Source organism: Pseudomonas lactucae, from assembly GCF_036688725.1.
In the GTDB taxonomy this organism is placed as follows: domain Bacteria; phylum Pseudomonadota; class Gammaproteobacteria; order Pseudomonadales; family Pseudomonadaceae; genus Aquipseudomonas; species Aquipseudomonas lactucae.
Genome location: NZ_JAQQPT010000019.1, coordinates 53,517 through 108,012, shown reverse-complemented (window position 1 = coordinate 108,012; position 54,496 = coordinate 53,517). Strand labels below are relative to the sequence as shown.

The 54,496-nt window shown below is 62.0% G+C and carries 61 protein-coding genes and 1 pseudogene (2 of these 62 only partly in view); 31 read left to right on the top strand and 31 right to left on the bottom strand.

What is annotated here, in order from left to right; genetic code table 11:
* The 4 genes from V6M90_RS21670 to aqpZ form a co-directional block, all read left to right on the top strand.
* On the top strand, positions 1–479 hold the 3' portion of the coding sequence (locus V6M90_RS21670; protein ID WP_003174625.1) for a bile acid:sodium symporter family protein. 520 nt of this gene lie to the left of the window's left edge; only the last 479 of its 999 coding nucleotides appear in the window; the start codon falls outside the window, past its left edge; it ends in the stop codon at positions 477–479.
* Positions 480–592: 113 nt separating this feature from the next.
* Positions 593–967, top strand: coding sequence for a hypothetical protein (locus V6M90_RS21665; RefSeq protein WP_003174624.1), 375 nt, complete (start codon positions 593–595; stop codon positions 965–967).
* A gap of 123 nt (positions 968–1,090) precedes the next feature.
* Positions 1,091–2,275: a sugar transporter gene (locus V6M90_RS21660; protein ID WP_141064761.1), complete on the top strand. Its 1,185-nt coding sequence runs from the start codon at positions 1,091–1,093 to the stop codon at positions 2,273–2,275.
* Between the two features lie 484 nt (positions 2,276–2,759).
* Positions 2,760–3,458, top strand: a complete 699-nt coding sequence (aqpZ, locus tag V6M90_RS21655; protein WP_042944873.1) for an aquaporin Z — start codon at positions 2,760–2,762, stop codon at positions 3,456–3,458.
* A 117-nt stretch (positions 3,459–3,575) separates the two neighbouring features.
* Here the strand turns inward: aqpZ and V6M90_RS21650 are convergent, their stop codons facing one another.
* From V6M90_RS21650 to V6M90_RS21610, 9 genes are all read right to left on the bottom strand, one after another.
* Positions 3,576–4,775 (bottom strand): NAD(P)/FAD-dependent oxidoreductase, encoded by a 1,200-nt coding sequence (locus tag V6M90_RS21650; RefSeq protein WP_141064760.1) that lies wholly within the window; start codon positions 4,773–4,775, stop codon positions 3,576–3,578.
* Between the two features lie 124 nt (positions 4,776–4,899).
* Positions 4,900–5,895 (bottom strand): GlxA family transcriptional regulator, encoded by a 996-nt coding sequence (locus tag V6M90_RS21645; protein ID WP_332847121.1) that lies wholly within the window; start codon positions 5,893–5,895, stop codon positions 4,900–4,902.
* Positions 5,892–6,815, bottom strand: coding sequence for a transaldolase (gene tal / locus V6M90_RS21640; protein WP_078825064.1), 924 nt, complete (start codon positions 6,813–6,815; stop codon positions 5,892–5,894). Before tal ends, V6M90_RS21645 begins: the two co-directional genes overlap by 4 nt.
* A 22-nt stretch (positions 6,816–6,837) precedes the next feature.
* On the bottom strand, positions 6,838–7,791 hold the full coding sequence (locus V6M90_RS21635) for a sugar-binding transcriptional regulator (protein ID WP_003174520.1): 954 nt from the start codon (positions 7,789–7,791) through the stop codon (positions 6,838–6,840).
* Between the two features lie 45 nt (positions 7,792–7,836).
* A complete protein-coding gene (locus V6M90_RS21630) occupies positions 7,837–8,637 on the bottom strand; it encodes an SDR family oxidoreductase (protein WP_003174519.1) in 801 nt (266 codons plus the stop codon).
* Positions 8,638–8,646: 9 nt separating this feature from the next.
* Positions 8,647–9,411, bottom strand: a complete 765-nt coding sequence (locus V6M90_RS21625; RefSeq protein WP_003174518.1) for an SDR family oxidoreductase — start codon at positions 9,409–9,411, stop codon at positions 8,647–8,649.
* 145 nt (positions 9,412–9,556) lie between these two features.
* Positions 9,557–11,065, bottom strand: coding sequence for a sugar ABC transporter ATP-binding protein (locus V6M90_RS21620; protein WP_332847120.1), 1,509 nt, complete (start codon positions 11,063–11,065; stop codon positions 9,557–9,559).
* A 15-nt stretch (positions 11,066–11,080) separates the two neighbouring features.
* Complete coding sequence (locus tag V6M90_RS21615; protein ID WP_003174516.1) at positions 11,081–12,013, bottom strand: sugar ABC transporter substrate-binding protein; 933 nt, start codon at positions 12,011–12,013, stop codon at positions 11,081–11,083.
* Between the two features lie 50 nt (positions 12,014–12,063).
* On the bottom strand, positions 12,064–13,071 hold the full coding sequence (locus tag V6M90_RS21610; protein WP_332847119.1) for an ABC transporter permease: 1,008 nt from the start codon (positions 13,069–13,071) through the stop codon (positions 12,064–12,066).
* A gap of 362 nt (positions 13,072–13,433) precedes the next feature.
* Between V6M90_RS21610 and V6M90_RS21605 the strand changes: the two genes are divergently transcribed.
* The 3 genes from V6M90_RS21605 to V6M90_RS21595 are packed head-to-tail and all read left to right on the top strand — an operon-like array spanning position 13,434 to position 16,672.
* Positions 13,434–14,270, top strand: coding sequence for a transketolase (locus V6M90_RS21605; RefSeq protein ID WP_332847118.1), 837 nt, complete (start codon positions 13,434–13,436; stop codon positions 14,268–14,270).
* Complete coding sequence (locus V6M90_RS21600; RefSeq protein ID WP_332847117.1) at positions 14,260–15,192, top strand: transketolase family protein; 933 nt, start codon at positions 14,260–14,262, stop codon at positions 15,190–15,192. Before V6M90_RS21605 ends, V6M90_RS21600 begins: the two co-directional genes overlap by 11 nt.
* Positions 15,193–15,196: 4 nt before the next feature.
* On the top strand, positions 15,197–16,672 hold the full coding sequence (locus V6M90_RS21595; RefSeq protein WP_332847116.1) for an FGGY family carbohydrate kinase: 1,476 nt from the start codon (positions 15,197–15,199) through the stop codon (positions 16,670–16,672).
* A gap of 67 nt (positions 16,673–16,739) precedes the next feature.
* Here the strand turns inward: V6M90_RS21595 and V6M90_RS21590 are convergent, their stop codons facing one another.
* Positions 16,740–17,684, bottom strand: coding sequence for an aliphatic sulfonate ABC transporter substrate-binding protein (locus V6M90_RS21590; RefSeq protein WP_141064753.1), 945 nt, complete (start codon positions 17,682–17,684; stop codon positions 16,740–16,742).
* A gap of 109 nt (positions 17,685–17,793) precedes the next feature.
* Entirely contained in the window at positions 17,794–18,642 is an 849-nt protein-coding gene (locus V6M90_RS21585) for an AraC family transcriptional regulator (protein WP_141064774.1), read from the bottom strand.
* A 110-nt stretch (positions 18,643–18,752) separates the two neighbouring features.
* Between V6M90_RS21585 and V6M90_RS21580 the strand changes: the two genes are divergently transcribed.
* The 6 genes from V6M90_RS21580 (at position 18,753) to V6M90_RS21555 (ending at position 22,165) form a co-directional block, all read left to right on the top strand.
* On the top strand, positions 18,753–19,163 hold the full coding sequence (locus V6M90_RS21580; protein ID WP_003174509.1) for a hypothetical protein: 411 nt from the start codon (positions 18,753–18,755) through the stop codon (positions 19,161–19,163).
* A 112-nt stretch (positions 19,164–19,275) separates the two neighbouring features.
* Positions 19,276–19,620: a hypothetical protein gene (locus V6M90_RS21575; protein WP_141064751.1), complete on the top strand. Its 345-nt coding sequence runs from the start codon at positions 19,276–19,278 to the stop codon at positions 19,618–19,620.
* 55 nt (positions 19,621–19,675) lie between these two features.
* Positions 19,676–20,584 carry a glutaminase B gene (gene glsB / locus V6M90_RS21570; RefSeq protein ID WP_003174506.1) on the top strand — a complete coding sequence of 303 codons (909 nt, stop codon included), beginning with the start codon at positions 19,676–19,678 and terminating at the stop codon, positions 20,582–20,584.
* A gap of 143 nt (positions 20,585–20,727) precedes the next feature.
* Positions 20,728–21,018, top strand: coding sequence for a hypothetical protein (locus V6M90_RS21565; protein WP_003174505.1), 291 nt, complete (start codon positions 20,728–20,730; stop codon positions 21,016–21,018).
* Entirely contained in the window at positions 21,015–21,758 is a 744-nt protein-coding gene (locus tag V6M90_RS21560) for a zeta toxin family protein (RefSeq protein WP_258317860.1), read from the top strand. Before V6M90_RS21565 ends, V6M90_RS21560 begins: the two co-directional genes overlap by 4 nt.
* A gap of 86 nt (positions 21,759–21,844) precedes the next feature.
* The gene (locus V6M90_RS21555) at positions 21,845–22,165 is read left to right on the top strand and encodes a hypothetical protein (RefSeq protein ID WP_042945808.1); all 321 of its coding nucleotides are present in this window, start codon (positions 21,845–21,847) and stop codon (positions 22,163–22,165) included.
* Positions 22,166–22,170: 5 nt separating this feature from the next.
* On the opposite strand, the gene lspA is transcribed toward V6M90_RS21555, so the two are convergent.
* The 4 genes from lspA to V6M90_RS21535 form a co-directional block, all read right to left on the bottom strand.
* Positions 22,171–22,674, bottom strand: a complete 504-nt coding sequence (gene lspA / locus V6M90_RS21550) for a signal peptidase II (protein WP_003174502.1) — start codon at positions 22,672–22,674, stop codon at positions 22,171–22,173.
* Positions 22,675–22,747: 73 nt separating this feature from the next.
* The gene (locus V6M90_RS21545) at positions 22,748–22,987 is read right to left on the bottom strand and encodes a DUF6124 family protein (RefSeq protein ID WP_141064749.1); all 240 of its coding nucleotides are present in this window, start codon (positions 22,985–22,987) and stop codon (positions 22,748–22,750) included.
* A 517-nt stretch (positions 22,988–23,504) separates the two neighbouring features.
* Positions 23,505–24,749 (bottom strand): saccharopine dehydrogenase family protein, encoded by a 1,245-nt coding sequence (locus V6M90_RS21540; RefSeq protein ID WP_332847115.1) that lies wholly within the window; start codon positions 24,747–24,749, stop codon positions 23,505–23,507.
* A gap of 30 nt (positions 24,750–24,779) precedes the next feature.
* Positions 24,780–25,877, bottom strand: a complete 1,098-nt coding sequence (locus tag V6M90_RS21535; protein ID WP_078733594.1) for a carboxynorspermidine decarboxylase — start codon at positions 25,875–25,877, stop codon at positions 24,780–24,782.
* A gap of 354 nt (positions 25,878–26,231) precedes the next feature.
* Between V6M90_RS21535 and V6M90_RS21530 the strand changes: the two genes are divergently transcribed.
* Genes V6M90_RS21530 through V6M90_RS21505 form a run of 6 tightly spaced genes read left to right on the top strand, consistent with a single transcriptional unit; the run spans position 26,232 to position 31,721 of the window.
* Complete coding sequence (locus V6M90_RS21530; RefSeq protein WP_003174498.1) at positions 26,232–27,251, top strand: LacI family DNA-binding transcriptional regulator; 1,020 nt, start codon at positions 26,232–26,234, stop codon at positions 27,249–27,251.
* Positions 27,235–28,239: an ABC transporter substrate-binding protein gene (locus V6M90_RS21525; RefSeq protein WP_332847114.1), complete on the top strand. Its 1,005-nt coding sequence runs from the start codon at positions 27,235–27,237 to the stop codon at positions 28,237–28,239. The genes V6M90_RS21530 and V6M90_RS21525 overlap by 17 nt, the downstream gene beginning before the upstream one ends.
* Complete coding sequence (locus V6M90_RS21520) at positions 28,240–29,058, top strand: ABC transporter permease (RefSeq protein WP_003174496.1); 819 nt, start codon at positions 28,240–28,242, stop codon at positions 29,056–29,058.
* Positions 29,055–29,849 (top strand): ABC transporter permease, encoded by a 795-nt coding sequence (locus tag V6M90_RS21515; protein ID WP_078733590.1) that lies wholly within the window; start codon positions 29,055–29,057, stop codon positions 29,847–29,849. The genes V6M90_RS21520 and V6M90_RS21515 overlap by 4 nt, the downstream gene beginning before the upstream one ends.
* A complete protein-coding gene (locus V6M90_RS21510) occupies positions 29,846–30,877 on the top strand; it encodes an ABC transporter ATP-binding protein (protein WP_141064746.1) in 1,032 nt (343 codons plus the stop codon). The genes V6M90_RS21515 and V6M90_RS21510 overlap by 4 nt, the downstream gene beginning before the upstream one ends.
* Before the next feature lie 10 nt (positions 30,878–30,887).
* On the top strand, positions 30,888–31,721 hold the full coding sequence (locus V6M90_RS21505) for a phosphodiesterase (protein WP_332847113.1): 834 nt from the start codon (positions 30,888–30,890) through the stop codon (positions 31,719–31,721).
* Positions 31,722–31,893: 172 nt separating this feature from the next.
* Here V6M90_RS21505 and V6M90_RS21500 read toward each other — a convergent pair whose 3' ends face one another.
* Together V6M90_RS21500 and V6M90_RS21495 are read right to left on the bottom strand one after the other, a co-directional pair.
* Complete coding sequence (locus V6M90_RS21500; RefSeq protein WP_305427327.1) at positions 31,894–32,370, bottom strand: GNAT family N-acetyltransferase; 477 nt, start codon at positions 32,368–32,370, stop codon at positions 31,894–31,896.
* Positions 32,367–32,753 (bottom strand): GFA family protein, encoded by a 387-nt coding sequence (locus V6M90_RS21495; protein ID WP_305427326.1) that lies wholly within the window; start codon positions 32,751–32,753, stop codon positions 32,367–32,369. The genes V6M90_RS21500 and V6M90_RS21495 overlap by 4 nt, the downstream gene beginning before the upstream one ends.
* Positions 32,754–33,180: 427 nt before the next feature.
* Here V6M90_RS21495 and metE point away from each other — a divergent pair, with 427 nt between their 5' ends.
* Positions 33,181–35,469 carry a 5-methyltetrahydropteroyltriglutamate--homocysteine S-methyltransferase gene (gene metE, locus V6M90_RS21490; protein WP_332847112.1) on the top strand — a complete coding sequence of 763 codons (2,289 nt, stop codon included), beginning with the start codon at positions 33,181–33,183 and terminating at the stop codon, positions 35,467–35,469.
* A gap of 67 nt (positions 35,470–35,536) precedes the next feature.
* Here metE and V6M90_RS21485 read toward each other — a convergent pair whose 3' ends face one another.
* Positions 35,537–36,691, bottom strand: a complete 1,155-nt coding sequence (locus V6M90_RS21485) for a DUF1624 domain-containing protein (protein ID WP_141064745.1) — start codon at positions 36,689–36,691, stop codon at positions 35,537–35,539.
* A gap of 185 nt (positions 36,692–36,876) precedes the next feature.
* On the opposite strand from V6M90_RS21485, the gene yfcF reads away from it, so the two are divergent.
* Positions 36,877–37,509 carry a glutathione transferase gene (gene yfcF, locus V6M90_RS21480; protein WP_141064744.1) on the top strand — a complete coding sequence of 211 codons (633 nt, stop codon included), beginning with the start codon at positions 36,877–36,879 and terminating at the stop codon, positions 37,507–37,509.
* Here yfcF and V6M90_RS21475 read toward each other — a convergent pair.
* Positions 37,484–37,756 carry a hypothetical protein gene (locus V6M90_RS21475; protein WP_078733584.1) on the bottom strand — a complete coding sequence of 91 codons (273 nt, stop codon included), beginning with the start codon at positions 37,754–37,756 and terminating at the stop codon, positions 37,484–37,486. The genes yfcF and V6M90_RS21475 overlap by 26 nt on opposite strands.
* Before the next feature lie 129 nt (positions 37,757–37,885).
* On the opposite strand from V6M90_RS21475, the gene V6M90_RS21470 reads away from it, so the two are divergent.
* Together V6M90_RS21470 and V6M90_RS21465 are read left to right on the top strand one after the other, a co-directional pair.
* On the top strand, positions 37,886–38,530 hold the full coding sequence (locus V6M90_RS21470) for an ATPase (RefSeq protein ID WP_078733583.1): 645 nt from the start codon (positions 37,886–37,888) through the stop codon (positions 38,528–38,530).
* Positions 38,531–38,564: 34 nt separating this feature from the next.
* Positions 38,565–38,897, top strand: a complete 333-nt coding sequence (locus tag V6M90_RS21465) for a hypothetical protein (protein WP_003174605.1) — start codon at positions 38,565–38,567, stop codon at positions 38,895–38,897.
* Positions 38,898–38,956: 59 nt separating this feature from the next.
* Here the strand turns inward: V6M90_RS21465 and V6M90_RS21460 are convergent, their stop codons facing one another.
* Both V6M90_RS21460 and V6M90_RS21455 read right to left on the bottom strand, forming a co-directional pair.
* Entirely contained in the window at positions 38,957–39,703 is a 747-nt protein-coding gene (locus V6M90_RS21460; protein ID WP_003174604.1) for a creatininase family protein, read from the bottom strand.
* 29 nt (positions 39,704–39,732) lie between these two features.
* A complete protein-coding gene (locus tag V6M90_RS21455) occupies positions 39,733–40,443 on the bottom strand; it encodes a murein L,D-transpeptidase catalytic domain family protein (protein WP_003174603.1) in 711 nt (236 codons plus the stop codon).
* Positions 40,444–40,482: 39 nt separating this feature from the next.
* Between V6M90_RS21455 and V6M90_RS21450 the strand changes: the two genes are divergently transcribed.
* Positions 40,483–42,084, top strand: coding sequence for a L,D-transpeptidase family protein (locus V6M90_RS21450; protein ID WP_003174602.1), 1,602 nt, complete (start codon positions 40,483–40,485; stop codon positions 42,082–42,084).
* Here the strand turns inward: V6M90_RS21450 and V6M90_RS21445 are convergent.
* From V6M90_RS21445 to V6M90_RS21435, 3 genes are read right to left on the bottom strand one after another with little or no spacing between them, the layout of a single operon-like run.
* Positions 42,036–42,575, bottom strand: a complete 540-nt coding sequence (locus V6M90_RS21445; protein ID WP_332847111.1) for an AAA family ATPase — start codon at positions 42,573–42,575, stop codon at positions 42,036–42,038. The genes V6M90_RS21450 and V6M90_RS21445 overlap by 49 nt on opposite strands.
* A 42-nt stretch (positions 42,576–42,617) precedes the next feature.
* Entirely contained in the window at positions 42,618–43,760 is a 1,143-nt protein-coding gene (locus V6M90_RS21440) for a PAS domain-containing sensor histidine kinase (protein ID WP_332847110.1), read from the bottom strand.
* Positions 43,750–44,565, bottom strand: coding sequence for an alpha/beta fold hydrolase (locus V6M90_RS21435; RefSeq protein WP_332847109.1), 816 nt, complete (start codon positions 44,563–44,565; stop codon positions 43,750–43,752). The genes V6M90_RS21440 and V6M90_RS21435 overlap by 11 nt, the downstream gene beginning before the upstream one ends.
* A gap of 129 nt (positions 44,566–44,694) precedes the next feature.
* Here V6M90_RS21435 and V6M90_RS21430 point away from each other — a divergent pair, with 129 nt between their 5' ends.
* Positions 44,695–45,906: a TPM domain-containing protein gene (locus V6M90_RS21430; protein ID WP_332847108.1), complete on the top strand. Its 1,212-nt coding sequence runs from the start codon at positions 44,695–44,697 to the stop codon at positions 45,904–45,906.
* 57 nt (positions 45,907–45,963) lie between these two features.
* Here the strand turns inward: V6M90_RS21430 and V6M90_RS21425 are convergent, their stop codons facing one another.
* Together V6M90_RS21425 and V6M90_RS21420 are read right to left on the bottom strand one after the other, a co-directional pair.
* Positions 45,964–46,389 (bottom strand): GNAT family N-acetyltransferase, encoded by a 426-nt coding sequence (locus V6M90_RS21425; protein ID WP_078825036.1) that lies wholly within the window; start codon positions 46,387–46,389, stop codon positions 45,964–45,966.
* Between the two features lie 17 nt (positions 46,390–46,406).
* Positions 46,407–46,898, bottom strand: a complete 492-nt coding sequence (locus V6M90_RS21420; protein WP_141064738.1) for a GNAT family N-acetyltransferase — start codon at positions 46,896–46,898, stop codon at positions 46,407–46,409.
* Positions 46,899–47,381: 483 nt separating this feature from the next.
* Here V6M90_RS21420 and V6M90_RS21415 point away from each other — a divergent pair, with 483 nt between their 5' ends.
* A complete protein-coding gene (locus tag V6M90_RS21415) occupies positions 47,382–47,852 on the top strand; it encodes a GNAT family N-acetyltransferase (protein WP_003174596.1) in 471 nt (156 codons plus the stop codon).
* 77 nt (positions 47,853–47,929) lie between these two features.
* Here the strand turns inward: V6M90_RS21415 and V6M90_RS21410 are convergent.
* Positions 47,930–48,040 (bottom strand): annotated as a pseudogene (locus tag V6M90_RS21410) (HIT family protein); the annotation flags it as partial.
* Between the two features lie 140 nt (positions 48,041–48,180).
* On the opposite strand from V6M90_RS21410, the gene V6M90_RS21405 reads away from it, so the two are divergent.
* Entirely contained in the window at positions 48,181–48,510 is a 330-nt protein-coding gene (locus V6M90_RS21405) for a DHCW motif cupin fold protein (protein ID WP_332847107.1), read from the top strand.
* A gap of 40 nt (positions 48,511–48,550) precedes the next feature.
* Here the strand turns inward: V6M90_RS21405 and V6M90_RS21400 are convergent, their stop codons facing one another.
* Together V6M90_RS21400 and V6M90_RS21395 are read right to left on the bottom strand one after the other, a co-directional pair.
* Positions 48,551–49,018 (bottom strand): copper chaperone PCu(A)C, encoded by a 468-nt coding sequence (locus V6M90_RS21400; protein ID WP_003174594.1) that lies wholly within the window; start codon positions 49,016–49,018, stop codon positions 48,551–48,553.
* A complete protein-coding gene (locus V6M90_RS21395) occupies positions 49,018–49,623 on the bottom strand; it encodes an SCO family protein (protein WP_332847106.1) in 606 nt (201 codons plus the stop codon). The genes V6M90_RS21400 and V6M90_RS21395 overlap by 1 nt, the downstream gene beginning before the upstream one ends.
* Before the next feature lie 181 nt (positions 49,624–49,804).
* Here V6M90_RS21395 and V6M90_RS21390 point away from each other — a divergent pair, with 181 nt between their 5' ends.
* The 4 genes from V6M90_RS21390 to V6M90_RS21375 all read left to right on the top strand — a co-directional run bounded on the left by V6M90_RS21390 (position 49,805) and on the right by V6M90_RS21375 (position 52,626).
* Positions 49,805–50,188 carry a DUF2946 domain-containing protein gene (locus V6M90_RS21390; protein WP_332847105.1) on the top strand — a complete coding sequence of 128 codons (384 nt, stop codon included), beginning with the start codon at positions 49,805–49,807 and terminating at the stop codon, positions 50,186–50,188.
* A gap of 62 nt (positions 50,189–50,250) precedes the next feature.
* Positions 50,251–50,772 (top strand): putative natural product biosynthesis protein, encoded by a 522-nt coding sequence (locus V6M90_RS21385; RefSeq protein WP_003174591.1) that lies wholly within the window; start codon positions 50,251–50,253, stop codon positions 50,770–50,772.
* A 67-nt stretch (positions 50,773–50,839) separates the two neighbouring features.
* Positions 50,840–51,283 (top strand): hypothetical protein, encoded by a 444-nt coding sequence (locus tag V6M90_RS21380; RefSeq protein ID WP_332847104.1) that lies wholly within the window; start codon positions 50,840–50,842, stop codon positions 51,281–51,283.
* A 77-nt stretch (positions 51,284–51,360) separates the two neighbouring features.
* Entirely contained in the window at positions 51,361–52,626 is a 1,266-nt protein-coding gene (locus V6M90_RS21375; protein ID WP_332847103.1) for an oxygen-independent coproporphyrinogen III oxidase, read from the top strand.
* 39 nt (positions 52,627–52,665) lie between these two features.
* Here V6M90_RS21375 and cobA read toward each other — a convergent pair whose 3' ends face one another.
* Together cobA and nirJ are read right to left on the bottom strand one after the other, a co-directional pair.
* Entirely contained in the window at positions 52,666–53,490 is an 825-nt protein-coding gene (gene cobA, locus V6M90_RS21370) for a uroporphyrinogen-III C-methyltransferase (RefSeq protein ID WP_141064736.1), read from the bottom strand.
* A gap of 45 nt (positions 53,491–53,535) precedes the next feature.
* A protein-coding gene (nirJ, locus tag V6M90_RS21365) for a heme d1 biosynthesis radical SAM protein NirJ (protein WP_003174586.1) crosses the window boundary here: on the bottom strand, positions 53,536–54,496 show its 3' portion. 221 nt of this gene lie beyond the right edge of the window; the window shows 961 of its 1,182 coding nt (coding positions 222–1,182); the start codon falls outside the window, past its right edge; it ends in the stop codon at positions 53,536–53,538.

Below are 54,496 nucleotides of genomic sequence, written 5' to 3'. Positions count from 1 at the left end.
TGCTGCCGTTCATTGCCGGGCAGATCGCCCGCCGCTGGATCGGCGCGTGGGTGGGGCGCAATAAAACCTGGCTCAAATTCGTCGATCAGGGCTCGATCCTGCTGGTGGTCTACGGCGCGTTCAGCGAAGCGGTCAACGAAGGCATCTGGCATCAGATCCCGCTGTGGGAGCTGGGCGGCCTGGTGGTGGCCTGCTGCGTGTTGCTGGCCCTGGTGCTGGTGGTGTCCGCCTTGCTGGGCAAGGCCTTCGGGTTTAGCCAGGAGGACCGAATCACCATCCTGTTCTGCGGCTCGAAGAAGAGTCTCGCAACCGGCGTACCGATGGCTCAGGTGCTGTTTGCCGGTGCCAGCATGGGTGTGTTGATCCTGCCGTTGATGCTGTTTCACCAGATCCAGCTGATGGTGTGTGCGGCGTTGGCGCAGCGCTATGCCAAGCGGCCGGATAGCATTCCTGAGCTGATGGAACAGGCCCAACCCTGATGTAGGGCGATGTACTGAGTTTTGTAGGAAATTTTGCTTTTGCCGACGAACGGCCTTAAGTTTGCGCATCGAGGGTCGACGTTCCTTTTAACTACCTAGAAGGGAGTGTCGACATGAATATCCAACGTTTTTCGGTGGCCGCGGGCCTCTTTATCGTCTTGGCTGGTACCTGTGCCACGGCGGCGGGCCAGGGCACCATTGCGTTTCATGGCAGCATCGTTGAACCCGGCTGTCTGTCCAATGCGCATAACGGTTCGGTGATGGAACTCACCGGATGCCCCAGCGTGAGCCGTGGCGGCAGCATTGATGTGCGCAACGTGACACCGGTCGCCAGCGTCAAGGCCGTGGGCGCTTCATCGGCGCGTGCCGTGCTGTTGACTGATACCGGCAGCAATGGGCGCTATTACGACCAGCGGTATCAACTGGTGGACGGCCTCGGCAAGCCGATCCGCTCCGGTGCCTACGTGGTAACCCTGACGTCGCCCTGAGCAGGCGAACGACGATTTGTCCAGGATCAGCGCCAACAACCGGCCGAGAAACCTATAGAATGCTCGGCGGCGGCGCTTGTCCTGGGCGGTCGCTTGATCATCGTCAGAGTACCTCGCCGTTCCATGAGCCTTTCAGCCGCAACCCCCCAAGCCAACTGGCAACCGGTCATCGCCCTCGCGTTGGCTGCGTTTGTGTTCAACACCACCGAATTCGTCCCGGTCGGCCTGCTCAGCGCCATCGGTGCCAGCTTCGACATGCCTATCGCCAGCGTCGGCCTGATGCTCACCCTCTACGCCTGGATCGTGTCCCTGACGTCGCTGCCGGTGATGCTGCTGACGCGTAACGTCGAACGACGCAAATTGCTGATCGTGCTGTTCGGCCTGTTCATCGCCAGCCATATTCTGTCCAGCATTGCGACCAGCTTCGGCATCCTGATGCTCAGTCGCGTCGGCATTGCGTTGTCCCATGCCTTGTTCTGGTCAATCACCGCGTCCCTTGCCGTACGTTTGGCGCCGGCAGGCAAACAGGTGCAAGCCCTTGGTCTGCTCGCCACCGGCACCTCCCTGGCGATGGTCCTGGGCATCCCCCTCGGTCGCCTGCTCGGCGAGGCCATGGGCTGGCGCACCACGTTCCTGGTGATCGGCGCCTTTGCCGCCGCCCTGGTGTTCTGGCTGGCGCGTACCTTGCCGCTGCTGCCGAGCCAGAACTCCGGCTCCCTGCGCAGCCTGCCATTGCTGTTCAAGCGTCCGGCGCTGGTGGCGCTCTACGTGCTCACTGCCCTGACCGTGACCGCGCAATTCACCGCCTACAGCTACATCGAACCCTTCGTCGAAGGCGTGGCCGGCCTGGGCGGCAGCGCGGTGACCCTGATCCTGCTGGTGTTCGGCGGCGCGGGCATCGTCGGCTCGCTGCTGTTCAGCCTGGTGCACCGCTTCAATCCGCACCTGTTCGTGGTTGGCGCGGTGTTCCTTCTGGTGGCGTGCCTGTGCCTGTTGCTGCCTCTGAGCGGCGCCGAATCCTACCTGGTGATCCTGAGCATCTTCTGGGGCATGGCGATCATGGGTTTCGGCCTGGCCATGCAGTCCAAGGTGCTGGTGCTGGCACCGGACGCCACCGACGTGGCCATGGCGATGTTCTCCGGCATCTACAACATCGGCATCGGCGGCGGCGCCCTGATGGGCAGTTGGGTCGGCGGTCACTTCGGCTTCGCCTGGATCGGCGCGGCGGGTGGGCTGCTGGCGGCGGTGGCGCTGGTGGGGTATTGCCTGGCGATTCGCAGGTTTGGGACGGGGGTGGCTGCGGGCTGATACGCTAGGTATCTGCACAACTTTGGGCGTGGCCCTGAGCCTGTGGCGAGGGAGCTTGCTCCCGATATAGGCCTGACAGCCGACCAGGATGTTGGATCTGATCGAGTACATATCCGTTTCTGCGGTAACGGCGGCTTATGGTTCCGCCCTTACGGCGTGTCACTTTGCAAAAGCGGCAAAGTAACCAAGCGCTCTTGCCCCAACACTCGGCACCTCGCTTAGGCTCGGCCAGCGTGTTTGACGGGGCGCCTGAGATCTAGATCAAAAGCCAGAGCCAGAGCCAGAGCCAGAGCAACGGCAACGGCAACAGCGCGGAGCCACGGCGGCTTTCAATGCTTTGCTCTCATCTTACAAAGGCTCCCCGTCGAACGGTGCGAGTGCATCGCTTCACTAAAACCGGACAAGTCTTATAGGGCCCATCGCCACCCATTGCTACCGTCCTCCAGGACCGCCCACCGTCTGTGGTGACGGCACTTGAACAGCAATGGAGTCGATTGTGCAAAAGCGTCTGAGCGCAGAGTTTCTCGGTACCTTCTGGCTGACCTTCGGCGGGTGTGGCAGCGCCGTCCTGGCTGCCGCCTTTCCGGGGTTGGGTATTGGTTTTGTGGGGGTGTCCCTGGCGTTCGGCCTCACCGTCCTGACCATGGCCTACGCGGTGGGGGGGATCTCCGGCGGGCACTTCAACCCGGCGGTGACCATCGGCCTGTGGGCCGGGCGCCGCGTGCCGACTGTCGATGTGCTGCCGTACGTGGTGGCGCAGGTAGCGGGGGCGGTTGTCGCGGCGGCGGCGTTGTACCTGATTGCCAACGGCCAACCCGGTTTCGCAGCGGGTGGTTTTGCCGCCAACGGCTATGGCCCGCTGAGCCCAGGCCAGTTCGACATGACGGCCGCCTTGCTGGCTGAACTGATCGCCACGTTCTTTTTCGTGCTGATCATCATGCGGGTGACGGCGCCGGGTGCGGTCGCCGGGTTTGCACCGATTGCCATCGGCCTGGCGCTGACCCTGATCCACCTGGTCCTGATTCCCGTGACCAATACTTCGGTCAACCCGGCGCGCAGTACCGGGCCGGCGCTGTTTGCCGGGTGGGAGTACCTGTCGCAGCTCTGGCTGTTCTGGCTGGCGCCGATTGTCGGCGGCGTGCTGGGGGCGTTTGCAGCGCGTGGCTTGGATGAGCGCGACTGACCAGTGTGCTCGATGAGCGTGCCAGGCAAAAAAACGCCCGCCTGATCATCATCGGCGGGCGCTCGGGAGTGACCGGGGCAGCCAGGAGGGCGCCGGCCGATATAGGCGAAACGTGAATCAGGCCACGGGGATCAATGGGTCAGCTGCCGCCAGGGCCGCTGCTCGCTCGGCCGCCGGTGGGTAGATCCATACGCTGTTGATCTGATGTTTGAGGTCCTTGGCTTCCTGGCCCACGAGCTTCAGTTGGCGGTCCCAACCTTCGGTGTACACCGCGCCCCAGGCGCCGAGGTCCAGGCACGTCACGTATTTGGGTTGGCTATAGGTCATCGGCGCCACGCCGATCAGGTCGGCGGCGACGTTGTGGCCGGCATAGCGGCCGAGGGCGATGGCGTGCTGGCAGGACATCGCGGCGACGTTGCCCAGGTCGTCGGTGGCGGCGTAGGCCACGTCACCGGCGGCGAATACGTCGGTCTGGCCTTTGACTTTCAGGGTGCCGTCCACATGCAACCGGCCCTGTGGGTCGCGGGTGCCGCTGACCTGTTCGGTCAAGGGGTTGGCGCGAAAGCCGATGGTCCAGATCACCGTGCTGGATTCGATCCGCTGCCCATCCGCCAGGGTCACGCCACCGGTATCCACCGAGGCCACCGACGTGTTGAGTATCCATTCAATACCCAGTTCTTTGCTGGCTTCGATGATCGAAGGGCGAATACCATCGCCCATGCTTGCCGCGATCTGCGGGCCGCGGTCGACCACGACCACACGGATGTTGGCGGTGTCGCCCAGCGCTTCACGCAGGCGCGCCGGCATTTCGGTGGCGGTCTCTATGCCGGTAAAACCGCCCCCGGCCACCACCACGGTGTTGCGCGCGGGGCTGTCGGGCAGAGACTTGAGGGCGTGAATATGCGCTTCGAGGCGCGTGGCGTCTTCGATCTGGTCCACATCGAACACGTGTTCGATGCCTTCCATAGGCGGACGATTCAAACGACTGCCGGCTGCCAGCACCAGGCGATCATACTGGACGTTAGTGGCGTTACCGGCCAGGTCGCGATAGGTCACCTGCCTGGCATTTTCATCGATGCTGTCGGCCGTGCCCTCGATGAAGTTCACGCCAACCGCTGCAAACAAGGGGCTCAGGGGCGCCTGCATGGTATGCACTTGTGCCTCATAGAACCGTGGACGAATACGCAGCTCCGGGCGCGGCGCCAGCACGCTGATTTGCACGTCGTGGCGATCATTTTTATCCAGCAGGCGCGCGGCGCCCAACGCGCTCCAGACACCACCGAACCCGGCGCCGATGATAAGGATGTGCTGTTTCATGAGTTGCTCCAGAGACCCAGTCGAGATGGTTGCTCACGCCGTGAGGCGTTACCGGCTCACTGTAAAAGCACCGCTGTTTGTCTGGTAGGACACTTAACCCTGAATTACTGCCAAGTGGTGGCGATTAACGCGAAAAGCGCTCGCGGTAGTCACGGGGGGAAATCGAAAGGTGGCGATGGAAGGTGTAGCGCATCCGTTCCTCGTCGCCAAAACCACACAGTTGCGCGACTTGGTCGATGTTGCGTTGAGAGTCTTCCAGCAGGCGCCGTGCGGCTTCCATGCGAAACAGTTCGATAGCCTTGGCCGGTGTGCGCCCGGTTTTTTGCTTGTAGACCCGAGCGAAATTGCGTGGGCTCATGCGGCTTTGTTCGGCCAGGCGCTCCACCGTCAGGTCGCTGTCGCTCAGGTTGTCGGCGATCCACAGGTGCAGGGCGTCGAAACCGGCCGTGTCGTCGGTCTGCGCCTGCAGCAGTTGGCTGAACTGGGCCTGACCACCGGGCCGCTTGAGAAACACCACCAGTTCCCGCGCCACTTGCAGGGCGACGTGCCGTCCGCAATCGGCCTCTACCAACGCCAGCGCAAGGTCGATGCCGGCGCTCACGCCCGCCGACGTCCACACGTTGCCCTGCTGGATAAAGATCGCGTCCATGTCCACCTCAATGCTCGGGAACCCGCGCTTGAGCATGTCGCACATCGCCCAGTGCGTGGCGGCGCGTCGGCCTTGGAGCAAGCCGGCCTGGGCGAGCAGGAAGGTGCCGCTGCACACCGAGGCCGTGCGGCGCGCCCGGGTAGAGGCGTGACGCAGCCAGTCGACCAGGTCGGTGTTGGCGGCCATCGACTCTTGAATGGCGGGCGCGCCGGGCACGATTAAGGTGTCGAGGGTGGCTGGATCAAATGTCGCCAAGGGCACGGTATCGACGCTCAACCCTTCAGCCGTTGGCATCAAGCCGCCCGCCAGGCTGGCGGTATGCACAAAATAGCCCGGCAAGCCGCGTTCGGCCATGGCCTTGGTGGCTGCCCAGAACACGGTCTGGGCGCCAGTCAGGTCGAGCAGGCCCATTTGCGGGTAAGCCAGGAACACCAAAGTGCGCGGTTGGCTTACCGGCTGGTCGGGGCTCATAAAGCAGCCAACACCTTCTCCAATTTCTCCTGATCCCGCGCAAACTGGCGAATGCCTTCGGCCAGTTTCTCAGTGGCCATCGCATCTTCATTCGAGGCCCAGCGGAACTGCGCTTCGCTCAGATGCTGGCGTGCCTCACCTTCGGTACCCGGCGTGAGTTTGCGCGCCAGCGGCCCGTTGTCTTCAGCGAGCTTTTGCAGCAGGTCCGGGCTGATGGTCAGGCGATCGCAACCGGCCAGTTCTTCGATCTGGCTGAGGGTGCGGAAGCTTGCGCCCATGACCACGGTCGCAATGGCGTTGGCCTTGTAGTAGTTGTAGATGCGTGTCACCGACTGCACGCCCGGGTCTTCAACGCCGGTATAGTCCAGGCCGGTGTTCTTGCGATACCAATCGTAGATGCGGCCCACGAACGGCGAGATCAAAAATACCCCCGCATCGGCGCAGGCCTGGGCCTGGGCGAAGGAGAACAGCAAGGTCAGGTTGGTCTGGATGCCTGCCTTTTCCAGGCGCTCGGCGGTGCGGATGCCTTCCCAGGTGGAGGCCAGCTTGATCAGCACGCGGTCGCGGCCGACACCGGCCTGGTCGTACAAGGCGATCAACTGGTTGGCCTTGGCCCACAACGCATCTTCATCAAAAGACAGGCGCGCGTCGACTTCAGTGGAGATACGCCCCGGAATCACCTTGAGGATGCCGCAACCCACCGACACCGCGAAACGGTCGCAGGCCAGGTCGACATCGCCCTTGGACACGCTGACGGCATTGCGCAGCAACTCGGCGTATTCCGGGATGGCCGCGGCCTTGAGCAGCAACGACGGGTTAGTGGTGGCGTCCACCGGGCGCAGGCGGCTGATGGCTTCCAGGTCGCCGGTGTCGCAGACCACGGTGGTGAATTGCTTGAGTTGTTCGAGTTTGGACGTCATGAGCGGCGGTCTCCAAAAAGGGTTATCGGTTGAGGGCCTGCGCGGTGTCGAGGTCGGTCACCAGGATGTCGAGGTAGCCACCCGTGAGTGCGCCACGAATCGCCTGGACCTTGTTCAGCCCGCCGGCCAGGCCGAGCACGCGGTGGATGTCGCGCAACTTGGGCAGCGCCACCGACACCACGAATTCTTCATCTTCCTCCAGCACCGGCTTGCCCTGGGCGTCGAAGTAACGCAGGCAGATATCGCCCACCGCGCCACGCTCGGCCAACAGGCGCAGCATGTCCTCGGTGTAGTAGTTGCCGCTGTTGCGCAGCAGTTGCGAGGGCTCCAGCTCGCCGATGCCGACGATCGCCAGGGTGATGCTGTCAAAGCGTTGCAGCACCTCCTTGACCTCTTCCATCTGCACGATGCGCTGCTTGCTCTGCACCGATTGCTCGATGCTTTGCGACGGCAGCAGATACGCCGGGCAATTGAGCAGGGTGGCCAGGCGCTGGGTGAGCAGGGTGGCTTCAAACGCGCCTTTGTGGCCGACCCCGCCCAACAGTTGTACCACTTCCTCGGCGCCTTGTTTACCCGGTTGGGCGTGCAGATGGCCGACCATCGCGCGGATGGTGCTGCTCCACGACGAAATGCCGATGCGGTCCTGGGGCGACAGGCTGGTCTCCAGGTAATGCGCGGCGGCCGAGCCGATGGCTTGCTTGATGCTTTCATCGTTGCCGGGCTCGGTGGCTTCCACCACGATCACCCGGCGCACGCCGTAGCGGCGTTGCAGTTGGTTTTCCAGCTCCAGGTGCAGGCCTTGCAGGCGCATCACGCTGATCTTCACCACGCCTTCCTGCAGCGCCCGGCGCAGGGCGCGGCTGATAAAGGATTGGGACAGGTCCAGTTGCGTGGAAATTTCGGACTGCTTGAGCCCTTCTTCGTAGTAGAGGCTTGCGATCTTGGTGATCAGGCGCTGTTCTTCGATCTGGCTCATGAAAGCCTCAGTGGTTGACTCAATGGCCGTGAGGATACCAAACCCTCACGACATGATCAGGCCGCCGTCGATATTGATCGCCTGGCCGGTCAGGTAAGCCGCGTCATCGGAGGCCAGGAACGCCACCAACCCCGCGACATCCGAGGGTTTACCGGCGCGGCGCAGGGGGATGTTCCTGACCCATTCGGCCATCAGCTCACCCTTGGCGTAGCGTTTTTCGTCGGTGCTGAGGATCTCGCCCCACACGCGGTCATTGTAGTCCCACATCTCGCTTTCGATGATGCCGGGGCAGAACGCATTGACCGTGATGTTATGCCGCGCCAGCTCCAGGGACAGGCTCTGGGTAATGCCGATCACGCCCATCTTGCTCGCGGCGTAGTGCGGCGTGTAGATAAAGCCCTGGCGGCCCTGGCCGGATGAGGTGTTGATCAAGCGTCCGCTGCCTTGCTTGACCATGTACTTGGCCGCCTCCCGGCAACCCAGCCATACGCCGGTGGTGTTGACCTGCAGCACCTTGTCGAAGTCGGCGCGGGGCATGCTGTCGTAGTGGTCGATGGTGATGATGCCGGCGTTCTGCACCGACACGTCGATACTGCCGAAGCGTGCGTGACCTTCGCGGTAGAGGCGTTCGATGTCACTTTCGCGGGTCACGTCGATGCCGAGGGCGAGGGCGCTGACGCCATACTCCCGTGCCAGTTGGTCGGCGGTGAAGGTCACCCGCTCCAGGTCGTTGGAGGCCAGCACCAGGTTGGCGCCTTCCTGGGCAAAGCGCTCGGCGATGCCGGCGCCGATGCCACGGCAGGCGCCGGTGATGACGATGGTTTTACCGCTGAATCGTTGCGACATGATGGGCTCCTACCAGCAGACAAAACCGCCATCGACCAGCAGGTCGACACCGGTGCAGAAAGACGAGGCCTGGCTGACCAGGAAGATCGCGGGGCCGACCATTTCGTCCACGCTGGCCATGCGGCCCATGGGCGTGGTCTGTTCAAAAATCTTCACCTGGTCGGCGACTTCCGGCCGCGAATTCATCGGCGTGGCGGTGTAGCCGGGGCTGATGCAATTGACGCGCAGGCCCTTGTCCGCCCATTCCATCGCCAGGCTTTTGCTCAGGTGGATCACCCCGGCCTTGGAGGTGTTGTAGTGCGCCTGCAACAGGCCACGGTTGACGATGCTGCCCGACATGGAGGCGATGTTGACGATGGCGCCTTTGCCACGCGGCAACATCACCGCGGCCTGGGCCTGGCAACTGAGGAAGATGCCGGTGAGGTTGATGTCCAGGGTGGTTTGCCAGCGTTGCAGCTCCAGGTCCTCGGCGGCCTGGGCGTTGGCGATGCCGGCGCAGTTGACCGCGACGCTGAGTTCGCCCAGTTCGCTTTCGGTACGCGCCACGGCGGCATCCAGCGCGGCGCGCTCGGTGACCGTGCCGCTCAAGGCCAGGGCGCGACGGCCCAGGCTCTGGATGCGTTCGACGGTGCTGGCGATGCCGGGGCTGCCGGGCAGGTCAAAACAGGCGACATCGGCACCGGCTTCGGCGAGGCCGACGGCAATGGCCTGGCCAATGCCGCTGCCTGCGCCGGTTACAAAAGCTACTTGGCCCTGAAGACTAAAAAGCTGCATGAAATTACTCCATTCTTGAATTCACAGCGGACCCCTGTGGGAGGGGGCTTGCTCCCGATGAGGGAGTGTCAGTAGATGCATCTGTAACTGAACCACTGCTATCGGGGGCAAGCCCCTCCCACATTGGGCCTTCAATGTTTGTGAGTCAGGCGGTGGCCATCTCCATCACCGAAACCGGCGTAGCCTCACCCCGTTCCAGAATCCCCATCTGCCGCCCCCGGCTCATCACCATCACCCGATGGGACAACCCCAGCACCTCATCCAGGTCCGAGCTCACCACAATCACCGCCATGCCCTTGGCCGCCAGGTCCGCGATCACCTCATAGATCGCCGCCCGCGCGCCCACGTCAATGCCGCGTGTAGGCTCATCCAGAATGAACACCTTGGGATTGCGCGCCAGCCATTTGGCAATGATCACTTTCTGCTGGTTACCCCCGGACAAGCTGGAGATCCGCGACTGCGGCGCACCTTTCACGCCCAGGCGCGCCACCGCCGTGCGCGCGAATTCGCGCAGCGGGGCAGGCAGCACCCAGCCACGTTTATCCAGCAGATCGGTGTTGCCGTAGATCAGGTTGTCTTCGATGCGATGTTCCACCACGACGCCTTGTTGCTTGCGGTCTTCGGGCACCAGCACCACACCGGCCTGGATCGCCTCGAACGGCGAACGCAACTGGCGCACTTCGCCATCCAGCACCATGTGCCCCTGGATGTCCTGCGCCGCGCCGGCCAGGGTGCGCACCAGTTCGGTCCGCCCGGCGCCGACCACGCCGGCAATGCCGAACACCTCACCGGCACGCACGCTGAAGTCGATGCCGTGCAGGGCAAACTCGCGGCAACGCATGTCCTTGACCTGCAACATGACCTTGTCCTGCGGCAGTTGCAGGGTGGGGAAAATCCGCTCCAGGCTGCGCCCGACCATCTGCTCCACCAGCTCACGCACCGGCACTTGCGCAGTGGCATGCAAGGCGATCTGGCGCCCGTCGCGCAGCACCAATACACGGTCGGCAATGCGCGCGATTTCTTCCAGGCGGTGGCTGATATAGATAAACGACACGCCTTCGGCCTTGAGCCGCTCCACCTGCTGGAACAGCAACTCGGTTTCCTCACCGCCTAAGGCGGCAGTGGGTTCATCGAGGATCAACAAGCGCGCCTTGAGGGTCAGCGCCTTGGCGATTTCCACCAGTTGCTGGGCCGCCACGCTCAGGCCTTCGACCTTGCGCGACGCCGGTACCTTGAGCCCCAGGCGCTCCAGCTGGATCTGCGCCTGGGTCTCGATGTAGGCGCGGTCCACCCGCCCGTGACGCATGGGCAGGCGACCGACGAAGATATTCTCGGCGATCGACAGTTGCGGCAGCAGGCGGATTTCCTGGTGGATCAGGCCGATACCGGCGCCCAGGGCCGCCCCCGGCGAAGCGGGCGCGTAGGGCGCGCCCAGCCAGGTCATGCTGGCGCCGGCCTCGGGTTGCACGAGGCCGGCAATGATCGACGACAAGGTCGACTTGCCCGCACCGTTCTCGCCGAGCAGGGCCAGCACTTCACCGGGGCGAATATCCACGTTCACCTGCGACAACACCTGCACCGGGCCATAGGCCTTGCTGATGTTGCGCAGGCACAGCACCGCATCGGCGGCTGTGTCCAGAGCTGCTGCGTGCATGAAGACCTCCCAGGGTTACGGGTGCTGTTGCAGGAACGGCGCGACGTTTTCTTTGGTGGTCAGCACGGTGGGCAGCAGTTGCTCCTTGGGCAGGGTTTTGCCGGCTTTCAAATCGATGGCCGACGCCACTGCCAGGCGCCCCATTTTCTGGGTCTGCTGGGTCATGGTCGCATTGAGTACACCGCTTTCCACCGCCTTGAGCCCGGCGACGTCGCCGTCGAAGCCGACGATCACCACTTTGTGATCGAGGTTACCGACCTTGACCGCTTGTGCGGCGCCCAGCGCCATGGCATCGGCGCGGCCGAAGAACACGGTAATGTTCGGGTCACGCTGGAGCAGGTCCTGGGCTACGGCGAAGCCTTTGTCCTGGGCCCATTCGGCCGGTTGCTGGGCCACGACCTTGAGGTCCGGGAAGGCTTTGAGGCCCTCGGCAAAACCCTTGGCGCGATCGTTCTCGGGAGTGGTGCCGATCTGGCCTTGCAGAATCGCGATGCGGCCTTTGCCGTCGGTGATCTTGCCCACGTATTCAGCCAGGGTCTTGGCACCGGCCACGCTGTCGCTGGCGATGAAGGTATCGCCCGGTGCGTCGGGGGCGTTGCGGTCCACGGCGATCACCGGGATGCCGGCGGCCTTGGCGGCTTTCACCGGTACACCGGCGGCGGTGGCGCCGGCCGGAATGTAGATCAGCACATCGATCTGGCGGGTGATCAAGTCTTCAATCTGGCTGACCTGGGTGGAGGAGTTGCCCTGGGCGTCCACGGTGATCACCTTGATCCCCTTGGCCTTGCCCTCGGCTTCCACCGATTGCTTGATCTGGTTGAAGAAGTCGGCCTGAAGATTAGCCACGGCCAGGCCGATGGTCAGGTCCTTGGCCCAGGTGGTGCCGGCGGCGGTGAGGGTGGCGGCAGCCAGAGCGGTAGCGATAAGCAATTTCTTGGGGCTGAACATGTCGGTGACTCCTGGTTTTATTGTTGGAGGGTGTCAACTGTCGAACAGGTCTAACGGGCAGTGCTGGTACGGCGTCGCAAGGTATCGATGGTGACGGCGAGGGCGATGACTACGCCGATCACCACTTGTTGAATAAACGGGGAAACGCCCAGCAGGTTGAGGCCATTGCGCAACACGCCAATGATCAGCACACCCACCAGCGTGCCGCCGATGCTGCCGACGCCGCCGCTGAGGCTGGCGCCGCCGATGACCACGGCGGCGATGGCGTCCAGTTCCAGGCTCAAACCCGCACTCGGTTGCGACGAGTCCAGGCGTGCGGCCAGGGTTACGGCGGCGATCCCGGCGAGGGCGCCGCTGATGGCGTACACCCACAAGGTAATTGCGCGCACCTTGATGCCGGACAGGCGCGCCACTTCCGGGCTGCCGCCCATGGCGTAGAGGTTGCGGCCACCGGCGCGAAAGCGCAGGAACACCCAGGCCACCAGCAGCATCACCAGGAACAGCCCGACGGTGGCCGACAAAAAGCCGAAATGCCGCACCGTGGCCAGGCTGGTGAACCACTCTGGAAATCCGACCACCTGCCGGCCTTCGGTGAGGATGTTCGCCAGGCCGCGGGCCACCGACATCATGGTCAGCGTGGCAATGAACGGCGGCAATTTGGCGTAGGTGATCAACCCGCCGGACACCAGCCCGGCCAGCATGCCGGTGGCAATCGAGATCGGAATCGCAAAGCCCAGCGGCACCGCCTGGTCCTGATAGAGCCAGCCGAGCATCATCATCGAGAAGGCCAGTACCGAGCCGACCGACAGATCAATGCCGCCGATCACGATCACCGCCGTCATGCCAATCGCCAGGATGCCCAGCACCGTGACCTGATCAAGAATGTTCAGGCCATTGCGCAAGGAGAAGAAGAATTCGGAGCTGAAGGAGAAGACCAGCACCAGCAGCACTAGGCCAATCAACGGGCCGCCGATATTGCTCGGCAGCAGTTTCACTAGGCGGGGGCGGGGTGGCGGCGTGAGTTCGTCCGGGTGCTGGACAATCGCTTTGGCGTCCACAGTGTTCTCCTGATTTATTTTTTTTGGAGTGCTTTCAGGCGTCGTGAATATTTATGCGTGCCTGACTGTTAATTCAGATTCCAGTGACACCGTGGCAAAGTCAAGCGCTTAATTTTTCAGGTAGGCCTTTAAAACGCCGCTTTATCGAGGTGAAAAGCCACGGAGTAGACCGGCTCCTTTGGGGTTTTGTCCGTTTGTCCGAGTGATATTTCTTCGGCTTTTTTCATTTTTACACCGATCGCTCACTTGACCGCGCGGAAGATCGGCGTCTAAATAGAAATATATTGTCACTGCTGAATAAATATTCAAATACAGCTTTCGGCACTTTCAACTCACGTGGTCAGCCCCACAGGAGCCGCTGCATGAATGCCTTCCAGTACGACGTCCACCAGATCAAGGAACAGGCCCGCCTGATCCGCCGCCATGTGATCCGCCTGAACGCCGATTCACCGGCCGGCGGCCATACGGGGGCGGACCTGTCGGAAACCGACATCCTCGCCACCCTGTATTTCCGCATCCTCAACATCGGCCCGGAACGTACCGAAGACCCCGAGCGCGATATCTATATCCAGAGCAAGGGCCACGGCGTCGGTGGTCTGTATTGCTGTCTGGCGCAGGCGGGCTATATCCCCGAGGCGTGGCTGCCGACGTATCAGCACTTCAATTCGCACTTGCCCGGCCACCCGGTGCGCCAGAAAACCCCCGGCATCGAACTCAACACCGGCGCCCTCGGCCACGGCTTGCCGGTGGCGGTAGGGCTGGCCTTGGCGGCGAAGATGTCCGGCAGTAAAAAGCGCATCTATGTGCTGACCGGCGACGGCGAACTAGCCGAAGGCTCCAACTGGGAAGCGGCGATGGCGGCGGCCAAGTACGGGTTGGATAACCTGTTTGTGATCGTCGACAAGAACAAGCTGCAACTGGCCGGCCTGACCGCCGAGATCATGCCCCTCGACCCGTTGGACGTGAAATGGGCGGCCTTCGGCTTCAGCGTCAGCGAGTGCGACGGCAACGACGTGGGCCAGCTGATCCACAGCCTGGAAAACATGCAGACCCAAACCGGCGCGCCCCAGGTGCTGATCGCCCACACCATCAAAGGCAAGGGCGTGTCCTTTATCGAAGCCCGCCCCGAATGGCACCACCGCGTGCCCAAGGGCGATGAAATCAATGCGGCACTGGAGGAGTTGAACCATGGCGAATGAACATTTGGCGAGCGTCATGGTGCAAGCTTTTATTGACGCGGTCGATGCCGGGCTGGACGTGGTGCCGGTGGTCAGCGACTCCACCTCCACGGCCAAGATCGGCCCGTTTGCCCAGCGCTTCCCGGAGCGCTTGATCAACGTCGGGATTGCCGAGCAGTCGCTGGTGAGCGTGGCGGCGGGGTTGGCCCTGGGCGGCAAGATCGCCGCCACCTGCAACGCCGCGCCGTTTTTGATCTCGCGCGCCAATGAGCAGATCAAGGTCGACGTTTGCTACAACCAGGCCAATGTGAAGATGTTCGGCCTCAACGCCGGCACCAGTTATGGCCCGCTCGCCAGCACCCACCACAGCCTCGACGATATTTCGGTGATGCGCGGCTTTGGCAATGTACAGATCTTCGCGCCGGCCGATGCCATCGAGTGCCGGCAGATTGTCGATTACGCGCTGCGTTACCACGGTCCGGTGTATATCCGTCTCGACGGTAAGGCCCTCCCAGATGTGCACGCTGGCGACTACCACTTCCAACCCGGCCAGGTGGATATCCTGCGTCAGGGCGCGGACGTGAGCATCGTCGCCTTGGGCTCGGTGGTGCATGAAGCCGTGGACGCCGCTGCCTTGCTGGCGGAGCAGGGCATCCAGGCGCAGGTGATCAACCTGTCATCGATCCGACCATTGCAGCGCGACGTGTTGCTCAGCGCCCTGAGCGGCACTCGCGCGGTCATCAGCGTGGAAGAACACAACATCAACGGCGGCGTCGGCAGCCTGGTCGCCGAAGTGCTGGCCGAGGCCGGGCTGGGCATTCCTTTAATCCGCCTGGGCATCGGCGATGGCGAATACGCCGCTGCCGGCGCGCGTGAACCGACCCGCGCCTTGCATAACATCGACGCGGCTGGGATTGTGGCGGCTGCCACTCGGTTGCGGTGAACCCATGAATAACCACACTCCACTGATCCTTGCGATCGACGAAGGCACCAGCAACGCCAAGGCGGTGCTGGTCAACGAACGGGGGCAGGTGATCGCTCGCGGTTCGCGGCCGCTGAGCGTCAGCCATCCCCAGGCCGGTTTTTCCGAACAGGACCCGCTGTTTATCTGGCACAGCACCCTGGCCGCAATGGAAGAATGCCTGGCCCAGGTGGACCGGCCGATCACCGCATTGGCGATCAGCAACCAGCGTGAATCGGTGGTGGCCTGGGACCGGCGCAGCGGCGAACCGCTGTCGCCGTGCATCAGCTGGCAGTGCCGACGCTCCACGGCATTGTGCGCCGAACTGCACGCGCAAGGGCACGAAGCACTGATCCTGGAAAAAACGGGGCTGGCCCTCGACCCGATGTTTTCCGCCGGTAAGTTCCGCTGGATTCTCGACCACCTGGACAACGGCCATGCTCGCGCCGCTGCCGGTGAGATCTGCCTGGGCACCGTCGACAGTTGGCTGCTGTGGCAACTCAGCGGCGGCCGGGTGTTTGCCACCGACTATTCCAACGCGGCGCGCACGCAGCTGTTCAACCTGCACACCTGCGCCTGGGATCCCGAGTTGCTGGACCTGTTTGCCATTCCGTTGGCGGCGCTGGCACCGATCCAGCCCAGCGCCGGATTCTTCGCTGAAACCGTCGCCGTGGGCGGCTTGCCTGCGGGTGTCCCGGTGATGTCGATGATCGGCGACTCCCACGCCGCGCTCTACGGGCAGGGCGGTTTTGCGCCGGGGTTGGTCAAGGCCACCCTCGGCACCGGCTCGTCGTTGATGACGCCCATGAGCGGCGCGATTGCGTCCACCCATGGCCTGTCGACCACCCTGGCCTGGCATGACGGCGTGAAACCCACGTTCGGCATGGAAGGCAACATCGTCCACACCGGCGCCGCCGTGCAATGGGCCTCGCGACTGGTGGCCGGGGAATCCCTGGATGCCCTGACCGAGCAAGCGGCGCAACTTCCGGACAACGGCGGCGTGTACTTCGTGCCGGCCCTCTCGGGTCTGGGCGCACCGCATTGGAAAGCCGATGCACGTGGGTTGATCTGCGGGCTGACGGAAGCCGCCTCGGGCGCGCATATCCTGCGTGCGTCGCTGGAGTCCATCGGCTATCAGATTCGTGACGTATTCGAAGCGATGCAGCAGGACATCGGCAGCCCGCTGAAGGAGCTGTGGGTGGACGGCGGCGCCACACGCAACCGTTGGCTGATGCAGTTTCTGGCCAACCTGCTGCAACGCCCGGTGGTGCGCAGCCTGTCGCCGGAAGTGTCGGCGCTGGGCGCGGCGCATCTGGCCGGGCGGGCGTTGGGAGTGTGGGCGAGTGATGACGCACTGGAGCAGTTGGAGCGCCAGCGCGAGCGCTTCGAGCCGCAGGAAGACCCGGCGATGGCAGGGCGCTATTTAGCATGGAAAAAGGCCCTTGCCCGCACACTTCTCTAATGCCATATGCAAATCCAATGTGGGAGGGGGCAAGCCTCCTCCCACATGTTCTTAACCGTGTTCAGTCTCAAGGCCTCCACGTCTGCACATCTTTCGCATCCACCGCCCTGGGCAACAACCCCGCCCTGAAGAACGCATCGGCAATCTTCTGCTGCTCCCCCAACTGGTCCACCGTCACCGGTTGCACCTGATAGCTGCGGTGCGCATTCGCCGCTTCCACCGTGGCCACATCCAGGTTGCCCCACAACGGCCCCAGCACTTTTGCCGCCTCCTGCGGGTGGTTTTTCACCCATTGTCCGGCCTGTTCCAACTGCGCATACACCACCTTCAACACCTGCGGATGCGCCTTGGCGTAAGGCGTACCGGTCAGGTAATAGCGCTTGTAACTCGCCAGCCCCGCGCCATCGGCCAGGGTGCGTGTCGGCAGTTGTCGCTGCACGCTGGTGAGGAAGGGTTCCCAGGTGACCCAGGCGTCGACCTTGTTGTTCTCGAACGCTGCGCGACCGTCGGCGGGTGACAGGTACGCCGGTTCGATATCCGCGAAGGCCAGGCCGGCTTTATTCAGCGCGGCGATGAGCAGGTAGTGGGTGCCGGCCGCCTTGGTCACGGCGATTTTCTTGCCTTTCAAATCCGCCAGTTGCTGGATCGGCGAGTCCTTGCGCACCACGATGGCCTGGGCCGAAGGCGAGGGCGCTTCCTGGGCGAAGTAGGTGAGTTTGGCCTGGGCGGCCTGGGCGAAGATCGGCACGGTGTCGGCGACGTCGGCGCTGATGTCCACATTGCCCACGTTCAGTGCTTCGAGCAGCGGCAGGCCGCTGGGGAACTCGTGCCAGCTCACGTCAATGTCGTCGGCCTTGAGGGCTTTTTCCAGGGTGCCCTGGGTTTTGAGCAGGGTAATCAAGGTAGAGGATTTTTGGTAACCGATGCGCAGGGTTTCCTGGGCTTGCACGCTCACGCTGAGAGACAAGGCCAACAACCCGAAGACAGCAGCGAGGGGACGACGTAGGGACATGGCACGCTCGATGTTCAACGAAATTGGACCAAGCATAAAGTTCTAAAAACCATTCGATAAATAATCTTTAGGCCTGAGCTTAGGTCGCTTTTTGCGCACTTCGATGAATTCAGTGGGCGTCTTTCAGCGCAATGGTTTGACTGGTTGCGCTGAGCACCCCGGCACGGTCCGCCAAGTAACGCGCCGGCGGCTGGCCCACCGCCTTGCGGAACATGGTGATGAAGCCGCTGGCGTTTTCATAACCCAGATCCAGCGCCACCCGCTGCACACTTTCACCCTTGGCCAACCCTTGCAGGGACAGGATCACATGCAACTGCCGGCGCCAGCGGCCGAAGCTCAGGCCCAGTTCCTCCAGTAACAGGCGGGTCATGCTGCGTTCGCTCATGCCGATGCGCACCGCCCACTGGCCCAGGGTGGCTTTATCGGCCGGGTCGGCCAGCAGGCTATTGGCCAGGCGGCGCAAGCGTGCGTCCTGAGGCATGGGCAGGTGCAGGGCTTCGACCGGCGCGGCGGCCAGTTCATCCAGTAACGTGTTGATCAAGCGCCCCTGGGGGCCGGCCTCGTCATATAACTGCGGGAAACTCACGGCCTTGCTGATCAATTCATGCAGCAGGCCCGACACCGCCAGGGTGCAGCAGCGTGGCGCCAGTGCGCGGGCGGCATCAGGCTCGATCAGCAGGCAATACACTTGCGCCGCGCCTGAGCCGCGTGCCGAATGCGGCGTGCCGCCGGGAATCCACAGTGCGCACTGGGGCGGCACGATCCAGATCCCCGCTTCGATTTCGCAGTGGATGACCCCACGCAGTGTGTACATCAACTGGCCCTTGCGGTGGGTGTGCTGGGCATGTTCCCAGGCGTCCGAGGTGCTGCTGGCACCCACGGCCACCACGGCGCGGGGGACCACATCGGCATCCTTGGCCGTGAGCGGGTCGAGCAGATCAAGGCGGTGGTGCTTCATGGCGGTGATCGCAGGTTGGCCGGGTTGCGAAACAGTCTGGCTATTCTGTGCAATGCCGTCCAGTGGTTCGAGCTTTATATTGAGATCCACTCTCATTAAGGAGCTTTGCCATGCGACTCGACAGTACAACATTCCCTGTGGTCAAAATCGTCTTCGATGCCCCGAACCAGGGCGGGCCGGAGGACGCCTTCCGGGTCTTTGAAGACCTGTTGGCACGGCAGCAATCCTTCCTGCTGTTGCACGAAAAAGCCGTGGACGAAAACAATCACGAACATTCCCATGAGCAGCGCAAGCAAGCCTCGATCTGGATGAAGAAACACCGACAGGCGCTGCGCACGTTCGTCAAAGGCATGATCCAGGTAGAACCCAGCGCTGCTAAACGCTTGGCACTCAGACCGTTTGCGGCGATGTTCGGCAAGGCCTGGGGCTATCCGTTGCTGGTGGTGGAGTCCAAAGACCAGGCATGGGCGCTGGCGCGGGATGTGCTGGATGAGCGAGTGTCGGATGTGGCGTATTTTTGATGGGGCAACACCGATCTGTCGCGAGGGGCAGGCCATTCTCGCCGGTCGGCGAGCGGTGCGGGGGCAATTGAACTACTTTGACTGACGAGCGATCCCTACCCGGTAATGACCTATGCGCACGTTATGGACGCGATATTTAGCGTTGCTGGAAAACGACCTGAGTACGCAGGTCTTCGACAATGTGAAAAACCTGCTGGTGTGTGCGTTGCTGTTTGCGGCGGGCACCAACGCAGTCGTCGGCCAACAGCACCTGTTTATCGGCGTGTTTGCGTCCGATGTGGCGGGGTGGGGGTTGGTCATTCTGTCCACGGTGTTGATGTTCTTGAACGTCAGCGATGGTATTCGCCGGTTGGCCAAGTTGCGTTATCACCTGGCCTTGCAGCTGTTGCTGATCCTGGTTTATCTGGTGGTGGCCGAGCGGGTGGTAGAGATTGTGTGGGGCTTGCGCGCGCATTGAAGTATCCTGCGCGCCCCGCCAACCATTGATCCAAACCAAGATGACCGGACAAGACATGCAGGCGCTGCTGGAGTCGATCCTCGACGAAGTGCGCCCCCTGATCGGCCTCGGCAAAGTTGCCGATTACATTCCCGCGCTGGCCGATGTACCGGCCAACCAACTGGGTATCGCCGTGTACGGCAACGACGGCTCGGCCTACCGCGCCGGCGACGCCGATACGCTGTTCTCGGTGCAGAGCATTTCCAAGGTGTTCAGCCTGGTGCAGGCCATCGACCACGGCGGCGAAAGCATCTGGGAGCGCCTGGGCCATGAGCCTTCGGGGCAACCGTTCAACTCCCTGGTGCAGCTGGAATTCGAACGCGGCCGGCCACGCAATCCGTTCATCAACGCTGGCGCACTGGTGATCTGCGACATCAACCAATCGCGCTTCGCCGTGCCGATTCTGTCGATGCGCGATTTTGTGCGGCGCCTGTCGGGCAACCCGCAGATCCTGGTCAACAGCGTCGTCGCCGACTCCGAAGCCCAACACGGCGCGCGCAATGCGGCGATGGCGTATTTGATGAAGTCCTTCGGCAACTTCCACAACGACGTCGACGCGGTGCTGCACAGCTACTTCAACTACTGCGCCTTGCAGATGAGCTGCCTGGACCTGGCCAAGGCGTTCAGCTTCCTGGCCAACGAAGGCACCAGCGCCCACAGCGGCGAGCAGATCCTCACGGCGCGCCAGACCAAGCAAGTCAACTCGATCATGGCCACCAGCGGGCTGTATGACGAGGCGGGCAACTTCGCCTATCGCGTTGGGTTGCCGGGCAAGAGCGGAGTAGGCGGGGGGATTGTCGCGGTGGTGCCGGGGCAGTTCACGGTGTGCGTGTGGTCGCCGGAGCTGAACGCGGCGGGGAACTCGCTGGCGGGGATCAGGGCGTTGGAGTTGTTGAGCGAGCGGATTGGGTGGTCGGTGTTTTGAGTGCGAAGCCGCTTAGAGGATGTTGGGCAGCCCACAGCAGGACATGGGACACACATTGAGGTAAAGTCGAGCCAGTGTTCGACGCCTGAGGTGATCTATGCTCATTGCCATTGATCAGCCCTTGTCCTGAGCCGGAGACCAACATGTCACGTAAAAAAGTTAAGCCCCAAATTACCGAAGCACAGATTCTTGCCCAGGAATCGAGCATTCCCTCCATTGCGGCCAAAGCATTCAGGGATGCCTACGAGGTTGCCCTTTCCAAGGGTGAGTCCGTGCTTGTGGTTCGTGCTGGCCAGCTGGTTAAAGTTTCCAATACGGAGACTTTGGTTATCCGTCCTGTGGAAACCTACGGCACTCTCAAGGCTGGCACTCGCTTGAAAACCAAAAAATCCTTGTTGGACCGTCGCTCCGCTCAGGCGCAGATTCAGGTTTGAGTACCACCCCCCGTGTCCGTATGTTCGCCGGCCCGAACGGGAGTGGAAAGAGCACATTCAACTCGAAAGTCCCGGCCCACCTGCTGGTCAACTACATCAATCCCGATGCGATTGAGTTGGGCATTCGTGAAACGGGTGTTTTTGACTTTGCTGTCTTCGGGTTATACCGCTACGCTGAACGCGCCATTGCGTTCTTGCGCAGTCATTCACTGCTTTCAAAGTTTCCCGATTCCCTCGCCAAACTGGACGATCTGGTCGCCAAGGGTGAGCGAATCATTTTTGCTTCGCGCGACATCGACTCTTATATAGCTTCTGCTCTTTCTGACTTCATCCGGGTGTCTCTGATTGATGAGCGCGTGAGTTTTACATTCGAGACAGTCATGTCGGACGGCAGCAAGATTGAGCTGTTAAGGCAGGCGAAAGCTGCTGGCTATCGGGTATACGTTTACTATGTTGCTACCGCAGATGCTGATATTAACGTTGCCCGAGTTGCCTACCGGGCCTCTACAGGTGGGCATGATGTACCACCGGACAAGATTCGATCTCGTTATAAGCGCTCTTTGGAAAACTTGTCAGAGGCGATTCTCTTATCCAATCGAGCCTATATCTTTGACAATTCGCAAGACGGCGAGCCCAGCTTTGCGCAACTTGCCGAGATTACAGAAGGCGAGGATATCGATATTGTGGCGGACACTCAGCCAGCTTGGTTTCAGCAGTATGTTATCGATAAGTTGACGTAGACGTTGAAGGGCAAAAAACGCTGAAGGAAGTATTAGGCTGCTTTAGCAGTTCAAGAATCTTTCCCTTTTCTCTGATGGACATTTTTATGGCCTATGAACTCCATATCGCCCGTGCCGAAAGCAATGCAATAGAACCTGAAGAATGGCGTGCCTTGTGTGCCAGTGACCCAACCATCGTGTTGCAGGACGAAGTGACTGCCGTTAATCCCACGACAGGAGCGACGATTTCCATCAGCGGTAACCAAACGGCTTACTGGACTTCTCCCACCACGCAGCAGGATTACTATTTCGATTATCGCCGTGGCCAAATCTCGTTTGTATACAGCGAGGAGAGCATCGTGAAAGCCAAGGCGATCGCTCAGGCCCTCACCGCTGAAATTCGAGGCGATGAGGGGGAGCAATACTGATACGCCTAGGCTTTACGCGGCTTCATGAACAGCTCGATCAGCAGGTACAACGCGCCGACAGTAATCGCGATATCCGCAATATTGAACACCCCGGTATGTGCTGGCCCGATGTTCAGGACCATGTAATCAACCACATGGCCGTCGCGAAACACCCGGTCGATCAGGTTGGCGATGCCGCCCAAGGCGATGGCGTACAGCGGCAAGACTTTGCGCAGCGGCTGGTTCCAGTTGGAGAGGGACCACCCCATCGCCCAGGCCACCACGACGGCTACGCCGATGATAAAGATCAGTTGTTTGACCTGAGGCGGCAAAGCGGCGCCCAGGCTCAGGAATGCGCCGGGGTTGAGGCTTAGCTCCAGCGCAAGATTGATTGGGTTTGAGCCGATTTTTAAGCTGTTGGCCTGCAGTGAAACCAGGGCCAAGAGTTTTACAAGCTGGTCCACGGCGACGAAGGCGATGCCGGCGAGGAGGGCGAAGGTTCGGCCTCGCAGTAGGGGGGAGGTGCTCAAGCGGTAACTTCCTGTTCCGGGTCTGTCGAGAGGAGCGCCCGAAGATAGCTCAGGCGCCTTATGCAGTCTACGTTCAGGCCGCCGGATGAGCCTCGTCCAGCGCCTTGTCCACCAGCAGTTGTACGCCTTCGAGCATGCGGCAGATGCCCAGCACCACATTGCGTTGTGCACCGTCGATTTCAAAGGCCAGGTGAGTGGCGATGTCGGTGATGGACGCTAAATCCTGGGAGACGTTGACCAGCAGGGTTTCCGTGCCCAGGTTAGGGCGTACGCTGAAGAGTTTATCTGGGGGATTTGGGGTGTCTTTAATCATGGCGAAGCTCCTTTCTGAATGGAGCTGCCACGATTCGCGGTCAAACGAATTAGGGTGGCAGCTATACGCGGGTTGACCGACCGGCTAAAGGAGCAAATCCGGCATACCCGAAGGTATCCCGCGCACAGCTGCCGCGACACGATACATCAGGCGTAGAAAAAACGCCCAAATCGGTGTGGGTGCTATTGCTCATTTAAAATCGGACGGTCAAATCCGGCCGCTGAATTGGCAGCGACGTCGGAGAGGTTAGTCAGCTCGGTTCCGAGCGACAACCTGAAACAGTCGTGGGAAAACTCTGAGAGTCTGGGCGAAGCGCTATCCCTGTGGGAGGGGCTTGCTTCCGATAGCAATGTGTCAGTCAATACATTTGTCACTGAACCACCTATATCGGGAGCAAGTCGAATCGTCGCACCGCCCCTCCCACATTTTGATCTTCATTCTTCTTTGGGATTTATGTGAGCCCAAACAAAAAATGCGCCCCTTCGGGCGCATTCTTTTGTTCGGTCAGCAATCGCTATCAAGCAATCGCATCCCAAGCCCGATCACCATGCTCGTCTTTAATGCGAGTCGGCAACCCCATCACATCCAACGCCTTCAGGAACGGCTCGGCCGGCAGTTCCTCGACGTTGGCCATGTGTTTCACATCCCACTCGCCACGGGCTACCAGCAGCGCGGCGGCTACCGGTGGGACGCCTGCGGTGTAGGAGATGCCCTGGCTGTCGGTTTCGGCGAAGGCTTCTTCGTGGCAGGCCACGTTGTAGATGAACAGCTCACGCGGCTGGCCGTCCTTGGTGCCTTTTACCAGGTCGCCGATGCAGGTCTTGCCGGTGTAGCCAGGGGCCAGCGATGACGGGTCGGGCAGCACGGCCTTGACCACTTTCAACGGCACCACTTCCAGGCCTTCGGCGGTCTTGACCGGCTTCTCGGAGAGCAGGCCGAGGTTTTTCAGTACGGTGAACACGTTGATGTAGTGTTCGCCGAAGCTCATCCAGAAGCGCACGTTGGGCACGTCGAGGTTTTTCGACAGCGAGTGCACTTCATCGTGGCCGGTGAGGTAGAGGTTCTGCGAACCGACGACCGGCAAGTCGTCGGTGCGTTTGACTTCGAACATGGTGTTGCTGGTCCACTGGCTGTTCTGCCAGCTCCACACCTGTCCGGTGAACTCGCGGAAGTTGATTTCCGGGTCAAAATTGGTTGCGAAGTATTTGCCATGGGAGCCGGCATTGACGTCGAGAATGTCGATCGAATCAATGCGGTCGAAATGCTGTTGCTGCGCCAGCGCGGCATACGCGTTGACGACACCCGGATCGAAGCCCACGCCAAGGATGGCGGTGATGTTCTTCTGCTTGCATTCTTCGAGGTGGTTCCACTCGTAGTTGCCGTACCACGGCGGGGTCTCGCAGACCTTGCCCGGCTCTTCGTGGATAGCGGTGTCGAGGTACGCGACGCCGGTGTCGATGCAGGCACGCAGGACCGACATGTTGAGGAACGCGGAACCCACGTTGATGACGATCTGCGATTCGGTCTCGCGGATCAGGGCCTTGGTCGCTTCCACGTCCAGGGCGTTCAGCGCGAAGGCTTGGATATCGGCGGGAACCTTGAGGCTACCCTTGGCCTTGACGCTGTCGATGATGGCCTGGCATTTGGAGATGTTGCGCGACGCGATAGCAATACGACCGAGTTCGTCGTTGTGCTGCGCGCACTTGTGGGCCACCACCTTGGCGACACCTCCTGCACCAATGATAAGAACGTTCTTTTTCAATTGCTTTCTTTCTCCTAATAGCCGCCAGCTTTACGAAAGGCTGGACAGGTAGTCGTCGTAACCAAATTCACGAACCACTTCGACTGTACCGTCGAGTTGTTTCACTACGATGGACGGCATTTTCAGGCCGTTGAACCAGTTTTTCTTGACCATGGTGTAGCCCGCGGTGTCGATGAACGACAACCGATCGCCGATGGCCAGCGGACGATCGAATTGATACTCGCCGAAGATGTCCCCGGCCAGGCAGGATTTGCCGCACACCATGACGGTGTGTTCACCCTCGCTCGGCGCCAGTTTGGCGTTGAGGCGATAGATCAGCAGGTCCAGCAGGTGAGCTTCGATGGAGCTGTCGACCACGGCGAGGTTTTTGCCGTTGTAGAGGGTGTCGAGTACGGTGACTTCGAGCGAGGCACTGTTGGTGATCGCCGCTTCACCGGGTTCCAGGTAGACCTGCACGCCGTACTTCTCGGAGAACGCCTTCAAGCGCGCGCAGAACGCGTCCAGCGCATAGCCTTCGCCGGTGAAGTGGATGCCGCCGCCGAGGCTGACCCACTTGACCTTGTGCAGCAGTGCGCCGAAGCGTTCTTCGATGGTGCCGAGCATCTTGTCGAACAGGCTGAAATCGCCGTTCTCGCAGTTGTTGTGGAACATGAAACCAGAGATCTGCTCGATCACGCCTTCGATCTTCACCGGGTCCCATTCGCCCAGGCGGCTGAATGGGCGCGCCGGGTCGGCCAGCAGGTAATCGGAGCTGCTCACCTGCGGGTTCACACGCAGACCACGGGTCTTGCCTTCGCTGCGTTCGGCAAAACGCTGCAACTGGCTGATGGAGTTGAAGATGATCTTGTCGCAGTTATCGAGCATCTCTTCGATTTCATCGTCGGCCCAGGCCACGCTGTAGGCGTGCGCCTCACCTTCGAATTTCTGGCGACCGAGCTTGAGCTCATACAGCGACGACGAGGTGGTGCCGTCCATGTATTGCTGCATCAGGTCGAACACCGACCAGGTGGCAAAGCACTTGAGCGCCAGCAGCGCCTTGGCGCCGGACTGCTCGCGCACATAGGCAATCTTCTGCATGTTGACCAGAAGCTTCTGTTTATCGATGAGGTAGTACGGCGTTTTGATCATTTTTGAGAGCCTGCGGCGGTGCCTGCCAAAAAAGGACACGCATTGTGCCCGCACTTGGTCAGGATCGAAAGGTTAGCCGGCGGATTTTGCTGCGCCGGTTTTCCAGCATAGCTCTGGAGTATGACTATCCAAGGATGTACGCCGGTCCAGTGTGGGAGGGGGCTTGCTCCCGATAGCGGAGTGTCAGCCAACCTATCTGGTACTGAACCACCGCTATCGGGAGTAAGCCCCCTCCCACATTGAGAGCGATGTGCATCAGGCACATTGACATCAAACCGTCATCTCCCCACCACCTTCCTGCCATATTCCCCCGTTACTGTCCTCGCCAATGAGATCGATCTCAAGCGAGTGACAATGACTGATTTGAAAGACGTTGCGCGTCTGGCCGGGGTATCCCGCGCCACCGCCGCCCGCACCTTTGCCTCCCCCGAGCAGGTGCGCCCGGCCACTCGTGAGCAGGTGTTCGCCGCCGCTCGTGAGCTGGGCTTTCGTCCCAACCTGTTGGGCCGGCAACTGCGCCTGCAAACCACCAACCTGATCGGCGTGGTAGTGCCTAACCTGCTCAACCCGGTGTTCGCCGAACAATTCCAGGCCATGGAGCGTGCGGCGCGGTTGCGCGGCTATAGCCTGGTGCTGGCGACCACTGACTACAGCAGCGAACGCGAATGCAGCGTGGTGGAAGAATTGCTGCGCCAGCGCGTGGATGGCCTGGTGCTGACCGTCACCGATGCCGAAAGCAACCATGTGCTCAGCAGCCTGAATACCGAGAAAACCCCGTTCGTGCTGGCCTACCACCAACCGAGCAACCCCAACTACAGCGCCGTGTCGGTGGACAACCGCGCCGGCATGGCGATGGCCACGCGGTATCTGCTGGACGCCGGGCACCGGCGCATCAGCATGGTCGCCGGCCCCGCGTTGCAGTCCGACCGTGCGCGCCTGCGTTACGCCGGTTACTGCGACGCGATGAAAACCTACGGCCTCAAGAGCCGCCCGGTGATCGAAATGCCGGCCCACACCAGCGCCGACTTCGCCGCCATCGCGCCGTCGCTGCAAGGCCCCGAGGCGCCCACCGCACTGGTGTGCTCCAACGACTTCCTGGCCATCAGCCTGATCGCCGAGTTGCGGCGCAACGCCTGGCACGTGCCCGAACAACTCTCGGTGATGGGCTTTGACGGCATATCCCTCGGCACCCAGATGCACCCGACCCTGTGCAGCGTGGTGCAGCCCATCGCGCTGCTCGCCAGCACGGTGATTGACCAACTGCTGGCGCAGATCGCCGGCAACGATCCGATTTCCCATTGCCTGCCTTGCCATATCCGGCCAGGCGAAAGCACTCAACCCCATAAGGAGTCCCTTGATGCGCGCATTCCGTAAAACCCTGGCCGCCGTGCTGTTGTGTGGCATGGCCGGCCTGGCCCAGGCCGCTGACACCGCGATTTGTTACAACTGCCCGCCGGACTGGGCCGACTGGGGTACCCAGCTCAAGGCGATCGCCGCCAGCACCGGCGTGCAAGTGCCGCTGGACAACAAGAACTCCGGCCAGTCCCTGGCGCAGTTGGTGGCGGAGAAAGCCGCACCGGTGGCCGACGTGGTGTACTACGGCGTGACCTTCGGCCTGCAGGCGCAAAAAGCCGGTGTGGTCGACGGCTACAAACCCAAGGGTTGGGAGCAGATTCCCGCCGGCCTGAAAGACCCGGCGGGCCAGTGGTTCGCAATCCACTCCGGCACCCTGGGCATCATGGTCAACGTCGATGCGTTGGGCGGCCTGCCGGTGCCGCAGAGCTGGGCCGACCTGCTCAAGCCGGAATACAAAGGCATGGTCGGCTACCTCGACCCGTCCAGCGCGTTCGTCGGCTACGTGTCGGCGGTGGCGATCAACCGCGCAATGGGCGGCGACCTGGACAACTTCGCCCTGGCCATCGACTACTTTCAGAAACTGGCGAAAAACGTCCCCATCGTGCCCAAGCAAACCGCTTATGCGCGGGTGCTGTCCGGCGAGTTGCCGATCCTGGTGGACTACGACTTCAACGCCTACCGCGCACGCTACAAAGACAACGCCCATGTCGCCTTTGTGATTCCCCAGGAAGGCAGCATCAGCGTGCCCTACGTGATGAGCCTGGTGGCCAACGCGCCGCACCGCGCCAATGGCGAAAAGGTTCTGGACTTCGTGTTGTCCGATGCAGGCCAGGCGCTGTGGGCCAAGGCCTACCTGCGTCCGGTACGCCCGGTGCAGATGCCGGCCGAGGTCGCCGCGCAATTCCTGCCCGACAGCGACTACGCCCGCGCCGGCGTGGTGGACTACCAGAAGATGGCCGCCGTGCAGGAAGCCTTCGCCGCCCGTTACCTGAACGAGGTCAAGTAAGTGGCCACATCGGCAAGACACGCCGCCTGGGCCCTGGCCCCGGCGTTTGCGGTGCTGTTGGCGTTCTGGTTGTTGCCGCTGGCGCACTTGATCGTGCTGGGCAGCGAAAGCCGTGACAGCCACGGCAGCGGCTACTGGCAAGTGCTCAGCAGCGCGCAGTATCTGGGTAGCCTCGGGCAGACCCTGGTACTGGCGGTGGTGGTGACGCTGGTCGCGTTGTTGATCGGTGGCATCAGCGGCGTATTCCTCGCCCGCCAGCAGTTTTACGGGCGCTCGGCGTTGGTGGCGCTGCTCACTTTCCCCCTGGCGTTTCCCGGTGTGGTGGTGGGCTTCCTGGTGATTCTGTTGGCGGGGCGCCAGGGTCTGTTTGCGGCGCTGGGCATGCAACTGGCCGGTGAGCGGTGGATCTTCGCTTACTCGTTGGCCGGGCTGTTTGTCGGCTACCTGTACTTCTCGATCCCGCGTGTGATCCTCACCGTAATGGCCGCGTGCGAAAGCCTCGACCGCAGCCTCGAAGAAGCCGCGCACTCGCTGGGCGCCGGGCATTGGCGCGTGGTGTGCGACGTGATCGTGCCGGGCCTGGCGCCCGCCCTGGCGTCGTGCGGGGCGATCTGTTTTGCCACGTCCATGGGCGCTTTCGGCACGGCCTTTACCCTGGGCACGCGGCTGAACGTCACCCCGGTGGCGATCTACAACGTGTTCACCAATTACGCCAACTTTGCCGTCGCCGCCGCGCTGTCGGTGGTACTGGGCGCGGTGACCTGGGCGGTGTTGCTGCTCACGCGGCGCCTGGTGAAAAACGCGGGGACTGTCCTGTGAAGCGCTCATCGCTTTTCGTCATGCAACTGCTGTTTACCTTGTTGGTGTGCGCCTTCATGTTGGTGCCGGTATTGATGTCGTTGCTCGCCGGGCTGACGCGTAACTTCTTCGTCGGCCTGTCCAGCGGCCTGACCGTCGATTGGCTGGTGCAGGTGTGGCAGGCCTATTCGCCGACCGTGTGGCTGTCGCTGCAACTGGCTGTGGCCTGCGCGGTGTGCGTGTGCGTGATCGGCGTGCCGGCGGCCTACGCCCTGGTACGCATGAACAATCGCTTCAGCCGCGCCTTCGAGGAGCTGATGGTGCTGCCGGTGGCGATGCCGGGCCTGGCCAGTGCATTGGCGTTGCTGCTCACCTACGGCCAGTTCGGCACCTTTCGCAGCAGTTGGGTGTTTATCCTCGTCGGCCATGTGCTGTTCACCTTGCCGTTCCTGGTGCGCCCGGTGATGGCGGTAATGCAGCGCCAGCACCTGCCGGTACTGGAAGAGGCGGCGGCCAGCCTTGGCGCGGGGCCGATCAAGCGCTTTTTCAGTGTGGTGGTGCCCAACAGCCGGGCCGGCATCCTGGCGGGGGTGCTGATGGTGGTCACCTTGTCCCTGGGTGAGTTCAACCTGACCTGGATGCTGCACACACCCATGACCAAGACCTTGCCGGTCGGCCTGGCCGACAGCTACGCCTCGGCGCGCCTGGAAATCGCCAGTGCCTACACCCTGATCTTTTTGCTGATGATCGTGCCGCTGCTGATTGCGCTGCAGGCCATCAGTGCCCGTCTATCCCGTGGAGAGCGTCGATGACCGCTATCACTATCCGCCTGCAAGGCTGTCGCAAGGCATTCGCCGACGGCACCGTGGCCGTACATGACCTGGACCTGACCGTCGAAGGCGGCGAAACCCTGGCGATTCTCGGCCCGTCGGGCTGTGGCAAAACCACCACCTTGCGCCTGATCGCCGGGTTGGAGCGCCCGGATGTGGGCCAGGTGTTTTTTGCTGACCAGAACGTCACGCGCCTGCCCATCGAGCGTCGCGACGTGGGCATGGTGTTCCAGAATTACGCGCTGTTTCCCAACCTGAATGTAGCCGGGAACATCGTCTATGGCTTGAAGATTCGCGGTATGTCGCCGCTGGAGCGCAACAAGCGCTGCGACGAATTGCTGGAACTGGTGGGGTTGCAGCACCACGGCCAGCGCAGCATCCACGAGTTGTCCGGTGGTCAGCGCCAACGCGTGGCGCTCGCCCGCGCCCTGGCGCCGCGCCCCAAAGTGCTGTTGCTGGATGAACCGCTGGCCGCCCTCGATGCGCAATTGCGTGAGCGCCTGCGCAGTGAGCTCAATGAGCTGCTGCGCGGCCTGGGCATCACCTCGGTGTTTGTGACCCACGACCAGGGCGAAGCCATGGCCCTGGGTGATCGCATCCTGGTGATGGAGCAGGGGCGCGTCGCGCAATTGGCCAGCCCACGGGACATCTACCAGAAACCGGCGAATGCGTTTGTCGCCGGTTTCGTCGGCAATCTGAATGCCTTCCAGGTGCTGGAGCAGTCGGCCCACGGCTTGAAAGTCTGCGGCGGTGTGTTGCCGTGGCACGCGGCCAATCCACCCGCCACAGTGTACTGCCGCCCCGAACACCTGCGGGTGATGGAGGGCGAAGGGCACCTGCACGGCCATCTGCTCGCGCAGTTTTTCCAGGGCGCACAAAGCCGCCTGCTGGTGGAGGTGGGCGGCCCGCAGCCGTTGCTGGTGGACAGCAGCGACAACCAGTTGTACGCCGTCGGCGCGCCGATTGCCCTGGCGATCGCGCCGCACATGTTGTTCACCCTGAATGCGTGAGAGTCCGCTTGTGAATCGTCCATTTGTTGTCGCACAGATCAGCGACCTGCACCTTAAAGCCGGCCAGCGCCTGACCTATGGCGTGGTCGATACCCTGGGCGCGCTGCGCCGTGCCGTCGACCACCTCAACGTCAGTCATCCACGCCCCGATATCGTGGTGGTCAGCGGTGACCTGGTGGACTTCGGTCGTCCGGATGAATACGCCGTGCTGCACCCTGAGCTTTCGCGCCTGCACATGCCGTGCTACCTGGTGCCCGGCAACCACGATACGCGCGGGCCGCTGCTGGCTGCGTTCGGCGATCACGCCTACTTGCCGCGTTCGGCGGACGGCCCGCTGGACTGGGTGGTGGATGAACACCCGCTGCGCCTGATCGGCCTGGACTCGACCATTCCCGGTGGCCATGGCGGGCAATTGCTGGACAGCCAGTTGCGGTGGCTGGACGAGCAACTGGCGCTGCGTCCCGATGCGCCGACCTTGCTGATCCTGCACCACCCGCCGTTTATCAGCGGTATCGGCCATATGGACCGCGAGCCGTTTATCAATGCCGCCGCCCTGGAACAAGTCGTGGCGCGCCACCCGCAAGTCGAACGCCTGTTATGCGGGCACTTGCACCGCCCGATGCAGCGGCGTTTCGGCGGCAGCCTCAGTTGTGTGTGCCCCGGCACGTCCCATCAGATCGTGCTGGATTTGCAAGACGCCGCGCCCGCGCATTTCAACCTGGAACCGGCGGGTTACCTGGTGCATCGCTGGGACGCGCAACAGGGGTTGGTCAGCCACAACGGGGTGTTTGGGGATTACCCCGGGCCGTATCCGTTCTATGACGCTCATGGATTGATCGACTGAGGTTTAACGGAGCTTCACCGAGTACTTAACGCCGCGGTCGATTCTGTTCAAAAACGTCGGGTTTGGCTGGCGCAACGGTGTGTCGCGCAGTGAAGTGGCGCGGGACCAGGACCAGAACCGACTGTTTGTGAGCTACTCGATTCGCTGATGTAACCCCCCACAGTGATCTCTGTCAGTTAGGAGAAGAGGTGTGGCGCGTGATTAGCGATTTTTCATGCGTCGCCCCGTCATCAGCTATTGCGTGAAAACCGCAGCGCAGATAAAATCGTGCGCCTTCGAGGGTGTCGGTCGACAGGCGCAAAATGGAAAATCGCTCAGACGCTCGCTCGCACAAGTGTGCTACCAACTGCTTACCCACCCCGTGCCCCCGCAATGCAGGCATCACGTAGACCCGGCGTAGCCTGGCCGTTTTTGGCGCACCACAGGGATCGCGGGAAACACCGCCGATGGCAATCAATTGCCCATTGAAAAAAACACCCAGGAGGCACTCGCCAGGCTGGTCGAACCGGTTTGAGCGGTCTTCCCACTCCTTGATCAACCGTGTCAGGAACCTGAACCCCTCGGCCACAGCCTGTGCTTGCAGTACGCAAATATCTTCTGGAAGTCGTTCCAGTTCATGTATTGAAACGTTGTCGTTGCGCCCATTCACAGGGGCGCTTCGCACAGCCAGGGCACCCTGGACTTGATACAACTATGAGTCTGTTTCTGCGCAACGAACTGTGTATCGAGTGTAGCCAGCGCTATCGAAATCCACTCCTGATAAGGCCCCTTGGCATCCGACCAGAACAGCGACGACCCGCAGCGTGAGCAGAACTGGCGAGTAACACTTTCAGAAGATTGATAGCTGCTCAATATGTCTCGAATGGCTGTGACAGTGACCGCTGATCTGAGTGCACTGGCATAACTGGCGAACGCTGCGCCGTGGCTCTTCTGGCACTTTTTGCAGTGGCAGTGGGTGATGGCCTTGAGCGGCATTGCCACCTGATAGGTGATCGCGCCGCAAAGGCAGCTGCCTTGGTGAAGTTCATCCATGTCGGTTCAACTCTCATTCTGTTGATCGCGCAGATCCTGTGGCGAGGGGGCTTGCCCCCGATAGCGGTGGGTCAGTTGAAACAGCTGTGACTGATAAACCGTCATCGGGGGCAAGCCCCCTCCCACATTGGACCTGTGTTTGCTTCAGGAGGTTTAACATGCCCCAACTCGCCCACGGCATCGATGGCGGCCTGCCTGACTGGCGTGCTTGATCCAAATGTGGAAGGCGGCAACCCCGTTGTTTCAGGTGGACCAATATGACCGATTTGGGGGCGCTGTGCGACCCAGCGGGAGCAAGCTCCCTCGCCCCAGATGCTTGCCTGTACATGAATAAAACTTGTGATCATCTAAAGTAAAATGAGTTTGTCTCACTATCCTCATCTGCCGACAATGGCTGCCATCGAATATGGCAGTGGAGTTGTAAGTCATGGCAGTCGCTCATTCCCTTGGATTTCCGCGCATTGGACGCGATCGTGAACTGAAAAAGGCGCAGGAAGCGTTTTGGAGAGGCGAACTCGACGAAGCCGGTCTGCGCGCCGTTGGCCGTGACCTGCGCAAGGACCACTGGGCGTTGCAGAAACAGGCCGGTATTGAGCTGCTGCCCGTCGGTGACTTCGCCTGGTACGACCAGGTCCTCACTCACTCGCTGATGTTCGGCGTGATCCCCGAGCGTTTCCGTCCGGCTGACGGCCACGCCACGTTGCACACGTTGTTCGGCATGGCTCGGGGTGTCAGCGACAGTTGCTGCGGCGGCGCCCATGCCCAGGAAATGACCAAGTGGTTCGACACCAACTACCACTACCTGGTACCGGAGTTCAGCGCCGATCAGCAGTTCCACCTGGGCTGGGACCAACTCTTCGAAGAAGTCCAGGAAGCCCGTGAACTGGGCCACACCGTCAAGCCGGTGATCATCGGCCCGCTGACGTACCTGTGGCTGGGCAAGACCAAGGGCGCCGACTTCGACAAGCTCGACCTGCTGGAGCGCCTGCTGCCACTGTACGGCCAGATCTTCCAGCGTCTGGCGGAGCAGGGCGTGGAATGGGTGCAGATCGATGAGCCGATCCTGGTGCTCGACTTGCCGCAGGCATGGAAAAATGCCTTTGAGCGCGCCTACAACCTGATCCAGCGCGACCCGCTGAAAAAACTGGTGGCGACTTACTTCGGTGGTCTGGAAGAGAACCTCGGCCTGGCCGCCAACCTGCCGGTCGACGGTCTGCATATCGATCTGGTGCGCGCCCCGGAGCAATACCCGACCATTCTCGACCGTCTACCGGCGTATAAGGTGCTGTCCCTGGGTGTGGTCAACGGCCGTAACGTGTGGCGTTGCGACCTGGAAAATGCCCTGGCTACCTTGCAGCACGCGCATGAAAAACTCGGTGATCGCCTGTGGGTGGCGCCGTCCTGCTCGTTGCTGCACAGCCCGGTGGACCTGGGCCGTGAAGACCAGTTGGATGCCGAGCTGAAAAGCTGGTTGGCCTTTGCCGTGCAAAAATGCGCCGAAGTGGCGGTGCTGGCTCAGGCGGTCGAGCAGCCCGAAGCGCCCGGCGTACTCGCGGCTTTGGCTGACAGCCGCGCCGTGCAAGCCGCCCGCGCCGCATCACCGCGTATTCACAAACCCGCCGTACAAGCGCGTGTTGCGGCCATCAGCATCAAGGACAGCCAGCGCCAGTCGCCGTTTGCCCAACGTATCGACACACAGCGCGCCGGCCTCAACCTGCCGCTGTTCCCGACCACCACCATCGGTTCGTTCCCGCAAACCGCGTCGATTCGCCTGGCGCGCCAGTCGTACAAGGCCGGTAAATTGAGCGAGGCCGAGTATGTCGAGGCCATGCACAGTGAGATCAGGCACGCGGTGCAGGTGCAGGAAAACCTCGGCCTGGAAGTGCTGGTACACGGTGAAGCCGAACGCAACGACATGGTCGAATACTTCGCCGAGCAACTGGACGGCTACGTGTTCACGCGCTTCGGCTGGGTGCAAAGCTACGGTTCGCGCTGTGTGAAACCGGCGGTGATTTTCGGCGACCTGAGCCGCCCGAAAGCCATGACCGTGGAGTGGATTCGGTATGCCCAAGGCCTGACCCGCAAGGTGATGAAGGGCATGCTGACAGGACCTGTGACCATGCTGATGTGGTCGTTCCCGCGCGAAGACGTGAGCCGCGAAGTACAGGCCCGCCAGTTGGCCTTGGCGATTCGCGACGAAGTGCTGGACCTGGAAGCGGCCGGCATCAGGATCGTACAGATCGACGAAGCCGCATTCCGCGAAGGCCTGCTGTTGCGCCAGGCGCAGTGGCAGCCTTACCTGGACTGGGCCACCGAAGTGTTTCGCTTGTGCGCCTGTGGTGTGCGTGATCAAACCCAGATCCATACCCACATGTGCTACAGCGAGTTCAACGATGTGATCGAATCCATTGCGGCGATGGATGCGGATGTGATCACCCTCGAAACCTCACGCTCGGACATGGAACTGCTGGACGCGTTCGAAGCCTTTGCTTACCCGAACGACATCGGCCCGGGCGTCTATGACATCCATTCGCCACGGGTGCCGGATGTCTCGGAAATGGCCGGCCTGCTGCGCAAGGCAGCCAAGCGGATTCCGGCCGAGCGGTTGTGGGTGAACCCCGACTGCGGGTTGAAGACGCGGGGTTGGCCGGAGACGGAGGCGGCGTTGATTCATATGGTGGCGGCCGCCCGGCAACTGCGGGCTGAACTGGCCTGATTCCCGAGTTGAATGCAATCCAATGTGGGAGGGAGCAAGCCCCTCCCACATTTGGATCTTCGTCAGGTCAGAGATATTTGAGCCAGGCAAGGTCCCGTCGCCGCGCTTTCAGCTTGGCGAACCAGCGCACGGGCGGGTAGAGCGCCAGCGGTAACACCAGCGCCACCAGCCACACCGCACCGATACTGTCGAAGCCGAAATAGTTGCCATGGTTCAAGCCAAACAACGCAGCACAGGCGACATACAGCACTTTCAACACATAAAGATGCAGCAGGTAAAAGAACATCGGCGCCGCGCCAAATACCGCCAGCACGCCGATCCAACGCTTGTGCCCGGCACGCTCAAACGCCCACAGCAGCAACAAGCCGATGCCCAGGGTCAACCCCAGGAACAGCAACGAAGGCGGGTACTTGGTCACATTGAAAAAACTCATCAACGTCTGCGCGCCGCTTTCATACGCCTGCCAAGGTTTCTCACCGTAGCCGTTGGCCGCGCGCACCAGCACAAACCCCACCAGCGCGCTCACGCCACCCAGTAACAGGTAGCGCTGGCGCAACGCCGGCGGCATGCCGTTGGCAAACCAGGGGCCGATGGCATAACCGAGGGCGATCACGCCGATCCATGGCAGCACCGGGTAGGTGATGCGCAGGCGCAGGTTATCCGACACGTCGATCCAGCTGCGTTCATGCAGGATCGCCCATAGATTCTGCAGCGCCGACCCTGGCGCGAAATGCACCGCGTCGAGCAGGTTATGCCCGCCGATGATCACTAGCGCCAGTACGATCAACACCGCACGCGGCAGCCACACCAACGCGGCGAGGGCGAGCATGCTGATGCCGATCGCCCAGATCACCTGCAGGTAGATCACGCTGGGCGGCAGTTGGAAGGTCCAGGCGAAGTTGACCAGGGTGAATTCCAGCACCACCAGGAACAGCCCGCGCTTGAACAGGAACGCCGACACGTCGCGCCGCCCCTGATACTTCTGACCGTACAAAAACGCCGACAGCCCGGTGAGCAACACGAATACTGGTGCGCACAGGTGGGCGAGGGTGCGGCTCACAAATAACGCAGGCTCGGTGCTGTCGATGCTCATCGGATCGCTGACCTGGCGGTGCAGCAAGAAGGTTTCGCGCACGTGGTCGAGCAGCATGAACAGGATCACCAGGCCGCGCAGGGCGTCGATGGAAAGCAGGCGTTGACGCAGGGGAACAGCATCGGTCATGGGGTAGGTCGCAGGGCAGGACGGAAAGTGGGCGTTATCCTATAACATTAACTCGCACATTGCCGCCCTTTGGTCCTCCCCCGACCTGTGCGCTATTCCCACCAGGAATACCCCCATAAAAAGGCCGCATTGTCCTTATCGCGGCGGATCTCGTAGCTTTAGGGTTCATTCAAGGAGATTGCCCCATGAGCCAGAGCCCGTTGCGCCTTTACGTTGATTCGCTGTTCACCAGCCCCTACGCGATGTCGGTGTTTGTCACTCTGCGCGAAAAAGGCCTGGCCTTCGATCTGGTCACCCTCGACCTGGACGCCGCGCACAACCAGACGGCCGAATACGCCCGCTTGTCTGTGACCCAACGTGTACCGACCCTGGTAGAGGGTGATTTTGCGTTGTCGGAGTCTTCGGCGATCACCGAGTACCTGGAAGAGGCTTACCCCGGCACCGCGGTGTACCCGGCTGACCCTAAGCAGCGGGCGAGGGCGCGGCAGGTGCAGGCGTGGCTGCGCAGCGATCTGTTGCCGATTCGCCAGGAGCGTTCCACGCTGGTGGTGTTCTGCGGGCAGAAGAGGCCGCCGCTGTCGCCTGAGGCCCAGGCGGCCGCACGCAAGTTGATCGAAGGTGCGCAGGCATTGCTGGCGGGTAACCCGGCGTATCTGTTTGGCGAGTGGTCGATCGCCGATGTGGACCTGGCCGTGATGCTTAACCGCCTGATCCTCAACGGCGACGACGTTCCTGCCGAGCTGGTGGACTACGCCCGGCGTCAGTGGCAGCGGCCATCGGTGCAGGCATGGCTCAATCAGCCGCGTCCGGCACTGTAGCCGTTGCGCTGATTTGCTCCACACGTCGGTCCAGGTCTTCCCAATCCGCCATGCCCAGCACCCGCGTAGTGTTCAAACCGCGCAGGTAGCCGCGCAGTTGCTGGGCGCTGGCGTTGACCTGGTCGGCGTCAGCCTGCGCGTCGAGCAGCACGTTTTCATACTCGACCAGGTAATCGGCGACGCGCTCGCGAAACTCCGGCAGTACGGCTTCGCGGATGCGGTCGAAGGTTTTTTGGTGGGGCTTCATGGCGGTCCTTATCAGTTTTATCGCAGCACTATCGCTTCAGATAATAGTCATCATCATGCAATGCAAGTTCTGTTTTTGCCGGGAAAGCGCAAAATTGCCCCATCGAAACGCTGCTCAAGGAAATGCGCGATGAGGACGATAATTCAGCTGGGCTTAATGATTCTGATGCTCGGTGCCGTAGTGGTGAACAATGCAGCCATTGCCGGCGATCTGCGTACAGGCCATTTGCTACCTATCGCCACTGGCGTAAACTCCCTGCAGCGCGCGCAATCGGTGGGTGTGTTGTTGAGCGACAACACCCGCGACAATCTCAGCTATCTTGAACGCTATCACGACGTGGCCTTGAATGGCGCCAAGGATGCCCTCGACGGTCGTATCCGCCAGGCGTTCGTCAACAGCTCCGACCCGGAACTGGCCATTGATTGGTTGATGAGCTCGCTGCAGGGAACCTTTGCATCCGTGACGGTCTACGACACTCTGGATGCGCTGGTGCAGGCTCATCCTGATGTGGTGGTGATGCTCGATACCCATAACCAACTGTTGACCCAGCGTAACGATGAGGTTGAGGCGCGGTTTGTTGCACGGTTCTATGACGCCGACCTGCAATACATCGCCAAGGCCGAGGGCTCGGTGCACAAGCAAGTGCCCTCGGTGTGGGTACGTGACAAGGCCGCACCGGAGATTGCCGCGCAGATCGAGCAGCAGCGGGATGTGCAGCTCGATGCCTTGAAGCAGTTCGATGCGTCGCTCAAGGCGCTGGTTCGTGCGGGTTGATGTGAACCTTTATTTTTATACTCAGGATTTTTTCATGCGCTCTTTTTTCGTACCGGCCACGGCTCTGTTGCTGGCCGGTTGTGTTTCCGCTCCCAACGACCCGACCTTGACCCTGCAAACCAGCAAAAGCCCGGAAGCCTATGTGCTTTGCGTACTGCCCAAGCTGGAGAAACACGGCATCACCTCCACCGTGACGCAGAACTCGCGCCACGCCAAGGTGGTGTTGACCAGCAAGATTGCCGCCGACGATGTGCTCGAGGCCTACAAGGCCGGAGAGGGCGCCAAGGTGTTTTTGTATGAGCGCAAGCCGCTGGCGTCGGCGTTGACGCCTTCACGGCTTGAACTGGCCGCACAGGACTGTAAGTAACACACACCAATCCAATGTGGGAGGGGTATAGCCCCTCCCACATTGGATCTTTGTATGACTTAAGGTCGTGCTTCGTTGCTGAAGTTTTCGACTACTTTGACCAGGCCGCTGGCCGCCAGCGCCACCAGCTCACCGCCTTTCTCCACCGTCGCCAGCGCCGGGTCCGAACCCATGCGCCCGTCGGGGAAGCGCGCACGGAAATCCAGGGCTTCGCGGATCGGCCCGGTGTTGGCGATCTGCGGCGAGTAATCGGCCGACTTGATCGCGTCCGGATAGGCCCACTGCGTCACAGCAATTTCCGAAGGCGTGGCATGGCTGCCATGACCCACCGGGAATTGGCGGTGAGCCAGCTCGTTGACGCCTTCCAGATCCCACCAGTTCACCAACTTCAACGCGAACCCGGCCGGGCGGCGGGCGAAGCTGGCTTCGGCGTACAACTCGGAGAACGCCGCTTCAATGGTCGCGATGTTACCGCCGTGGCCATTGAGAAACAGGATCTTGTCGAAACCATGCCCGGCCAGCGAACGCACCCAGTCGCCAATCGCGGCGATGAAGGTGGAGGGACGCAGCGAAATGGTGCCGGGAAACCCCAGGTGATGCTGGGCCATGCCGATATTGAAGGTGGGGCCGATCAGGATATCGGCGTTTTTCTGCGCCTCATGGGCGATGATTTCCGGGCACATCCAGTCGGTGCCCAGCAGGCCGGTGGGGCCGTGCTGCTCGTTGGAGCCGATGGGGATCACCACCGTGCGGCTGCGCTCCAGGAACTGGCCGATCTCGATCCAGGTCGATTGATGTAGAAGCATTCGAAGCTCTCTTTTATCGGTGGGACAGACTAACCGCCACGGATTGTACGACTACTGGCCACCTGTTGGGGTTTGCAATTGAGGTACGTCGAGGACTTCAACCAACGCTGGTCGGGGTACCACGAAAACATGAACTGCCCATCCTTGAGTTTGTCCACCACCTGGCGCGCCACCTGCGGGCGTACGGCCGGGCAACCCTGGCTGCGGCCGATGCGGCCTTCGCGCTTGCTCCACAGGGGGCTTACGTAGTCGGCGGCGTGGATCACGATGGCGCGGTCGCGGGCCAGGTCATTGAACCCCGGCTCCAGGCCGTCCATGCGCAGCGAATAGCCATGGGTGCCCAGGTAACTCTCCTGGGTGCGGAACAAGCCCAGGCTGGATTGGTGGCTGCCTTCGAGGTTGGAGAACTGGGTGGCGAAGTTTTCCCCGGACTTGGCCCCATGGGCCACCAGGTCGCGCAGCACCAGCTTTTTCTTGCGCAGGTCAAAGATCCACAGCCGACGGGCGGTGGACGGTTGCGAGTAATCGATCACGGCCAGGCGCTCGGAGCGTTCCTCGCCATTGCTGACCGCACACTGCATGGCGTTCAGGGCGCTTTTGAGTACAGTGGGATTGAGTTCTGGAGCCGAGCGCGCCAGGCTGTTATACAAGGACGGAGGGTTACCGTTGGCAGCGAGCGCAGAATTGCTCAAGATAGCCAGTACGGTCACCGCGCCGAGGCGGCACATAAAAGTCAGCATCTACAGTACATCCCCCCACTGTGGATTGGAGCAAAGTCATTGTTCAAAAAACACGCATGTTACTTGAGCATTTGCCTGCTCGTTGCACCATTGGTCGCCACAGCCGAAGCGCTGCCGGTGCAGCCGTTGCCGGTCAGCACGCCGGCGCCGGTGGATCTGGCGCCGGTGCAACAGGCCCTGGCGCAGTTGCCCAGTGTCTGCCCCGACCTGGCTGCGCAACTCGATGCGCCAGCGCTTGCACGCCTGCAAGCCCTATACCAGCAGCATGGCGATGCACCGCTGTGGTCCGACGAGACGCGTCGCCAGGCACTCCAGGCACAGTTGCTGATGCTCGCCGACGACGGCCTGGACCCTACCCACTATAGCCTGGCTGAACCACACGCCACGCCAAACGTGCTGTGCAGCGATATCGGCAGCAGTCAGCACTATTTGCAGGCCCTGCAGGATCTGCACTTCGGACGCCTGCAGCAATCACGCTTCGAACCGCTGTGGCATTCCCAGCCACCGGCCCGGGACCCCGACACCGACGTGCTGGCCCTTGCCGCCGTTGGCCTGCAGGACATGGCGCAAGCTTTCGATCAGGCGCGACCCAGTGCCGATCTTTACCGCAGCCTGCGCAACGTGTATTCCAGCATGCGCCAGCAACCGCTGCCGCATTGGGACCCGGTCGGCAGCGGTCCGCTGTTACGCCCCGGCATGGAAGACCCGCGCGTACCGGAACTGGCGCGCCGCCTTCACAGCGGCGGCTACCTGCCCGCAGAACGCCAGGGCAACGGCAAGCAATACAGCCCCGAACTGGTCAGCGCGGTAAAGGCTTTCCAACTCAGCCACTCCCTGCAATCAGACGGCGTGATCGGCGCCGGCACCGTGGCCGAACTCAATATCAGCCCGGCCATGCGCCGCGAACAACTGCGCATCAACCTGGAGCGCTTCCGCTGGCTGGCCAAGGACCTGGAGCCCGAAGGCGTGCTGGTCAACGTCGCCGCCGCGCAACTGAGCGTGTACCAGAGCGGCATCCCGGTGTGGCAAACCCGCCTGCAAGTGGGGCGTGCCGAGCGCCAGACGCCGTTGCTCAAATCGCGCATTACCCGGCTGACCCTCAACCCCACCTGGACCATCCCGCCCACCATCATGCGCGAGGACAAACTCCCGGCCATCCGCCTCAACCCCGAATACCTGCGCCAGCAGAACCTGCAAGTGCTTGACGCTGAAGGTCACGCGCTGGCGCCCGAACTGATCGACTGGGCACGCCCCGGCAACATCCTGCTGCGCCAGGAGGCCGGCCCGCGCAACCCGCTGGGCAAGATCGTGATGCGCTTCCCCAACCCGTACTCGGTGTACCTGCACGACACCCCCAGCCAACCGCTGTTCACCAAAGGCCCGCGTGCGTTCAGCTCCGGCTGCGTGCGGGTGGAGCAACCCTTGCTGCTGCGCGACCTGCTGGTCAGCCCGGCTGAACGCGCGCGCACCGATGAATTGCTGGCCACCGGCGTGACCCACGAATTCAGGCTGGCCACGCCGGTGCCGGTGTTGTTGGGGTATTGGACGGTGGAAGTGGATCGCCAGGGTGGGCTGGTGTATGCGCCGGATATTTATGCGCGGGACCTGGTGTTGATGAAGGCGATGGGGAGTGTGCTCTGAGTCGAAGACAAATGTCGGCTGATGCTTTCAACGGCGTCTGCCGATGTCATCCGCGCAGTGTCGATAGTCAATGGCGCGTCATCCCAGGCTTCGTATTCGTGGGCTAAGACCGATTGCCAGGTCGGTGGCGTCAGTCCTGCGATATCGCTCTCACGGGTTTCGACGCGGCGTTGATGTTCCTGGACGTCTGAGCAAACCACTTGGATGTCGATCAATGCAACACCCGCGCCGGCTGCGCTTGAGGTGAAGGCTGCCCGACTGTCTCGCACCGGATTCACGCAATCGGCAATCACGGTATGCCCCAGTCGCAGGTTACTCAGCGCCAGCGCATTCGCCACGCCATAGCCGCTGGCGCCCGGCAACATGCCGGCATCGCGCAATGTCTGTTCGATCACATCGATGCGCAGGTAAACCGCGCCGATCCGGTGCGCCAGTTCGCGGGCAATTCTAGTTTTACCGGTGCCGGGCAGGCCGCTGAAGACGATAAGCATGGTTCGGTCCTTCGAAATTGAGTGGGACGGGCAGGGCAACGCCTACCTGCCCTGAAACGTCACCGTAAATGTGGTGCCGCCCGTGGCACAGGAGCGCACCGCCACGTCACCGCCGTGCACCTTGGCCAATTCGCGCACGATATACAGGCCCAGGCCCACACTGCGCACCTCACTGCCCTGGTCGGTGCCACGGGTCATGGGCTCGAACAGCACCGCCAGCAGCGCTTCGGGAATCACCGCGCCGTCGTTGTGCACGGCCACCTCGCATGCGCCACCACCCAGCCGCGAGGTGATGGTGATCGGCCGTTGCAGGTCGCCATAGGCCACGCTGTTGGCCACCAGGTTGCCGACGATCTGCTGCACGCGGTCGGCGTCCAGGCAGGCGTCGCCCTGGCCTTCGGCCTGATGCACCAGTGTCGCCTTGGGGAAGGCCACGCGCAGTTCGTCCACCGCTTGATGAATCACCTCATGCAGTGCCAACGGTGCGGCCTTGATGGTGATGCCCTGGCCGACCCGCGCCTGGGTGAAGTCCAGCAGGTCGGCGATCATGCGCTGGGCGCGCTCGGACGACTGGCCGATATGCCCGAGTAACTGGCGCTCCTTGGCGGTACGCTCGCCACGACTGAGAAAGTCCGAGGCCATGCGGATGGCCGTGAGCGGGTTCTTCAAGTCATGGCTGACAATCGCCACCATCTGCTCGGCAAACAGCGCGCGGCGCTGGGAGATGACATAGGCCTCTTTCAGCTCGGCCTGGGCCTGATGCAGTGCGACTTCGGCGGCGGTTTTTTCCTGCAGCAGCGCCTCGGCCAAGTGGCGTGCGTTGAGCAGTTCGCGCTCGTACTTGTCGCGGTCGGTGGTGCCGAACAGCGCCAGGTCGTACACCACGGCGTCGGCCTGCTCGCGCCTGTTGCCGTTGAGCAGCACGGTGACCTTGTGCCCGTCGCGGTGCAGCATGTCCAGCTTCACTTCGGTGACGCTGCCGTGCATGCGCAGCATGGGCGCCAGGTGGGTCTGGTGGAAGATCCGTCCGCCCATGGTCAGCAACTCCTGGAAGCGCCGGCTGCACAGCTCGCTGAGGCTGAACCCCAGCCAATCGCTGAAGCGCGCATTGGCTTGCAGGATGGTGCCGTCCTCGGCGGTGACGGCCAGGGCGCAGGCGGCGCTGTCGAACACTTCAGCCGACACGCGCGGCCATCCAGGGCGCGAGAAAAGCGGCCATGGCGGCCGCACAGGCTTGCGGCGCGCTCATGTGCGGGCAATGGCCGACGTTGTCCACCAGGCAATAGGTGCTGTTGGGCAACACGCTGTGCAGGTATTCACCCACGGCGATGGGGGCGATCAGGTCGTCGCTCGATTGCAGGATCAGCACCGGCGTGGTCAGGCCGATCACGTCCTGGCGGTTGTCTGACAGGAAGGTCACCCGCGCGAATTGCTTGGCGATGTCCGGTTCGGTGCGGCAGAAGCTGTCGGTCAACTGCTCGCCCAGCGCGGGCTGGTCAGGCGCGCCCATGATGACCGGGGCCATGGCGCTGGACCAGCCGAGGTAATTACCGTCGAGGGTGTCGAGCAGTTCGTCGATGTCGCTGCGCTTGAAACCGCCCACGTAGCCGTCTGCATTGATGTAGCGCGGCGATGGGCCGATCATCACATGCGCCGCGATACGTCCCGGCGCCAGGCGGTCGGCAAGGACGCCGATCATCGCGCTGACCGAGTGCCCCACCAGGATCACCGGGCCTTCGGCGTAGGCGTCGATGATCTCGTTAAGGTCGCGGGCATAACCGTCCAGCGCGCCGTACTTGGCTTTGTCGAAGGCATTGAGGTCGGAAAGACCGGCGCCCACCAGGTCGTACATGACCACGCGAAAACGGTCTTTGAACGGTGGCGCCAGGTCATTCCACATGGCCTGGTTGCAGCCAAAGCCATGGGAAAACACCAGGGTCGAGGTCCCGTTGCCCATCACGTTGACGTTATTGCGGTGGCGTAAGTCCATGGGGATCTCGAAAGTGATGGCGTATTGCTGGATGTGAGGCAGTTTAAATAGCCGACCGCTTTGGGTCACGCGTTGTAGCGCTGATAGGTTACAGTCGGCGCCTTCAGGAAGAAACTTCAGGTAACAAACATGATGCGGTGGTTGCGGCAATCCGTCTTGAGTCTGCTGGTGCTGGCGTGCGCCAGCCTGTTAAGTGTGGCCCAGGCCGACACTTCGCCGATTGGGGTAGCCCTCGACCAACGGGTGATCGACCTTACCGGTACGCTCGATGCCAGCACCACCACTCGTCTGAAAGCGCAACTCGCCGCCCTCGAACAACGCAAAGGCGCGCAAGTGGCCGTGTTGCTGATACCCACCATCGGCGACGCCAGCCTCGAGGATTACACCAACCAACTGTTCCGCGCCTGGAAACTGGGGCGCAAGGACGTCAACGACGGCATCCTGCTGCTGGTGGCCAAGGATGATCGCAAGGTGCGCATCGAAGTGGGCTATGGCCTGGAAGGCACCGTCACCGACCTGCTGTCCCACCGCATCATTGAAGAACGCATCAAGCCGGCGTTTCGTCAGGGCGACTATGCGGGCGGCATCAGCCAGGGCGTCAATGACTTGGTCGTGCTGGTGGACGGCGGCGACTTGCCCGAAGTCGCCGAACCTGGGGTTAACCCCCAGATCATCGCGATGCTGCTGGCATTTGTCGCAGGCGCCATCGGCGGTGTGCTGCTGGCCGCCGGCAAGCTGCATTGGCGCCGTGCCTTGGTTGCCGCCGTGGCGGTCACGCTGTTGCTGGCGGTTTTTGGCGGTGGCCGCGAGTGGCTGGTGTGCCTGCTGGTGATGCCGCTGGTCATGCTGATCGGCGGCGCGACGTTCGGTGCATTGTGGCTGGCACGTGCGGTGTTTTATTGCGTCATCGGATTGCTGGCCTACATCCTGGGCCTGGTCGTGGTGAATCATCAGTACGCCGAGGTCAATTTCATCCATTGGCTGGCGTACCCGCTGGGCGCGTTGGTGGTGCTGGGGTTGTACCTGGTGCTGTTGGCAGTCATGAGGGCGGCATGGCAGCAAAGCCGCGCGGGCTTTATCGCGCGGTTGCTGGCGGCGGTGGCGGTGTATGTAGCGGCGGGCACGCTGATGGACCTTGGACGCAACGGCTGGCTGTTTGCATTTCCCATTGCGTCGTTTGCGGCACTGTTCATCTTCATCAAGACCAGCGGCGGATCGGGGTCGAGTTCGGATTCGGATTCAAGCTCAAGCTCGGATTCAAGTTCCAGTTCCAGCAGCTCCGACAGCTCTTCCGGCGGTGGTGGTTCCAGCGGTGGCGGCGGGGCTTCGGGGAGCTGGTAGTAACGCGCTTTTCGTGGCGAGAGAGCTTGCACCCGTTCGCGCGCGAAGCGCTCCCAGTTACAGCCGCTTGGACATAAACACCCGGCTGCTGCCCTCTGGCGCACAGGGTATTTCCCCAAACCGCACCCAGCCGTTCTTCTCGTAAAACCCCGGCGCCTGGAAGCTGATGGTGTACAGCACGGCGTTCAGGCAACCCCGGCGCCGGGCTTCGTCCTCAAAGGCTTGCAGCAACCGGCTGCCCAGGCCTGTGCCGCGCAGTGTATCGGGCAAGTGGAACAGATCGAGAAAGGCCATGCCCAAGGTGGTTTTGCCGGTGATGCCGCCGATGACCTGCCGGGTCTCGGGATCCTTGAGCAATACCGTGAGCGGCAGGCGGTCGTTATAGCCGGTGACATCTTCGTTGAAAGCGGCCAGGCCGCTGCCTAGCATGTGCTCGGCGTCGGGGTTGGCTTGGTCGCTGATTTCGATGCGAGGTGCGGTCATTACGAACTCCCTGTCTGTTAGAACGCCATCACCATCTCATGCCACGCCATGCCGCCATGATCCGAGGGTGAAGGTCGCACATAGGTGTAGCCCATACGTTCGTACAACGGCACATGCCGTGCCTTGCACATCAAGTGAATCGTGCGCTTGCCCATCGCCTGCATGCGTTGCACAAATTCGCTCATCAGTTGCTTGGCGTAGCCGTTGCCCTGGTGCGCGGGGTCGACCACCACCGACATGATCACCACGTTTGGTGCATCGGGCGCATGGCCCACCAGCTCCTTGAACGCCTCATCCGACATCACCACCTCATGGGCGCAACCGCTGTTGATAAAACCCACCACCTCGCCGTCGGCTTCCAGGATCAGAAAGCCTTGCGGGTACTGCACGATGCGTGTGGCGATTTTTTCCAGGGTCGCGGCTTCGTCACCTTCGTAGGCAGTGGTTTCGATTTCAAAGCAACGGGCGGCGTCGGCGGGGAGGGCGTTGCGCAGGGTGAGGACGGGCATGCGGGTTCCTGAGTGTTGGGCGAAAGGCCACATCATAGCGGCGGTACAGACTCCGTACAGTTCTTGTCGTGCTCATTAGTCATAAGGTTCGATTCTATTCTGGGCAAAAAGAACAGCCACCTTGCTGCTGCGAAACAGTCTGGGTGGCAACTGTGCGCGGGTTCGCAGACCAGGAAGAATCACCCCCGGCAGACCCGAAGGTCTCCCACGTACAGCCGCCATAAGGCAAGACGCGGGCGGGCTCCGCCTGAGGGTCTGAGACTGTGCAGGTTGATTCTATTTTGTAGGGCTGTGAAACCCTGTCGCTGACCAGGATCGGCGACGGGCGAACTATAAAAGTGCCCTCCGCCGAGGCGCAACCGAGAGGATGTAACTGAGCTACTGGCGAACTGTGCCCATTTTGAGGATCGCGTTAGTATGAACATCCCGGCCCTCGCTGCACCCACTTGAGCGGGCAACGCAACTGCATGAAGGAAGGATCCCTTGCTGAAAATAAAACGCGCCAGACTCGAGGATGCCGACGCTGCTTTCAACATCCGCCGCGAAGCCATACGCGGCCAATGCATCGGCGCCTACACCGCTGAGCAAATGACGCTATGGACCCGAGGCTGCGCCGACGATGGCTACAGCGCGCTGATGGATAAACCCTTTTACCTGGGTTGGGTAAACGATGAACCCGTCGCCACCGGTATGCTCGACCTGGCCAATAACGAAGTGGGCGCGTTGTTCGTACTGCCGCAGTTCATCGGGCGCGGGTATGGCAAGGCTATGCTTGACCACCTCGAAGACGTTGCACGGGCATTGGAGATAAAAGAAGTGGTGCTGGATGCGACATTGAATGCCGCGAGCTTTTATCGAGCGTGTGGATATGCGGGGGAGCGGCAGGCTATTTACCGTGCGCCATCGGGGTTGGCGTTGGCGTGTATACCGATGGTTAAGCGGCTAAGTGCGTGACGTACTCTTTCAGCGACGCAGGAGCCTACCGTTGCGCGCGTTCGAGCTTTGGCGAGGCCGCGATAGCGGTGGCGCATAATCGGCGCCTTGGCGCCCAGCATCAGGTAACCCGGCAGTTTCGTGGTCAGGTGATGATTGAGCTGCCAGTGCTCGGTCTCAAGCAGGATATAGGCGGGGTCGATCTGCATCAGCACGCGTCCTTGGGAGCAAGGTCGACAGGATAACAAGCGTGCTCGGCTGTATCCCACAAAACCAAGCCATCTGTGTCTATCGCGCTCGCCGTCAGGTGGCTAGCCTCACGCCACGTTAACTGACGACCGAGTAATCCATGGAACTCACCGCTGTCCCGTTTGGCATCACCGACTGGTCCACCGTCGACCCCGAACTTCACCCAGGCGTAACCGGCAGTGCTTCATGGAGAACCTGCCAATTCGGCACCATCCGTGTACGCATGGTGGAATACACCCCAGGCTACCTGGCCGATCACTGGTGCACGCGCGGGCATGTGCTGTTGTGCCTGGAAGGCGAATTGCACACTGAATTGGAAGATGGCCGCCAGTTCACGCTGACGGCCGGGATGAGTTACCAGGTGGGCAATGACATGGAGGCGCATCGCTCATCGACGAGCGTTGGGGCGAAGTTGTTTATTGTGGATTGAGGGACTGGATGCGGCCCTCCCACATTTTAACCGCTGTGTGTCAGTGCATCTTGCTGTGGTCCATGCCATCCAGACCCCGCGCCGTTGCGGTCACGTCAACGGTCTGCTTTTCGCCCTTGGCATTTTCCACGGTCAGGGTCAGCGGTACCTGGTCGCCTTCCTTGATCTGCCCGGTCAGGCCCATCAGCATCACGTGGTAACCGTTCGGGTCGAGCTTGACCGCTTTGCCGGCCGGCAGGGCCACCGCGTCCACCGGGCCCATGCGCATTACGTCGTCCTTCATGCTCATTTCATGGATCTGCACGTCCTTGGCCACCGGCGACGCCACACGCAGTAACTTGCTGTCGCTGTCGGCGGTGACGGTCATGAACGCGCCGCTGGATGGCTGGCCCGGCACCGAGGCGCGTACCCAGGCGTCGGTCACTTGCACCTGGGCGCTGGCGTGCACGGCGAAACCCAGCAGGGCGAGGCTTAAGGTGAAACGCTTGAGGTGTTGAACGGCAGTCATTAGCAGACCTCCATGACGGTGAGCAGGTCTTCTGCGCACTCTTTAGCGGTAAGGGACGCCTGCAGGCCCAGGCGCAGGTTGCCACGGGTGTCGAAGACAAAACTGGTGGCGGTGTGGGACAGGGTGTAGGTGTCACCGGCGGGGATCTTTTCATAGAAGATCCCGAACTCCTTGGCGGCCACGGCGATTTCTTCCGGGGTGCCGTAGAGCGCTTCGAAGCTGGGGTCGAAGGCCTTGACGTACTTGTCGAGAATTTCCGGCGTGTCGCGCTCCGGGTCCAGGGTGATAAAGATCACCTGCATGATCTCGCCGTCACGGCCCATCAGCTTCTTGGCATGGGCGGCGCGGGCCAGCGTGGTGGGACACACCGCCGGGCACTGGGTGAAACCGAAGAACACCACCGGCATCAGGCCACGGTAGGAACTGAGGGTGACGGTATCACCCTCGGTGTTCTTGAGCTTGAAGGTGCGGCCCATGATCTTGTCGCTCAAGTCCTTGCCGTACTTGAAGTTCAATCTGGGGCTGTTGTCACAACCGGCCAGCAGGCCCAGGCCCAACAGGCTCATGCCGGTGAGGACCTTGCGGCGGGTGAATAACGTACTCATCAACGGTGCGTCCTGTGAAGCGCCTGCATTGCTCTGGGTCTACACATCAGGCTTTGAAAAGGAGTAAACGAGGAGGGCGCCCAGTCTACCAACCCAGGCCTGTGCGCGTAATCTGCGACGTTCTGCCACAGGGGCGCGCTGCGTTTCGTCACTTTGCGGCTTCGGTGGTAGAGTCGCCGCCATGAATTTGAGCCATCCCGACCGTTCGCTGATCGCCTGGACCCTGTACTTCTGCGTGCTGATGAACCTGTTCGTGTGCGGTTTGGGCCATGGCCGGATGATGGGCCAGCAGCTCAACGGGATCGGTGGGGCGTTCTGTTCGGTAAGCGGCCAACAGGCGCCACTTTCCGACAAAGGGTTAAACGACGCGGCTTCCAGCAACATTTCGAACTACTTTGCCTGCCCAGTGTGCGCCGGCGTGACGGTCGCCCTGGTGCTCCTGATCGGCCTGGCCTGGCTGCTGGGCCTGGGGCAAGCCCCACGCCCGGCCCATGAACAGCGCAACAAGGCGCCGCCGCGTTACGCCTGGCCCTCGGCCAACCCCCGCGCTTCCCCCACCGTCTGACGTGTGCCATGGGCCTCCTGTGACCTGGAGGCGTTCTATCGTCACGACTGTGAGTGCGTTTCATGAACCATCAATTGCCTGCAGGCGCCAGTCGCCCGCGCGCGGAACCTGCGCGGTCCGAATACCCCAGCAATGCCCGGAGTTTTGTGCACCTGGATGCACGTCTGTTGCCGTACTGGCACAGCCTGTTCGACATCTGCCCGGCCTTGCTCAAGCTTGACCCGCCCGAAGGCCTGAACCTGTTTCGCAGCTTCATGACCTGGGCCTATCGCAACCGGCCGGCGCAGGACTGGACCTACCACCTGAACGTCTGCCGATGGCTGCTGGGCTCGCCCTATCGCGCGCGGATCGACGCCGAGCCCATCGAAGCCTTGATGGCCGCCGCTGCCGCGTGTTGGGTCAACACCGATGTCAGCCCGGCCCGGGGCGTGGTGCTCGCCTGGAAAGAGCTTAGGGTGTTCGATTGGAAAACTGCGCCTCCCAGCAATGCCGAACAGCGGGCGTTGCCGCCCTCGGCGGAAGACTTCGCCTGGTGCCCGCTGACGGCGCACGGTGGTTTCAGCGGTTGGTTGCCGGTGCCTTGATCGGCATCAAGGTGCGCGCTTGCCCAGGCCATCACACTGGAGACCCGGCGCGACCTGCGAGGCCATCATGCTTTACCTGTTATTTCTTCTGGCCCACCTGTTCGCTGCGCTGATCTTTATCGGTACGGTGTTTTTCGAGGTGTTGATCCTCGGGCATTTGCACCGGCACTTGCCGATCCGCGTCATGGTGTTGGTGGAGCAGGGCGTCGGTCGTCGGGCACGGGTGCTGATGCCCTGGGTGTTGCTGGTGCTGTTCGGCGCGGGGCTCGGCATGGTCTGGTTGCGTTACCTGCCGGTGCTCGCCGCGCCTTTGGCTTCGTCCTTCGGCACCTTGCTGGCCCTCAAGCTGACCCTGGCCGCCAGTGTGCTCGCGCATTTTTTGCTGACCATGGCAAGGATGCGCTGGGGCACCGTCACCGCGCGCTATATCCGTCTGGTGCACCTGAGCCTGTTCGGCCACATGATCGCGATTGTGCTGTTGGCCAAGAGCATGTTCTACCTCACCTGGTAAAGCCCTTGATGCACATCAAGGTGGGCCGTGGCGTCGCACCGGACAATGGCTCATCGTCGCCTGCTCCGGAGCCCGTCATGCACACCGTCATTCCACGCGCTCGCGCAGGCCACGCCCAGGGCGTGCTGGACCTCAACGGGCACGCCGACAGGCGCAGGTTCCACGCCGGTGTCGGCTCCCTCGATGTGCTGCGTGCCCTGCGCGCCAGCCGCCAATGCCAACGCCCGCTGGCCCTGACCCTGTACTGGCCCGCCAGCCATCCAAGCGATATGTACCGCCGCAGCCTGGCCCAGGAAATCCAACTGGTCGGTTGTCACCTGGGCCGTCGCCAGCCGCTGGACTATCTGCAGTGGCGCGGGGCAGCGCCGATTGACGCTGTGCAGGCGCTGATGACGGCTCTGCGCGAGCGCTTCAATTTCCTTGAGCACGGCCGCGGCGACTACGGCATCGATCTAGACCCGCGCCACACTGATTGGGCCGCTGTGGGCCTGCTGCGTGAGCTGGGCTTTAACCGCGTCTGCATCGGCGTGCCCGACGCCCGCGCCGAGGATGCCCAGGCCGATTTCCGCAACCCGGCACCGATCCAGTCGCTGATCGATGCGGCGCGGACGTTCGATTTCCGCTCGGTCAGTGTCGACCTGGGCTACGGCAGCGCCTGGCAGACCCTCGCCAGTTTCGAGTTGAAGCTGGCCAGCCTGATCGCCCTGGAGCCGGACCGCCTGCACGTGTTCGATTATGCCCAGCCACCCAGCCGTTACCTTGCGCAGCCGCTTCAGACGCTGGGCGCCGAGGCGGATAAAACCGCCATGCGCCAAATGGCCTTCGAGCACCTCGACGCAGCGGGCTACCACTACATCGGCCTCGGCCAATTTGCCCGTGGCGACGACGACCTCACCCAGGCCCAGGAACGCGGTCGGCTCAGCCGTACCTGCGAAGGGTTCAGCCTGCACGGGTATTGCGATCACATTGGGCTGGGCCTGGGCGCCATCAGCCAGATCGACACCTTGTGCGCGCAAAACACCAGCGCCGAACGCCCCTACGCCCAGGCCCTGAACAACGGCCAACTCGCCACCTGCCAAGGCTGGCAGCGTGAAACCGGCGACGCGTTGCGCGATCACGTGGTGGAGCGCCTGGCGTGTGACCTGGAATTGGATATCCAGGCGATCGAGCGGCGTTACGGGCTGATCTTCAGCCGGTATTTCGCGGCCATCTGGCCGGTGCTGGAACAGTGGGACCGTGAGGGCCTGATCGAACTGTCGGCGCAGTTCCTCTGTGTACTGCCGGCCGGGCGCCGGCAGGTGGATGAGTTGTGCGCGGTGTTTGCCGCGCTGCATGGCATTTAAACATAGGGGCTCGTTCAAGCTATGTAGAGGCCCATGGTTCTATATCACCACCGGTTGACGCGCCGCCGCCAGGCTGGCCGGGTAGTGCAGGATGGCGTCGGCAAACAGGTTCACCACCTGGCCGATCACCGTCAGGGTGGGCACGCCCGGCTCGCAGTCGGCGGCCAGAGTGGGCAATTGGCGCAAGGTGCCACGGGCGACATGCTGGTCGGCGCGTGCGCCATTGCTGATCAGCGCCGCCGGGGTGTCGGCCGGCAAACCGGCGGCCACCAGGTGTTCGGCGATCAGCGCCAGGTTCGACAAACCCATGTAGAACACCAGGGTCTGGCTCGGCTCCGCGAGGCTGGCCCAAGGCAGTTTCAATGCACCGTCGCGCTGCAGGTGGCCGGTGACGAAACGGCAGGAGTTGACCAGGTCGCGGTGGGTCAACGGGATACCGGCATAGGCGCTGCAACCGGCCGCTGCGGTGATACCCGGCACCACCTGACAGGGGATGTCCCGCTCCAGCAGGTACTCCAGCTCCTCGGCGCCGCGCCCGAAGATAAACGGGTCGCCGCCCTTGAGGCGCACCACCCGTTGGCCTTCGTCCGCCAGTTCGGCCAGCAGCGCGTTGAGTTGATCCTGGGGCAGGCTGTGGTAACCACTGGCCTTGCCCACGTAGTGGCGGGCACAGCTCAAGGGAATCAGGGCCAGCAGCTCGGCGCTGATCAGCCGGTCGAACACCACGGCATCGGCCTGCATCAACAGGCTCCAGGCACGCAGGGTCAGCAGGCGTGGGTCACCGGGGCCGGCACCGACCAGCGCGACTTCGCCGGGGTGGAAAGGGCTGTGCAGACTGGCGGGTAAGGTGGTGGGTGTGTGCATGCGACGTCCTTGGTTCTTCATCAGGTTGGGCGGCCCCCGGTTGTGTCACCGGGTGGTCGAGCAAGGGATCAGGTTGGCCGGCTGGCGGGCGATCTCGGCATCGCTGAAATAGCAACCGGGGTCCGCGCCCCAGAGGTCGCCGTCGGCCCAGGCGCGGGTGCGCGTATTGCCGTTGCAGATCGCCAGCCAGCGGCAGTCGGTGCAGCGCCCGCCTATGGCGCGCGGGTGTTCGCGCAGGCGCAGCAGCAAGGGGGCGGGCTGCTCCAGCCAAAGTTGGCGAAATGGTGTGTGGCGCACATTGCCTACCGAGTGCTGCCACCAGTAGGTGTCCGGGTGCACTTCGCCGGTGTTATCGATATTGGCGATGCCGCTGCCGGACGCATTGCCGCCCCAGCCATGCAACAGGTGTTCAAGCTGCGGGTAATGCTCGGGCAAATGCTGGTGCACCCATTGCAGCAGCAGAATCGCGTCGGCGTCGTTATTGCCGCTGACAAAGTCGCTGTTCACACCGTTTTCAATGTCGCTCCAGGCCTGGCGAAAAATCAGTGCCATGGCATCGCGGCTCATCTGGCGGTGCGCATCCAATTGGCGACTGCGTTTGCCGCGCCCGCTGTAGTTGAGGTGCGACAGGTAGAACTTTTGCACATCGTAGTTACGCATCAGCGCCAGCAATTGCGGCAACTGCGCATGGTTGGCCTGGGTCAGGGTGGTGCGCAGGCCCACGCGAATCCCGACGTCGCGGCACAGGCGAATGGCGTGCATCGAACGCTGGAAACTGCCGTGCATCTGGCGGAAGGCATCGTGGGTCGCTTCCAGGCCGTCGATGCTGATGCCCACGTAGTCGAAGCGGGCGTCGGCGATCTGTTGGATATTGGCCTCATTGATCAACGTGCCGTTGCTCGACAGCGCCACGAAGAACTTCAGTTTGCGTGCATAGGCGCTGAGTTCGAAAAGGTCCTCGCGCAGCAGCGGTTCGCCACCGGAGAGAATCAACACGCGCACGCCG

What these genes read in the sequence shown, in the direction of transcription:
- V6M90_RS21420 (WP_141064738.1), bottom strand. Translation starts at nt 46,898, where the DNA reads ATGCCCGTCCTCACCCTGCGCAACGCCCTCCCCGCCGACGCCGCCCGT.
- tal (WP_078825064.1), bottom strand. Translation starts at nt 6,815, where the DNA reads ATGACGTCCAAACTCGAACAACTCAAGCAATTCACCACCGTGGTCTGC.
- V6M90_RS21590 (WP_141064753.1), bottom strand. Translation starts at nt 17,684, where the DNA reads ATGTCCCTACGTCGTCCCCTCGCTGCTGTCTTCGGGTTGTTGGCCTTG.
- V6M90_RS21575 (WP_141064751.1), top strand. Translation starts at nt 19,276, where the DNA reads ATGCGCACGTTATGGACGCGATATTTAGCGTTGCTGGAAAACGACCTG.
- V6M90_RS21455 (WP_003174603.1), bottom strand. Translation starts at nt 40,443, where the DNA reads ATGCTGACTTTTATGTGCCGCCTCGGCGCGGTGACCGTACTGGCTATC.
- V6M90_RS21400 (WP_003174594.1), bottom strand. Translation starts at nt 49,018, where the DNA reads ATGACTGCCGTTCAACACCTCAAGCGTTTCACCTTAAGCCTCGCCCTG.
- V6M90_RS21645 (WP_332847121.1), bottom strand. Translation starts at nt 5,895, where the DNA reads ATGAGCCCCGACCAGCCGGTAAGCCAACCGCGCACTTTGGTGTTCCTG.
- aqpZ (WP_042944873.1), top strand. Translation starts at nt 2,760, where the DNA reads ATGGAGTCGATTGTGCAAAAGCGTCTGAGCGCAGAGTTTCTCGGTACC.
- V6M90_RS21405 (WP_332847107.1), top strand. Translation starts at nt 48,181, where the DNA reads ATGGAACTCACCGCTGTCCCGTTTGGCATCACCGACTGGTCCACCGTC.
- V6M90_RS21385 (WP_003174591.1), top strand. Translation starts at nt 50,251, where the DNA reads ATGAACCATCAATTGCCTGCAGGCGCCAGTCGCCCGCGCGCGGAACCT.
- V6M90_RS21605 (WP_332847118.1), top strand. Translation starts at nt 13,434, where the DNA reads ATGAATGCCTTCCAGTACGACGTCCACCAGATCAAGGAACAGGCCCGC.
- V6M90_RS21555 (WP_042945808.1), top strand. Translation starts at nt 21,845, where the DNA reads ATGGCCTATGAACTCCATATCGCCCGTGCCGAAAGCAATGCAATAGAA.
- metE (WP_332847112.1), top strand. Translation starts at nt 33,181, where the DNA reads ATGGCAGTCGCTCATTCCCTTGGATTTCCGCGCATTGGACGCGATCGT.
- V6M90_RS21525 (WP_332847114.1), top strand. Translation starts at nt 27,235, where the DNA reads ATGCGCGCATTCCGTAAAACCCTGGCCGCCGTGCTGTTGTGTGGCATG.
- V6M90_RS21530 (WP_003174498.1), top strand. Translation starts at nt 26,232, where the DNA reads ATGACTGATTTGAAAGACGTTGCGCGTCTGGCCGGGGTATCCCGCGCC.
- V6M90_RS21380 (WP_332847104.1), top strand. Translation starts at nt 50,840, where the DNA reads ATGCTTTACCTGTTATTTCTTCTGGCCCACCTGTTCGCTGCGCTGATC.
- V6M90_RS21460 (WP_003174604.1), bottom strand. Translation starts at nt 39,703, where the DNA reads ATGCTTCTACATCAATCGACCTGGATCGAGATCGGCCAGTTCCTGGAG.
- V6M90_RS21485 (WP_141064745.1), bottom strand. Translation starts at nt 36,691, where the DNA reads ATGACCGATGCTGTTCCCCTGCGTCAACGCCTGCTTTCCATCGACGCC.
- V6M90_RS21630 (WP_003174519.1), bottom strand. Translation starts at nt 8,637, where the DNA reads ATGTCGCAACGATTCAGCGGTAAAACCATCGTCATCACCGGCGCCTGC.
- V6M90_RS21615 (WP_003174516.1), bottom strand. Translation starts at nt 12,013, where the DNA reads ATGTTCAGCCCCAAGAAATTGCTTATCGCTACCGCTCTGGCTGCCGCC.
- V6M90_RS21565 (WP_003174505.1), top strand. Translation starts at nt 20,728, where the DNA reads ATGTCACGTAAAAAAGTTAAGCCCCAAATTACCGAAGCACAGATTCTT.
- V6M90_RS21510 (WP_141064746.1), top strand. Translation starts at nt 29,846, where the DNA reads ATGACCGCTATCACTATCCGCCTGCAAGGCTGTCGCAAGGCATTCGCC.
- V6M90_RS21535 (WP_078733594.1), bottom strand. Translation starts at nt 25,877, where the DNA reads ATGATCAAAACGCCGTACTACCTCATCGATAAACAGAAGCTTCTGGTC.
- yfcF (WP_141064744.1), top strand. Translation starts at nt 36,877, where the DNA reads ATGAGCCAGAGCCCGTTGCGCCTTTACGTTGATTCGCTGTTCACCAGC.
- V6M90_RS21625 (WP_003174518.1), bottom strand. Translation starts at nt 9,411, where the DNA reads ATGCAGCTTTTTAGTCTTCAGGGCCAAGTAGCTTTTGTAACCGGCGCA.
- V6M90_RS21445 (WP_332847111.1), bottom strand. Translation starts at nt 42,575, where the DNA reads ATGCTTATCGTCTTCAGCGGCCTGCCCGGCACCGGTAAAACTAGAATT.
- V6M90_RS21390 (WP_332847105.1), top strand. Translation starts at nt 49,805, where the DNA reads ATGAATTTGAGCCATCCCGACCGTTCGCTGATCGCCTGGACCCTGTAC.
- V6M90_RS21585 (WP_141064774.1), bottom strand. Translation starts at nt 18,642, where the DNA reads ATGAAGCACCACCGCCTTGATCTGCTCGACCCGCTCACGGCCAAGGAT.
- V6M90_RS21470 (WP_078733583.1), top strand. Translation starts at nt 37,886, where the DNA reads ATGAGGACGATAATTCAGCTGGGCTTAATGATTCTGATGCTCGGTGCC.
- V6M90_RS21580 (WP_003174509.1), top strand. Translation starts at nt 18,753, where the DNA reads ATGCGACTCGACAGTACAACATTCCCTGTGGTCAAAATCGTCTTCGAT.
- V6M90_RS21620 (WP_332847120.1), bottom strand. Translation starts at nt 11,065, where the DNA reads ATGCACGCAGCAGCTCTGGACACAGCCGCCGATGCGGTGCTGTGCCTG.
- V6M90_RS21595 (WP_332847116.1), top strand. Translation starts at nt 15,197, where the DNA reads ATGAATAACCACACTCCACTGATCCTTGCGATCGACGAAGGCACCAGC.
- V6M90_RS21650 (WP_141064760.1), bottom strand. Translation starts at nt 4,775, where the DNA reads ATGAAACAGCACATCCTTATCATCGGCGCCGGGTTCGGTGGTGTCTGG.
- V6M90_RS21600 (WP_332847117.1), top strand. Translation starts at nt 14,260, where the DNA reads ATGGCGAATGAACATTTGGCGAGCGTCATGGTGCAAGCTTTTATTGAC.
- V6M90_RS21435 (WP_332847109.1), bottom strand. Translation starts at nt 44,565, where the DNA reads ATGGACTTACGCCACCGCAATAACGTCAACGTGATGGGCAACGGGACC.
- V6M90_RS21495 (WP_305427326.1), bottom strand. Translation starts at nt 32,753, where the DNA reads ATGGATGAACTTCACCAAGGCAGCTGCCTTTGCGGCGCGATCACCTAT.
- V6M90_RS21430 (WP_332847108.1), top strand. Translation starts at nt 44,695, where the DNA reads ATGATGCGGTGGTTGCGGCAATCCGTCTTGAGTCTGCTGGTGCTGGCG.
- cobA (WP_141064736.1), bottom strand. Translation starts at nt 53,490, where the DNA reads ATGCACACACCCACCACCTTACCCGCCAGTCTGCACAGCCCTTTCCAC.
- V6M90_RS21395 (WP_332847106.1), bottom strand. Translation starts at nt 49,623, where the DNA reads ATGAGTACGTTATTCACCCGCCGCAAGGTCCTCACCGGCATGAGCCTG.
- V6M90_RS21545 (WP_141064749.1), bottom strand. Translation starts at nt 22,987, where the DNA reads ATGATTAAAGACACCCCAAATCCCCCAGATAAACTCTTCAGCGTACGC.
- V6M90_RS21375 (WP_332847103.1), top strand. Translation starts at nt 51,361, where the DNA reads ATGCACACCGTCATTCCACGCGCTCGCGCAGGCCACGCCCAGGGCGTG.
- V6M90_RS21660 (WP_141064761.1), top strand. Translation starts at nt 1,091, where the DNA reads ATGAGCCTTTCAGCCGCAACCCCCCAAGCCAACTGGCAACCGGTCATC.
- V6M90_RS21635 (WP_003174520.1), bottom strand. Translation starts at nt 7,791, where the DNA reads ATGAGCCAGATCGAAGAACAGCGCCTGATCACCAAGATCGCAAGCCTC.
- glsB (WP_003174506.1), top strand. Translation starts at nt 19,676, where the DNA reads ATGCAGGCGCTGCTGGAGTCGATCCTCGACGAAGTGCGCCCCCTGATC.
- V6M90_RS21665 (WP_003174624.1), top strand. Translation starts at nt 593, where the DNA reads ATGAATATCCAACGTTTTTCGGTGGCCGCGGGCCTCTTTATCGTCTTG.
- V6M90_RS21425 (WP_078825036.1), bottom strand. Translation starts at nt 46,389, where the DNA reads ATGACCGCACCTCGCATCGAAATCAGCGACCAAGCCAACCCCGACGCC.
- V6M90_RS21475 (WP_078733584.1), bottom strand. Translation starts at nt 37,756, where the DNA reads ATGAAGCCCCACCAAAAAACCTTCGACCGCATCCGCGAAGCCGTACTG.
- V6M90_RS21465 (WP_003174605.1), top strand. Translation starts at nt 38,565, where the DNA reads ATGCGCTCTTTTTTCGTACCGGCCACGGCTCTGTTGCTGGCCGGTTGT.